This is a genomic window from Methanofollis sp. UBA420 (assembly GCF_002498315.1).
Taxonomy (GTDB): Archaea; Halobacteriota; Methanomicrobia; order Methanomicrobiales; family Methanofollaceae; genus Methanofollis.
In genome coordinates this window covers 226,550-282,569 of the sequence record NZ_DAGX01000007.1, presented here as the reverse complement: position 1 = coordinate 282,569, position 56,020 = coordinate 226,550, and the positions used below count along the sequence as shown (strand labels likewise).

Below are 56,020 nucleotides of genomic sequence, written 5' to 3'. Positions count from 1 at the left end.
CACGGCAAACTTCCTCGGCGCACCCTATGCCGACCTCCTCGCCCCCTTCGACAACCTTCCTCTCCGTCTCTTTCACCTCTCGAACAGCAGGAAGGGATCGGTCACCGACGAGCACCTCCCCATCAACCACCCCGAAGGCGGACTGGACTTCGCCACCGTCATCCCCTTCATCTCGGCGCACCCGGCGGTCGAGACAAGTCTCGAATACAAGGAGAACGACCCGCGGCTCTATGCGGAGCAGGTGCCTGTCTTCGACGCACTGTTCCAGAAGTACCGGCCGTGAAATATCGATCAGAAAAAGGCTCTGGAAAGACCCTCATGCTCGGGCTGATGTACTCCCCTATCCTGGAGTTCAGTGGCTGCGAACGAAGTGAGGTCAGGAAGGCCGTTAGGTCTTCGCTGTAGTCCCCCGGCACAGGCACTGCAGACCAGAGAATCTCCAGAGTTCTCTTCGTGAAGTGATCACTCGACGCGAGGGTTTCTAAAAAGCCAGAAAATAGAAAAAACCAATCCTCCTCATGCCAGGAAGGCCGCGAGCACTCCCGAGAGGAAGACGCCGTCAAAGGTGCCGGCGCCGCCAATGCTCACCATGGGTGCGCCCAGTTCGCCGAGGCGGCCGAGGTTGAGGAGGTCGGCGCCGAGGAGGGTGCCGAGGGTACCCGAGATATAGGCGATGACCGGGGCGGCGATCACCGCCGCCTCGGGACTCCCGGCAAAACCGGCAAGGACGAGGGCCGTCACGAGCGCGGCAAGGGGCGGGACGAAGAAGGGAGTGGCGATACCAAGGCCGGGGACGGGGCGGGCCACATGGTGCGTGACGGCGGTGACGACCGCTACCCCGATCAGGGCGAGGATGAGGACCGTGTAGCCCCCTGAGACGACCACCGACTCGTACAGCAGGTACAGTGAGATCAGGAGGGGGATCAGGGCCCCGCCGACATTGATGGCGACGACCGTCTCCGGCGCCACCTCGGGGATGCGGTAGACCCAGCCGTAGAAGGGGCTGAACTCCTTCTCCATCCGCACCGGCCCGCCCTGCACCTTCGTCACCGGGATATTGACGAGACTGCCGACAAGGGTGAGGAGGAGGAGCAGGATGACGGTGCCTGGCGGGAAACCGAGTTTTGCGAATGCCGAACCGATGAGGCTCAGGAAAAGGAGGGGGATCAGCAGCAGCAGGGCGACGACGAGAAACGCCACCATGAGGATGCTGAAGGGGTTGAAGAGGTATCTGCCCATGAAGAAGAGAAGGGGGAGATCTTATTTGATGGCTTCGCAGACGATCGCCGCGTGGTCGCGGTGGTAGGGTTCGAGCCAGAGCACCTCCCTCACGCGCATCCCGCCCTCCTCGAGGGCGCTGACCGCCTCGTCGGCGACGTCCTGCGGGCTCTTTCTGATGTCCACGCTCCTCGTCTTGAGCATCAGCATCAGGGTGCCGCCCTCCCTGAGCAGGGGGACGTTCCGCAGGGCGATCGCCACCTGGTCGGGCTGGGCGACGTCCTGGTACAGGAGGTCGGTCTCCTCGATGATGCCGGCATAGAGTTCTGGCCGACCGGCGTCGGCCATGATCGGGACGATGTTCCGCCGGTGGCGGCAGACCTCGATGAGGTCCTGCATCGGCCGCGGCGCGAACTCCACCGCATAGACCACCTCGACATAGTCGGCGACATGGGAGACGGTGGTGCCGTTCGCCGCACCGAGATAGAGCACCCGCATCTCCGGGGCAAGATCCATCTCCCCGCCGAGGAGGGCATAGGCCGCAAGCTTCGAGCGGTACGGGTCCCAGACGCGGTAGCCGTCGATCATCCTCTCGCCATAGACCCCGCCCTCACCGGGCGAGACAAGGACGCCGCCGATACGGATCATGGGCTCACCCCTGCGGCGTCGATCCGCTTCTGCGCCTCTTCGACAAACGCCGGGTCGAGTTCGCCCCTGAAGTAGTCGATGCGCGCGCCAATCGCAAGTTTCGCCGCAAGCACCCGCGCCACCCGGCCCCGCACCTCTTTCGGGGCATTGTGCACCCGACGGTGCTGGAAGATGACGCCGTGCTTCGGGGAAGGGGCGCTGCCGCGGATATGGGAGAAGATGGCGGTCCGCGCCCCCAGCACCTGGATGGTCGCCGCGGGCATCCGGGCAAGAGGGGAGAGGCCGCCGGCCTCGGCCATGAGCCGCGCCGCCACGAGGCCGCCGACGAGGGCACTCGTGTTCGGGAGGACGGCGTCGGCACGCCGGGAGACCTCGCGCATCAGGCGGTTCCGCAGTTCACCGAGGTTCTCGATCTCGCCCCCGACCATTCTCAGGGCAGGTGAGGGACTCCTCTGTATCCGCCCGGCAAGGGCCTTGCCGCCCCTTTTGTACTTCCTGGTGAAAGCCGGGTCGAGAACGGCCTGCCAGTCGACGGCCCGCTCAAGCAGGAGGTTTGCGACATGATCGATCTCGTCGAGGGTCCTGACCATCTGGAGGAGTTCGACGTCCTTGCCGGAGAGTTCTGTCGCCACCCGCGCCCGCGCCCGCTCCATGCATCCTGCCTGCAGGACGGCGATATAGTCGGCACGATCCCTGACCGCGCCGCAGGCCTGCGCCTGTCTCCAGTCGGGCCTCCCGAATTCTGACCCGAACGTCTCTATTCGCCGGGCAAGGGCTGCGGGGCCGGCCTCAGCAGGGCGACAGACGCCCCCTTCGACGTCCCCAAACCAGTAGCGCTCCATCAGATATGGATGGGGATGCAGGGAGCATTAACATATGGCGCACCGCCCAGATCATACAGGCTGAATTCACCATGATCATAGAAGGTATCCTCTTTCTCGTCGGCATCGCCCTCCTCGTCAAGGGTGCGGACTTCTTTGTCGGCGGGGGGAGCGGACTTGCGGCGCGTTTCGGGGTCTCGGCGGCGACGGTCGGGTTTACAGTCATCGCCTTCGGCACCTCTCTCCCCGAGTTCGTGGTGAGCGTGAACGCCGTCGCCGCCGACGACGCCGGGATCGCCCTCGGGAACGTCCTCGGGAGCAACATCGCCAATATCGCCCTTGTCCTTGCACTCTGCGCCTTCATCAGGCCGCAACTTGTCGGCAGAAACGGCGACGGCCACAACTCCACCCTCTGGGAGACAGGTCTGATGCTCGCGGCGACGGCGGTCTTCGTCCTCTTCGCCCTGCGGGGCACACTCGATCTTCTCGCCGGCGCCGGGATGCTGATCGCATTCGCCGTCATCCTCGCCCTCCTCTGGCGGCACGGGAAGGGAGAGGAGGCGTCCGGGGTCGAGAGCCACGGGAACAGGGACGTGCTCCTCACCATCGCAGGACTTGCCGCCGTCATCATCGGCGCCCAGTTCGTCGTCAACGGGGCGGTGGCGATCGCCGGCGCGCTCGGCGTCCCGACCCTCGTGATCGGGCTCTCGATCGTGGCGGTGGGCACCTCCCTGCCCGAACTCGCGACCTCCCTCATGGCGATCGTCAGGGGCGAGGGCGGCATCTCGGTCGGGAACATCCTCGGGAGCAACATCTTCAACCTCCTCTTCGTGATGGGCATCGGCGCCCTCATCAGACCGGTGCCGATCGGCAACCTCTCCGACACCCTGATCACCGCCGCATTCGCCCTCGCCGTCGTCCCCCTCTTCATGGGAGGCGATCGGTTCACGCGGGCGTGGTCGCTCCTCCTCATCGCCGCTTATGCGGGCTATATGGCCCTGATCTTCGGGATCGTGTGAGGGCGCCGGGGGTCGAGGGCCCGGAAGGTGAAGATCTAAGGGAATGAGTGGTTCTCCGCCAGAATTCTCCGGACTGAAGAGGTGGTGAGAATCGCTCACTCTCCACAGGGGGGTGACTTTTTGACGCCGCAGTGAGAGAGCCCGGATTGACCGCCTTCCCCACAATCTGAACCAGGGGTTTCACCCCCGGACCCCCACTTAGGATTGGCTCCGGGAAGACAGACAGGCAATCCCAGGAAGGGCGACAACCATCCCGCCCCTATCCTGAACGGGGGTCTGGGGGCGATTCCCCCAGAACAGGCACCTGAACAGGATTTTTACAGCGTTGATTGAATGTGGGTTATTCCATCGACATGGAAAACTTCCTGAGTAGTTCTGGGATAGCCTCCTGATTTTTTGGGACGACCGAAATGAGGTCGAGATGACCCCTACAGCACCGCCATCCCGAGGGACGAGAGGAACACCGGGACCATCACCGCCCCCATGCAGAAGACCCGGCGGACCTCGACGAGGGTCGGCACGATGCCGACAAGGGTGGCAGCGGCGAGGACGAAGAGACCAAAGGGGCCGCAGAGGAGGAAGGAAAGGAAGGTGACGAAGAGGATCACGGCGGCGTTCAGGGGGCGCAGGGGGACGCGGGAGAAGACGCCCGCCGTGCCGGAGAAGAGAACGGTGGCGGCATAGGCAAGAGCGGCGGCGAGGGCAGCGACAGAGAGCAAGGCGGTGAAGGGTGGGGTGTCGAGGGTGTCGAGCGCCACCATGACGCCGTTTCTCGTCCGCCCGACAGCATAGAGGGCGGCGAGGCCGAGGAAGGCGTTCGCCGTGTTGGCGGCGCTTGTGGCGACGATGTAGCCCAGCCTGTCCTCGCCGTAGTCGATGGCCGAGGCGAGGACGGCGTTCGCGGTGGCGTTCGAGAGGCCGGGGAGCCAGCCGACGACGGCGCCGGCGAGAGACCCGGCACACGAGCACCTGAAGAGTTCTCTTCCGTCAGGATAGGTGACCGCAGCCGACTGCGGGGGCATCCTCCCACCGGAGGCAGAGAGAAGGACGGAGACTCCGAAAAGACCGGACAGGAGAGGCATCAGGACACCGGTGCCGCCGTTCCAGGCGAGGAAGGAGTACCTGAAAGTGAAGAGGCCGAGGAAACCGGAGACGAGAAAGACCCCTGCCGCCCATTCGGGAGACTCGGAGAAGACGACGAGGTAGCAGGCGACCGCGAGGAGGAGTACCCCGATCCAGAGGTCGATGAAGGACTGGAAAGCGGGGAGGAGAGTGAGAAAGAGGAAGGAGAAGGGCAGGGCCCAGACGACGGCGGCAGCGCTCCCGAGGGCAGAGAGGCGCACCGCCTCCCTGCCTCTCCCCTCCAGGCAGAGCGCATGGGCGGGGAGGACCATCACCGCCGTGTCGGCGTCGGGCACACCGAGAAAAGTCGAGGGGACGCAGTCCAGGAAGGTGTGGGTGACGAGGGCGGCGACAAGGGCCGCGGCCAGCACGGGAGTGCCGAGGCTCGCCACGAGGATCGGGGAGAGGGAGAGGAGAAGCCCTGCCATCGTGTTGACGTGCACGCCCGGTACCAGGCCGCTGACCGTGCCGAGGGCGACGCCGAGGAGGGTGCCGGCGACGAGGGCCGCTATCACACCCGAGATTCTGAAACCGCCCCATATATATCATCCGGCCGGGTGGGGAAACCGTCATATCCCACCCGCACCGAACAATTGCACAATGTTGATTGCGATCACCCGTCTTGCTGAGAAGGCGGGAAGGGACGCCGCCCTCTGCGCCCAATACGGGCATACCTGCTACACGGTCTCGCCCCTGCGGGCCGAACTCCTGGAGGAGAACATCGACCGGTTCGTGGCCGAAGCAAATGCCGGGAAATTCGACGCCATCTTCTTCACGAGCGCCCTGCCCGCCGAGGTCATCGCCCCGCGTCTGGGCCCTGACACCGGCGCACGCATCGTCGCCATCGGGCCCCAGACGGCACGGACGCTGAGGGCCTGCGGCCTCGAACCCGAGACCCTCCCCTCCTATTATTCGGCCGACTTCGCGCCCTATCTCGGGGACTGGCTGAAGGGCAGGAAGGTCGGCATCCCGCGGGCGGCGGTGCCGAACCCCGACCTTCTTCAGGCGATCAGGGATCTGGGAGGAGAGGCCTGTGAGTGCCCGGCCTACACCCTCGTCCCGACCGGGGAGGACCTCGACACGGCGCGTGCCGACGTCGTCCTCTTCACGAGCGCATCGTCCTTCACCAAGGCGCACTGGACACGGAGGGCAGGGCAGATCGTCGCCGCCATCGGCACGGTCACCGCGGCCGCGATGGAAAAGGCAGGCGGCGTGCCAGACGTCGTCGGGGACGGGTCCCTTGTCGGGACTCTCGACGCCCTGAACAGGAGGGAGGGAGAGGACCATGCCTGAACACCGGGTGCCAGGCGTCCCGCAGGCAGGACTCATCGCCGTGGACAAGCCGCGGGGTCCGTCGAGTCACCAGGTCGCCGCATGGGTGGGGGAGATGCTTGGCGTGCCTGTCGGCCATGCCGGCACCCTCGACCCCATGGTCACCGGCGTCCTCGTCGTCATGATCGGTCCTGCCGTCCGCCTCGCCCCGGTCCTCCTGAAGGAGCGGAAGGAGTACGTCTGCCTGATGCGCCTCCACGGGGACGCACGCAGGGAGGAGATCGAAGAGACAGCGCGGGAGTTCGTCGGTCGGATCTACCAGAGACCGCCCCGCCGGAGCGCGGTGAAGCGGAACCTCCGGATCAGGCGGATCTATGAACTGGAGATACTGGACGTGGACGGACGTCTCGTCCTCTTCAGGGTGGTCTGCGACGCGGGCACCTATATCAGGTCGCTCTGTCACCACCTCGGCCTCGCCCTCGGCGTCGGGGCCCACATGCAGGAACTCCGCCGGACCCGCTCAGGGAGTGTCGGCGAGAACGACACCCACACCCTCCACGAGGTCAGGGACGCCGTCGTCGCCGCACGGGCGGGCGACACCGCGCCCCTTACAGCCATCATTCTCCCGCCGATCCAGGGCATCGGCGACCTCCCGCGGATCGTCGTGCGGGAGACAGCGATCGATGCCCTCTGCCACGGCGCAGCGCTCGCGGGGGTCGGGGTCCTCTCGCGGACGAAGTACCAGAAGGGCGACCTTTTGGCCGTGCTCTCGGAGAAGGACGAACTCATCTGCCTCGGCGAAGCGCTCACCGATTCTTCGGCCTATGAGCCAGGGAAGACCGGACTTGTGCTCGCCCCGCGGGCGGTGATGATGGCCGCCGGCACCTATCCGCGGGCCTGGACGACGCACCCCCGCGGGCCGACCGAATAGATAGGATTAAAAAACGGGGGGGCCTATAGTATAAGGCGAGTGCTGAGGTAGTCTAGCGGTAGGGCGCGGGCCTGGAAAGCCCGTGAGGCGCAAGTCTCTCGGGAGTTCAAATCTCCCCCTCAGCGTCCTTATTTTTGTTCACATCTCTCTTAGACAATCCAACCCGTCAGGCGGTGTTTTATCTCGGCGATTTCTTGAGGGGTGAACGCCTGTGCGATTGCCTGGTAGTGGTTGAGGCCCGTCAGTTTGTCATGGCCTTGTCAGAGACATATGATCACCTGCGAGGAGACGAACTGGGAGTTTGGGAGGAGGACGAGGCCACCGTCAAGGTCCTGCAGGATCGTCGTCGTGAAGGAGACGTCCCGGACACGGCACAGACGGTTGTCGGCAATCCGCCGACGACCACCAACTCTTCAGGATAGGCCGGTTGATCGTGATCAGGACACCTGCAAGGACGGTCTGGATGATCTGGCTCGATGAGAAAGCAATGACGATGCCGAGGATGCCGAGGGATGTGGTGAAGGCCGTCAGGTCGAAGGCGAGGATATAACGGGCGTTCGCATAGATCCCGGCAAATATCACCCCGTACGGGAGGATAGCCAAGACCCACTTGGCGGTACTCCGCGAAACACGGCCTTCCAATCCCTGCCTGACAACAAGGTAGACAAAGTTCCCGAGGAAGAGTGAGGCGACGAAGGCAAAGATAAAGATCAGAAAAATATCGAGGGAAACTCCTCCGATAGAGATCAGATAACCCTCGGCCAGATATGGATCTGTTGAGACAGGAGGCATGAATCTCTTCTGATCTTAACCAACCGACAAACCAGGACGGCGCGTTTTCTATTGCGTCAGGGCCGCACCGATGATCTGTGCCGCCGCCTTCAGGGCTTCACGTTCATAGGCGGACCATTCCGCTTCCGAGAAGGGTGCTTCAAGGCCAAGAGAGCAGGATCGCCCGTCGACCGCCTGAAGAGGCAGAAGGATGCACGACCGTCTTTGACCGTCAGACCCACGGAACCTGAGGATACCGCCGCTGTCTGCGCCTTCTGACACTATAACAGGGTGACACGGCAGGGAAAATCCGTTGTTCACCCACGCATGCATCACCTTCCACGCATCACTCTCCTCACCCTGCCTCTCCAGGACATAGACCCCTTCTGCTCCTGCAGACATTCCGATCTCCGCAAGGGCGGCGTCGATCCCACCGAACGCACTGCGGTCCCGGAGGAGGAGAGCGGCGGCGCGGACCACCGCATCGAGGATGACGTCGCGACGCCTGAGGGCCGACGCCATCTGTTTGCTCAGACTGATGTCGCGCACAATGGCCTGCCCTATACCCCGCTCTGGACAGGTACTCTGAGATGTGATCTCGACGTCGATCACCTGCCCGTCAGACCTGACCCACTGCGTCCTGAAGGTTCCCTTCCCCTTCTTGGCAACCATCTGCATGGCTCTTCTTCCTCTTTCCACGATCCCATCGGCTGCAAAGTCTGTCACTCTTCTCCCGACAAGAGCTTCGGGGGGATAACCGAGCAAATCGCATGTCGCACGGTTGACCTTCAGGATCACTCCCTCATCTGTCCTGACGATGATCGCGTCCTTCGAATGCTCGAATATGTGCCTGTACTGCCTTTCACTCTCCTGAAGGGCGGCCGAGGCCTCTTCTCTCCCGGTGACGTCGCGTATGATGGTGATACTGTGCCAGGCGCCGCGGTACTGCACAGGGGAGAGGGTACACTCGGCAACAAAGACCTCTCCCCCTTTTCTGACGGCCCGACCGGTGAACCGGCGCCCAAAGAGGATCCGCCGGATCGCCCCCTTCATCCTGAACTCGCCGAGGGCATCACGAATATCCTTGTGGGTCTTTTCTGGCAGGAAGTACTGATAAAAAGGGCGGCCCGCGATCTCGTCGAAACGGTACCCAAAGATCTCTTCTGCCGCCCGGTTCCAGAGGACGACCCGTCCTTCGTCGTCCGTCATCATGATCCCTTCGTGAGCATTCTCGACGACGCTGCGGAAACGCTCGTCGCTCTCCCTGAGAGCATCCTCGGCACGCCTGCGCCCGACGGCATGGCGGATCTTGGAGACCAGTTCGGTGAACTGCGCGACAGGGTCCCCTCCTTTCTGGATGTAGAAATCGGCGCCGCAGTTCAGTGCCTCAATGACGACCTGTTCCCGCCCCTTGCCGGTAAAGAGAATGAAGGGGAGGTCAGGATGCCCTGCCCGGACTGTCCGCAGGAGTTCGATGCCATTCATGGAGGGCATCTGGTAGTCGGAGACGACCGCGTCATAGGGAGAGGCGCCAAGCAGGCCCAGCGCTTCTTCGGCCGATGCAACCGGCGTCACGAGGAAGTCCTTCTCATCTTCCAGAAAGGCACAGGCCAGATTGAGGAGGAAGGGTTCGTCGTCGACAAGGAGGATCTGGATCATGGGGGTATGGAAGGATAGAATATCGAGTGTCTATAAAAACATGACTATTCAACCCTGCGTCGGACCGACCCCCAACTCTTTCCCTTCCTGAATGGCATGGGATGCATGGGCATCAGAGTCGGACTGCCTGAGGGGAGGACAGAGCATGAACTCGCCCGCACTATCGCGGCTCTTGCAAACAGCGGCGGCGGGGAGGTAGTGCTCCGCGGCGATCCCGAAAGAGCGGCACAAGAGATCGCGGAGGCGGTCGAGACGGTCGTGCCGGTACCGGTCGTGCGGACAGGACCGATAGACGCGGCCGGAAGAATGGTCAGGCGGAGTCTTGTCATCAGGCCGCCCGAAATTGTGGCCAGGGCGGGAAAGGAGGGCGTCGTCCTCACGGTCACGCCCGGAGACTCCCTCTGCACCGTCGGGGGAACGGCCTATGCCTTCGAAGAGGGGGAAGTCAGGCCCCTTTCCATCGCGGAGGTGGTGAAAAGGCTGGGTTCGGGGGGGTGACGGCCGACGATATGCATAATAGGCGAGGACTCAGAGGAGAATATGTGTCTACACGATCCGGAACCATATGCAGGGAGCGCATCCTCGCCCTGACAGACAGGGAGGCCCACGCCCTCCTCGGTCTGTACAGGGAATTTCACGCCTCCCCTGAACTCTCCGGAGCGGAGGAGGAGACGGCCGGGAGACTTGCCGGGGCGCTGGAAGCCGCTGGCTGCACCGTCACCCGCGGTATCGGGGGCCACGGCCTCGTCGGGGTGCTTGAAAACGGCGACGGGCCGGTGGTGATGCTCAGGGCCGATATGGACGCCCTCCCCATCCAGGAGGAGACAGGCCTCCCATACGCCAGCAAGCGGCCTGGCGTCATGCATGCCTGCGGCCACGACCTGCACATGACGTCTCTCGTCGGGGCGGCCCGCATCCTTGTGTCCTGCCGGGAGTGCTGGAAGGGGACCGTCCTCTTCGTCGGCCAACCCGCGGAGGAGATCGTCGCCGGGGCGAAAAGGATGATCGCCGACGGCCTTTTCGAGAGGTTCCCGAAACCTGAGTGTGCGGTCGCCGTCCATGCGGGCCCTGACATCGGTGTCGGCCGGGTCGGGACGCGGGCAGGCATCCTCTCGGCCGGCGGGGAGTCGATCGACCTCCTTGTCCGGGGCGTCGGGGGCCATGCCGCCCATCCCGACCGGACCCGCGACCCCGTCGTCCTCATGGCAGAGACAGTGCTCGCCCTCCAGACCATACGGAGCCGCGAGATCGACCCGAACGACTTCTTCGTCCTCTCTATCGGTGCTGTCCACGGCGGGATAAAGCACAACGCGATCCCTGACGAGGTGGCCCTGAAGGTGAACCTCAGGTACCACCGCCGTCGAGTGCGCGACCAGGGCCTTGCCGCTGTCAGGAGGAGCGCGGAGGGAACGGCGCTGGCCGCCGGCGTGCCGACGGAGAGGATGCCGGTTGTCACGGTGATCGACGAGTCGGTCCCGCCCCTCGTCACCGACGCCGCCCTCACCGGAAAGTGCGGTGCCGGGATAGAGGAGTGCCTCGGGGCCGGTGCTGTCATCGAGATCCCGCCCCTCTCGGGAAGCGAGGACTTCGCCGTCTTCGGGGAGGTCGGCATTCCCCTCGCCTACTACAGGATCGGGACAAAGGGCAAGGAGAGCGGGGACGCGTACCTCCATTCCTCGCACTTTGCCCCGGACGCCATACCTGCGATCAGGACAGGGACCGTCGTCCTTGCCGCGTCGGTCGTCGCATGCGCACGGCGCCCCTGATCCCCACCCCCCAATCCCAAGGAGACGATGCCTGTGTTCGAGATTGACCCCTGGATTTTTTCCACCGTCCTGCTGCCCGTCCTCATCTTCTTTGCGAGGATCGCCGACGTCACCCTCGGGACGATGCGGATCATCTTTGTCGCCCGCGGCATGAAGATCGTTGCCCCGGTTCTCGGTTTTTTCGAGATCCTTATCTGGCTCACGGCCATCGGGCAGATCTTCGCGAACCTCACCAACTATGTCAACTACATCGCCTATGCTGCGGGTTTTGCCGCAGGCAACTACATCGGGATCCTGGTCGAGGAGAAGATCGCGATGGGGCTTGCGGTCATCAGGATCATCACCCAGAGGGATGCCACCGCCCTCATCGGCACCCTGCGGTCCGCGGGGTACGGGGTGACCGTGATGGAGGCGCAGGGGAAAGCCGGGCCGGGGAAGGTCATCTTCACCGTGGTGCGGCGGCGGAATATCCCGGACGTGATCGCAAAGGTGAGCGCGTACTCCCCGAAGGCCTTCTACTCGGTCGAAGACGTGCGGTACGCCGCGGAAGGGACTTTCCCGCAGGTGCGGGACAGGAAGACCGAGCTCAGGCTCTTCAAGTACTTCCGCAAGGGGAAGTGAGAAAGACTATTCTGGATGCGGGCCCACCCGGGCCCATGCCATCGGTGACATGGTTCGAGATCCCTGCCGACGACACGGGCAGGGCGAAGGCATTTTATCGCGACCTCTTCGGCTGGGAGACCACGCCTTTCCCTGTCCCCTTCAAGGACGATTTCTGGATGGTCTCGGCAGGCGGGGGGATCGGGGGCGACCTCTTCGGCCGCGAGTACGAGGGACAGCAGATGATGCTCTACATCGATGTCCCCTCCATTGAGGAATGCCTTGAGCGGGTGACGGCGCTCGGCGGCCGGGTAGTCGCCGGGAAGACCCCGGTGCCGGGGATGGGGTACCTCGCGGTCTGCGAGGACACGGAGAAGAACCGCTTCGGCCTATGGGAGAACGCGTCGTGATCAGAGGGGGGCCGCAAGGGCGAGGTCCGCGAGGAGGACGAAGACCGCAAGGGCGGCAAGGTTCCTCCCGGCCGCGGCCACCGCGGCAGCACGACCGACCGGAGGCCTGAGGCAGGCGGCCGCCGCCATCGCAACGGGAAGGAGTGAGGCGAGGGCGGGAGGCGGCGCCGTATAGTACCAGCCGACGAGGTTGCCGGCAAGGACGAAGGGGAGGAAGGACAGGGGCGCAGGAAAGAGGAGGACATAGAAGAGGGCGAGAAGGAGGGAAGACCCGATGAGGACGAGGGCGATCTGCCGCGCCGCCGGGGCGAGGTCGGGCCTCTCCAGGAGGACGCCGCTCCCGCCCGAGATCCGGGTCCGCACACCCGCCCGGTCGGCCGCACGGTCGAAGTAGTCGTTGCTGTACGAGACAGAGAGTTGCCCGGCCGCGAGGATGGTCCAGCCGAAGAGGAGGCGGACGGGGAGAGAAACATCTATCAGGAGTGGCGTGCTCATCACGGATCGGAGAGAGACGTGAGAGCGTTTGCACGGCCGCGGGTGGTCGTGAGCAGGTGCCTTGGCTTCGACCACTGCCGCTGGAACGGGGACATGATCACGAGCGAGGTCGTACAGATGATCACGCCCCATGTGGACTTTCTCCCGGTCTGCGCGGAGGTCGAGATCGGGCTTGGCGTGCCGAGAAAGCCGGTGCGGTTTGTCGAGGGGGAGAACGGCACCCACCTTGTCCAGCACGAGACAGGGCTCGATGTCACCGGCAGGATGGAGACGTTCGCCGCGTCTTTTGCCGGCACCCTCCGCGAGATCGACGGTTTTCTCCTCAAGTCCCGCTCCCCCTCCTGCGGGATCAGGGACGTGAAGGTCTACCGTCAGGGCGGGACAGGGGACACGGTGGGGAAGACGGCCGGGGCCTTTGCCGCGGCCATGGCCGACCGCTTCCCCAACCTTCCTGCCGAGGACGAGGGAAGGTTGCGAAACAGGCGGATCAGGGAGCATTTCCTCACGCGCCTCTTCACCCTGGCGGCATTCAGGGAGGTACAGGCAGGCGGCGACCTGCGGGAACTTGCCGCGTTCCACACCCGGAACAAACTTCTCCTGATGGCCTACAGCCAGAAAGAGATGCGAGAGCTGGGGAGGGTCGTCGCAAATCCGGAGAAAAAAACATTTCCCGGGGTCGCGGGGGAGTACGGCGACCACCTGAACGCCGCTCTATCGCGAGCGCCCCGTTACACCGCAAACATCAACGTCCTCCTCCATGCCCTGGGCCGCTTCAAGGCAGGGATCTCCCCTGCGGAGAAGACCTTCTTCCTCGACACCCTGGAGCAGTACCGCCAGAACCGGGTCACCATCTGCCCGAACCTGATGATCCTCAGGGGCTGGATCGTGCGGTTCGATGACGACTACCTGCGGGAGCAGACTTTCTTCTCCCCCTTCCCCGCCGAACTGATGGGGGTATCACAGGACCTCTCCCACAGCCAGAGGGACTACTGGGAAAAATGACGAGAATTGGGATCGCACTGGCCTGTCTGGTCGTCCTTGCCGCAGCGACGGCCGCGGCCTGCTGCCTCGGCACGCCGGACGGCAGTCTCCCCGAACCGGTGTCGTTCAGGGCCGAGGCAATCCATACAGGCGGGGCGCCCGACGAGGCCGTCTTCCTCTACTATCCTGACAGCGCCGAACCTGCCCCCTACTTTGCCACCTTCGAGATCAGGCAGGGCGGGACGGTGGCCGTCGCCGTAGCCGGCAGGGTCTACGAGGAGATCTCCGCGGACAACCCGATCGAACTCCCGGCTGTGCCGGCAGAACCCGGCGTCACGGTGATTGCACGGACAGACATCATCGACAGGTACGGGAGAACCGTCCACAGCAGCGAGACCGCCCTCACCCCCGGACTCGTTCATACCACCGGATAGCCCGCCTCTCTCCACGCCGTGATCCCGCCCTCCATATTGTAGACCTCCGCGAAACCGTCCTTCACCATCATCTCCGCGGTCCGGGCGCTCCTGTTGCCGAGACGGCAGTAGACAAGATAGGTCTTCCCGCGGTCGAGGGCCGAGATCTCGCGGGAAAACGAATCGTTGCGATAGTTGATAGTCACCGCCCCCTCGATATGCCCGGCCGCGACCTCCCCTGGCGTCCTGACGTCGAGGACGACAAAGGCGGGGTCGCCTTCATGGTCGGCGATCAGGGCGCGGGCCTCCTCCACATTCACATTCTTCACCTCAGATCCCTCGCCGGCGAGGGCCACCTGAGGGAGGTCCCCCATCACCAGTTTCCCGCTGCCGACGAGTCCCGCGACCAGTGCCACGAGGAGAAGGGCACAGCAGACGGCGGCCAGCATCATCTTCGCCATGCACAGATCTCGTCCCTCCAGAAAAAGATGGTGCCTGATCAGGCAGACTCTGTCCTTTCGAAGAACCAGGCGCCGAGGGCGAGGAGAACCAGGACGAAGGCAAAAAGGGCGGCGGCGTCAAAGAGAGGGGAGAAAGACGAGACGCCGGTCAGCACGCCCCGCAGGCCGTCCACCCCGTAGGTGAGGGGGTCGGCATAGGCGAGGGGCAGAAGCCATGCCGGGAGGTTTTCGATAGGGAAGAGGGCGCCCGAGAGGAAGAAGATCGGGAAGACGACGAAATTCATGATGAGGGAAAAGCCGTGGATGTCCTTCATGTTCGAGGCGAAGATCAGGCCGAGGGAGATGAAGGCGGCGGCGATGAGGAGCATGAATGCGACCGCCGCAAGGAAAGGGAGGACGCCGGGAAAGGGAAAACCCATCGGGACCGCAAGGAGGAGGATGAGCACACCCTGAATGAGGGAGGTCGTCGCCCCGCCCGCGATCCGCCCCAGAACGATCGCCGTCCTGCTGACAGGCGCCACCATGATCTCCTTGAGGAACCCGAACTCCCTGTCCCAGAGGACCGAGATCCCGGCAAAGGTCGAGGAGAAGAGGATCGTCATGCCAAGGATGCCGGGCACGAGATAGGTGACGTAGTCGATGCCCGCGGGTATGCCGGGGACGCTGCTTGTCTGGAATCCGAACCCGAGGAAGGCAAGGAAGAAGATAGGCATGCCGAGAGTCCCGACGACCCGCGACTTCGCCCTGAAGAAGCGGATCATCTCCCTCTGCCAGAGAACGGCGATCGCGGTGAGATCCCTCATGCACCCTCCCTGATCGACCGCCCTGTCACCTGGATGAAGACGTCCTCCAGGCTCGGTTTTCTCAGGTTCACCGCGGTGACCACGACCCCGGCAGCCTCGGCGGCGGCGATGAGAGCAGGGATATGCCGCTCGCCCTGCTTGACGGTGAGGGTGATGGCGCCGCCCGTCACTCCTGTCTGGTTGACCCAGGGAAGGCCGGCAAGGGATCTCAGGAGAGGTTCAGCGTCCCCTTCGATCGAGAGGCCGATCGCATCGCCGCCAAGCGCCTCCTTCAGTTTTTCCGGAGTGTCGAGGACGGCGATGCGGCCGCGGTCGATGATCGCCACCCTGTCGCAGAGGTGGTCGGCCTCCTCCATATAATGGGTCGTCAGGATCACCGTCACCCCCCGCTCATGGTTGAGGGCCCTGATATACTCCCAGATGTGCCGCCGCGTCTGGGCGTCGAGCCCGAGGGTCGGTTCGTCCAGGAAGAGGACGCGGGGGTGCTGGATGAGGCCGCGGGCGATCTCCAACCGGCGCTTCATCCCACCCGAGTATTCGGCGACCAGGGCGTCGGCCCGGTCGGAGAGTTCCACCAAGTCGAGGACCGCCCGGATCCGCTCTTCCCTCTCGGCGCGGCCGATCCCGTACATCCGGGCATGGAAGTCGAGGTTCTCCCTGCCGGTGAGGTTGGTGTCCAGCGCCGGTTCCTGGAAGACGACGCCGATCTGCTCCCTGACCCGGTCCCGTGACCTGACGATGTCGGCACCCGCCACCTCCGCAGTGCCCTCTGTCGGGGTGAGGAGGGTGGTGAGCATGCTGATCGTCGTGGTCTTCCCCGCGCCGTTCGGCCCGAGGAGCCCGAAGATCTCCCCGTCCGTCACCTCGAAGGAGATATGGTCCACGGCGACGAGGCTGCCGAAGACTTTTGTCAGCCCTTCGACCCTGATGGCAGGCATGAGTGAGATCTCGTCCTCACGCATTCAAAACCTTTGGGATGGGGAAGGGGTTTTATGGCTTGACCGGAGAGTAGGCCTGAGGATCATGGCCGCAGTTCCTGCAAGTGTCTTTGTCCCCTTTCTCTCGACAGAGACCCTCATCCTCCTTGTTGTCCTGATGGTCCCGATCCTCCTGCTGTACCTGTTCATCGTCGTCAGCGAGGAGGCGTTCGAACTCGCGGGGATGAAGGCGTCGCGGGCCCTGGTCATGACGGTCGGGGCGCTGATCGGGAGCCTGATCGACATCCCCTTCGCGGTCACCAACGGCGTGATCCTTGCCGTGAATGTCGGCGGGTGCATCATCCCCCTCCTCCTCTCGGCCGAGGTGATCGCACGGCAGAGGGTGCGGCCCGGTCCCGCGGCCCTCGCCGTGATCTTCGTCGCCCTCATCTCGTATTATTTTGCGACGCCGGTGCAGGGGGAGGGGATCCTGATGCCCTTTTATATCGCACCCCTTGCCGGGGCTTTTGCAGGCATCCTTCTCACCGGGGCGGACATCACCTCGCCGGGGACCGCGTATGTGGGTGGGGCGGCGGGCACCCTCCTCGGCGCCGACATCTTCCTCCTTGCGACGCCGGGGACGATCGAGACGATCTCGGGCGGTGAACCGACCGTCCTCTCCATCGGCGGGGCCGGGGTCTTCGACGGCATCTTCCTCACCGGCATCCTCGCGGTCTTCCTTGCGGCCCTGGTCGCCCGGCGGATCAGGCGGGTGAACTCGGGGCTGTAGGGGGATCAACGATTGCCCGGATCTATTCCTCATACTGAGGATGATATCTCCCTCGTGAACACAGGAGGGAGGCGCGGATCCACCGCCTTCCCCACAATCTAGACAGGGAGTTTCATCGAAAATCGGCTCTGTAGAAATCCTGTTCAGGAGTGCCTGTGCCGGGGGACTACGCCCCCGGACAATCGAAAACCTTCGGTCAACGTCAAATCAAAGATCTGCCAGAACAGGAAAATCGAAGATTTTCTCGTTCAGGCACATCTTTGATGTGCACTGAGACGAAGTCTTCGCTGTCCGAACGAAGTAAGGTCAAGAAACCGAAGGTTTCGTTGTAGTCCCCCGATTCGGATTTAGGGGAAGGCGGTGGATCCGCACTCACTCAATGAAATTCTGGGGGGCGACATCAACCTGAACATGAGGGTTTCTACAAATCCCGAAAATCAAAGATTTTCTCAAGTTCCCTTTAGTCGCATCTCCCGGACCCCCATCCAAGATCTGCCCCGAGAAGACAGAACCAAAGACGATGATCACAGCCATAACAATGGGGATCGTTTCCTCAGACCGAAAAGAGCGGCCAGGCCTCGCGGATATGGATCGCCTGCATGCCGAGGCGCCGCGCCGGGATGATGTCGTTTGTCATCGAGTCGCCGATGAAGAGGGCCTCCTCTGGTTCGATACCGATGCGCCTGAGGGCGACCTGAAAGATCCGGTCGTCGGGTTTCTTGCACCCGACGTCGGAGGAGAAGACGGCGGTCCTGAAGAAGGGGGCCAGGCCGAACATCCGGAGTTCGACCTCTGAGAAGACCCGCTGCCCGTTGGAGACGACGCCGAGGGGATAGCCGTACAGGGCCGAGAGGAGTCTCCGGCTCCGCGGGAAGGCCCCCAGCCTCCTGACAGTCGCGGCCCGGAAGGACCGGGCGAACATGACCCCGAGGATGGTCTCGTCCAGCGGCCAGGCGGCGTAGTCCCGGCAGATCCCGGCAAAGATCTCCTCGACCCGCACCTCGGGGTGGGCCTCCGTGCTCTGTGCCATCATCCCGGCGATCCGCTGCCGGTATTCGTCCCTCAGGTCTTCGGGGGCGATCCGCACCCCCTGGTAGGCCGCCCACGTGCTGAGGGTCTGGTAGCCGCAAACGCCCCTCTCGTCGGTGCTGATATCGAGCAGGGTGTCGTAACAGTCGAAGAGTACGGCGCGGACCCGCGTGAAATCTACCGGTGCCTGAGACATGCAAGCGCCTCCTTTTTCAGCCATTCCTTTTCATGGTTTCCGATCGAAAGGCGCGCCATACGGAGATAGCCGAGGGCCATGGAGAAGGGGACGCACCCGGTGACGTACCTGAACGCATCGTCCGATCCCGCATAGTGCCAGAGGAGATGGCCGAGATAGGGTTCGGCCCTCCCGGCGTCGCCGTACCGACGCCTGAAGGCGTACCTGATCTCGGCGCAGAGGATGCCGAGGTCGTGTGCCGGGTGCGCACCTGTCCAGGCGCTCTCGAAATCGACCGCGACGACCCCGTCCTTCCCGAAGAGATAGTTTGTCGGCGTGGCGTCGCGGTGGATCATGCAGCCGCGGCGGCGTTCCAGGGTGCCGGCGTCCCGCCACCGCCTGAGGCGGCGGTTGAAACGCTCCCTCTCCCCCGAAGACAGATCAACCTGACCGAGAACGCCCTGAAAGGTGGCAAACTCCCTCTCCAGGTCGTACGCCGACGCACCCCTGCCGTGGAGACGGCGGAGGAGGCCAGCGATGTCGGTCAGGCGGTCGAAGAGGGAGGGGTCGTCCCTGAGGAAGTCGAGGAGGGGCCTGCCCCTCACGTATCCAGTGACAAGGGCGCAGTGATAGTCGGCGCGGACGGCGATCGGTTCGGGGACCGCGATCCTCCGCCGCGCCTTCTTCAGCATCCTGTACTCCGTCTCCATCGCCTTCTCCGGGTCGAAGCGATGGTTTGTCCCGGTCGGTTCGGCGAAGAACTTGCTGACGACGCTGACCCCTTCGCCGCGAAAGCCGTACCGGCAGACGGTGTGCGACGCCGGCCTGATCAGGTAGACATCGGCCTGGGCGTCGGCGTGCCTGATCCGACCGTCGAGGACGGAGACAAGCCAGTCCCGGAAGGGGTCGCCGGGGGAGAGGGTGCCGACATGCTGTTCACGCCTCATGGCGCACCCCCCGCAGGGCCGCGGAGGCTCTTAACACTTCAGCGACGCTCCAGGCCTGCGCGATGCAGCCGCCCGGCCTGTGCGGCGGGTCGCCGTCGAAGCACTCGGAGATCGTGCCGAGGCCGGCGTCGGCGAGATGGGCGCGGAGGGGGACGAGCAGGGGGTCGGGGTCGACGCCGGGTTCGTAGACCCTGAGGGCGTCGATGTAAAAGCCGAGAAGCCAGGGCCAGACAGTCCCGTTGTGGTAGGCGGCGTCGCCGGTGAACCTGCCCGCGTACCCGGCCTCGCGGGGCGAGAGGGTGCGCAGGCCGAAGGGCGTGAGCAGTTCGGACCTGACCACCGCGAGTGCCCTCGTCGCCCGGTCGGCCGGCGGGATGCCGAGGGCGAGGGCGACGACCTGGTTCGGCCTGACCGCCGGGTCGGCAGGGTCGATGAGGTCGAAGAAGCAGCCTTTCTCCTCGTTCCAGAACCGGCCGAAGGCCTCTCCGGCCTCGCGGGCCGTCACCGGGCCGTCGATGCCGAGGGACTCCGCGAACCTGAGGGCCGCCACCCAGAGGGCGTTGACCTCGACCGGTTTTCCGCCGCGGGGCGTGAAAGGGGTATCCATCCAGGTGCTCCGCGGGGCGATGGAGAGGAGGGCACCGTCGAGGTGCGTCACCGGGCTGTCCTGATAGCCGTCGAGGACGGCGGCGACCTGCGGGCACATGGAGCGGACAAATGTCGGGTCTTTCTCTCCGGTCGCATACCTTGCGAGGGCGAGGACGAACCAGAGGGCGGCGTCCGACGAAGAATAATCGTCAGGAGGCCTGTTCGGGAGGAGGCCGCCCCGGATCATGCCGGCCCAGCGGGTGAAGATGCGGCGGGCGCGGGCATGGTCGCCGCGGGACAGGAGGAGGCCGGGCAGGGAGACGAAGGTGTCCCTGCCCCACTCCTCCGCGAACCAGTGGTAACCCGCAAGGATCGCGTCGCCGACGAGGAAGGTCTCGGCGGCGCGGGAGAGAGAGTCACCTGATTTTTCTGGTGGAGACCACCCCCCGCCGGCGTCGGCCTCCAGCCAGAATGTCCGGTCCTCTCCTTCGCCCTCGAAAACACCGGGGCAGAAGAGATTTTCCTGGTGGGCATAGCCCCGCTCCCTCTCCACCTCGTAGAGGACGTCGCGGTAGACGGCCGGGGCCGGGGTGAAGGAGAGGTCTGACCTGACTGCCAGGGTACCGACCTGCACGCCGTCGGAGAGGGGAGCGACCAGAAGACCGTCGCAGGTTGTCCTCACCTCATGGACGCCGCGGCAGGCGACGAGGGGCGCGACCCTGAGCGTCCCCTCACCAAGGAGGTCGTACCTGACCGAGAGGGTGCCGTCGAATGAGAGTGTCTTCCGCAGAACCGCACCACCGGCATGGTAGACGAAGACGGGCTCCGGCGAGAGGGAGACGGCGGCGAGGGCGGCAAGCCCGCGGTCGTCGTTCCCGCCCACATACGCCGCCGGGGTGAGGGCGGTGCCGTTCAGGTACTCGTCGAGGCCGGAGAGGAGGACGCGGCCGTCCCTGACAAGGAGGCCGTGGTACTTCCGGGTGTTCCCGGCAAGGGAGGAGGAGGCATAGGCGCCGTCCGCAACAAGGAGGTACTCCTTTGTCCGGGCGAACGCCCGGTCCTGAAGGCCGGCGGAGAAGGCGATCACGATCTTTTCCCTCCCCTGACGGCCTCCTCGTAGACCTCCGCCGTCTCCCGCGCCGCTCGGTCCCAGGAGAAGAGGGAGACGGCCCGCGCCCTCCCGTTCCTCCCCATCACTTCCCGCAGGGCGGAATCGCAGAGGACAAGGGAGAGATAGGTGGCGATGTCTGCCGGGTCATGGGGGTTGATATGAAAACCGCAGATGCCGTCTCCGGCAGGGACGACCTGCTCCCGCATGCCCGAGGTGCCCCGCGCCCCGACGACGACAGGTTTTCCCATCGCCATCGCCTCGGTGCAGACGATGCCGAAGGGCTCGTAGGTCGAGGGGAAGACGCAGACGTCGGCGGCGGCATAGCGGAGGATACGTTCCTCTTCAGGGAGAAAGGAGAACTCCAGGTGGACCCGCCCCTCCCCGATCGTCTCGGCGAGGCGCGTGATCTCCCCGTCCATCTCGCCGACGCCGAGGACGAGGAGATGCGCCGCAGGCACCTTTTGCAGGACCATGCCGAAGGCCCGGAGGAGAGTGTCGGCCCCCTTCACCCGCGTCAGTCGGCCGATGAAGAGGACGAGCGGGTCGCATCCCACGCCGAGGCGCTCCCTGAAGGCCCGCACCGCCGTCGGCGGGATACGGGCCGGGTCGTACTTCGCAGTATCGACGCCATTGTGGACGACCCGGATCTTTTCCGCAGGGACGCCGAGGGCGAGGAGTTCGTCCTCCATCGCATGGCTGACCGTGATGACGGCGGCGGCCTTTTCCAGGGCGCGGGCCTCGAGGGCCCGAACAGTCGGCGACCCTCCGCCCTCTGACCGTCCCCCTTCGGTCGAGTGGACATGGAAGACGAAGGGGATGCCAAGGGACGCGGCCGTCACCATCGCGGCCGGGGCGGCGAGCCAGTCGTGCGCAACCGCGAGGTCGGCCCCCTCGCCGCGGGCAAGGAGGTCGCCGGCGGAGACGATGTTGTAGAAGAGGTAGTCGGCGAAGAAATGGGCGGCGTCAGGGGGCCAGGCCGCCACCTCGGAGGGCAGGACCACCGGGAGGAGGGGAGCGGGTTCGGGGAGAGGGAGGCGCCGGACATGGGCCCCGGCCCACTCCTCCTCCACGGCCGCGTCCCCCATCCTGAAGGCGTAGACGGTGAGTTCGTGGCCTGACGCCGCAAGGCGCGGGGCCATCTCCAGCGCATATGTCCCGAGGCCGCCCCGGAGAAAGGGGGGGAACTCGTCCAGGAAATAGGCGACCCGCATCAGAGCACCTTCTCGTAGACCTGCTCCATCGCCCGCGCCACCGCCTCCCATCTGAACTCCCTCTCCACCTTCTCCCGGCCCTGCCGACCCAGGGTGGAGCAGAGTCTGCGGTCGTCGATGACGGTGTTGATCCCGCCCGCGATCCCCTCGGCCGAGACAGGCACCTTGACGCCGTTCACCAGGTGCTCGATGTTCTCGCCGAGGCCGCCGACGTCGGAGGCGACGACGCACCGGCTCGCACTCCAGGCCTCGGTGAGGATCAGGCCAAAGGGCTCGTTCCTGCTCGGGATGGCGACGATGTCCGCGGCATTGAGGAGGCTGACAAAGTCGGGTTCGGCAAGATAGCCGAGCACCTGCGCGGGCATCCCCCGGGTATGGCGGGCGACCCATTCCTGCATGTCGCCCTTGCCCGCGAAGATGAAGTTAGCGTCCCAGCGGTGCCGCAGCACGGACGGGATCGCCTTCACAAGGATGTCCGGCCCCTTCTGGTAGACGAGACGGCCGCCGAAGAAGACGAGGGGCGCATACGGGTGGAGGCCGTACCGGCGCTTCACCTCCCCCTGGTCGACACGCATCGCAAAGGTTTCGGGGTCGATCCCGTTCGGGACGGCGTCGATCTTCCAGCCAGGGACAGAGTACAGATCCATCACCTCCGCCCTCAGGGTCTTCGAGACGGCGACCACCCTTTTTGCGATATAGGCCCCGTACCACTCCTTCCCCGAGATCTCGCCGAACTCCCACCACCCGCCTTTCTGGTTGCCGTTCCGCCCGTACTCGGTGGAGTGGAAGGAGAGCACCGTCCTCCTCTCCCGCAGGCGGTGCATCGCTTCGACAAAGTGCCAGTCGTGAAAATGGAGGACATCGAAGGGCGGGGAGTCCTCCTCCCGGAACTGGCGGCAGGCCTTCAGGGCGAGGTCTTTGCAGAACTCGACGATGTTCCCGCCATGGGGATCGCAGTAGTGGTAGACGACGCCGTTTTTTTCCGGCGGCCCGGAGCCGCGGGTGAAAAAGTGGACCTCGTGGTCGCGGGCAAGAGCCTCGGCAAGGCAGGTCGCCGCGGGGGCGAGGCCGCCGACCCTGATACCGTGGAGCGACTCCCAGCAGAAGAACGCGATTTTCAGTCTCCGCAGAGCAAACACCTCCGTGCACGTACCGTCTCCCGCACGTCGTCCGGCGTTGCGCAGGTCGAGACAGCCCGTGCAAGCCGTCTGTCGCCGACAGATCCCTCGATCCACCGGGAGTAGTCGCCGCGGTCGAGGTGCCACCAGACCGACTCGCGGGGCGCTCTTTCCAGGGTCTCCTCGAACTCACGGAGACTGTGCGCCGAGACGCCCGCGTACTGCCCGCCCGGAAAGCAGAAGTGGAAAGCGCGGTCGGGCGGGAGGGAGGCGACCGCCCGTCTCCCCCTGCCGAGACACCTGCCCTCCAGGTGGGAGAGCACCCGCATGTAGGCGTCATGGGAACCGTCGTTCCCCTCGGGACAGAAGTAGCGGTGTACCTCGCCACATGACCCGTTCTTTCGTGCGAGATAGTAGAAGTGGTCGCTCGTCCCGAAATAGCGCCAGAGGTCGGGGCGGGCGGCCCTCGCGGGGGAGTGTTCGAGGGCGAAGAAAGCGCTCTGCTGGACGGGGTTGCCGAGCCAGGCCGAGGCGTCTTTCTCAAGGTCGGCCCAGGAGACAGGGTTTTCGAGGGAGACCTCGCCGGCATGGGCGGAGGCGGCCGCCTCCGACGGGAGGAGAGTGGCGACGCCGGCCTCGTCGAAGGCGCCGGGCAGGGCTTCGAGGAAGTCCAGGATGCCGCTCTCCTCCCGGTGGTGCTCGCCGAAGGTTTCGTAGTCGATGAAGACATGGGCGCATCGCCCGGACGATCGGGCGACCCAGGAGGCATAGGTCTCCGCCGTCAGGGGGTGCTTGTCCCATCCGGCCCAGGAGAAGCGGAAGGCGATGTCGTCGGAGAGAGGGCAGTTCCGCAGGAGGAGAGGGAGGCCGGCGCAGGTGTAAGTCTCGTTCGGATCCCGCCCGCCGAGCAGGCGGTCGGCCCCCTCGGTATAGACCGCGGAGAAACCGAGGTCCCGCACGACGGCGGCGATCCGGTCGTCCAGCGCGAACTCGGTGTTCTCGGCGACCGTCGGCACTCTCCCGAAGAGGTCGTGCATCAGGTCGGCGTGCATTCTCATCTGCAGGCTGAGTTCCTCCGTGTCGGCGAAGAAACCGGCAAGGCTGTGGTAGTAGGTCTGGGCGAGGAACTCGGCGTTTTTGTGGGCCGCCACCTCGGCAAAGAGGGCGAGGGCGTCGGGGCGCCACCGCTCAAGTTGCTCGACGAGCACCCCGGAGAGGGAGAAGGCGCACGTCATCCCACCGTCGAGGGCGTCCAGGACGATCTCCGTCGCCGGGATATAGCACCGGGCGGCGACGCGGTCCAGGATCTCCCGATTCGATGCGTCGAAGTAGCAGTCCTTCAGGTCACGCCGGCCTCTCGCCATCGCCGGTACAAAATCCCTGTTGAGCCTGAAGGGCTGGTGCACTTCAAAGCCCAGACATATCGCCGCCATGAACGTCCCCCCATCGACGCGGCCTGATGCCTGTCACCCCCCTATCCCCGGACGGAATATTAAAGGGTATCTTCGGGGAGGGGAGAGGAGTATCTCTGAGGGAGGAACCGACACACTGCCTTCCCCACTCTCTAGACCGGAGGTTTCTCGACTCATTTCGGTCGCAGTTCTCTCCTGACTAGCCCCAGGAAGACAGAATAGAAAATCAGAAGGGGAGATTGCCATATCCCTCCCTATCTTAATGAAGGGGGGACCGGGGGGCAACAGCCCCCCGGAGGAGGACGCCAACCAAACGCCTTCCCCACACTCTGGACCGGGGGTAAGCCCCCAGACCTCGAAAATCAAAGATTTTCTCGAATCCCTTCGGTCGTTCCATCTCAGGATAGGTCAGGGAAGGACAGAATAGATTATCCAGAAGGGAAGAGTGCCGATCTCGTCCCTATCCGGATCTGAGACGTGCGACCGAAAAAAGCACGAAAAGAGGAGGAAAACCTCCCCGGAGACTCACTCCGTCTTTCCAGAGTCCCCGTCCTTCCCCTGGATGTCGCAGGAGATGCAGGGCTCGGAGTCCTTCTCCTCATCCATCACGCGGTAGGCGTCGGCGAGGACGGAGGCATTGGAGGCCAGGCCGGCGATGAGGATCGCCTCCAGGATCTCGTCGCGGGTGGCGCCCTTCGCCTTCGCCGACGCCATATGGTACTCCACGCAGTGGCGGCACTTGAGGGCGGCGCCGACGGCAAGGCTGATCAGTTCGATGCACTTCGGGTCGAGGTGGCTGGTCTCGAAGACCGAAGACTTGTACAGCAGGTGGGAGATGAGCACCTCCGGCCGTTCGCCCATCCTTTTCAGGATCAGGGGGGCACGCCCGTACTCCTCCTCGATCTCGGCAAGCCACCGGGATGCGGTCTCCTTCTTCCCTCCCTCCAGAACCGCGGCGAGTTTCTCTTCAAACTCCATCTTTACACCATGGTATTGGTTTCAGAGAAGGGTTTTATCCGGATCCAGATGTAGTTTCTCATTTTCGACGGGAGGACGTCGGCGACATCGCCGACGGTGACGCCCTCCTCGATCTCCAGAGTCCGGAGGCCCTTTGCATATGATTCATACGGGAGTTTCACCCGCAGACCCACCATCTGGACGGTGACAGGCGTTGGGTGGGTGACAGCATGGACCTCAGGGACTTTCTCCAGGATCACGTCCATCAGGCGTGCCGGGGAGACAGAGAGGGGATCCTTCGCGATCACGGCCCGCCTCTCGTCGAGCACCCGTGCCACCTCCTCCACCATCACGTCCAGGACGGAGAGTTCCTCAGGCCGCTTCGTCCTGTGCATGAGGCGGCCCATCTCGCCGACATAACCCTCCACGGGCGGGTCGATGACCGCCTTCAGGCGGTCTGTCGGCGGAGCGCCGGTGAGGACGATCGGCACGTGGATGCCCCGGCGGAGATGGGGGAACTTCTCCTCGATACAGGTCTCGAAGTTGCCGAGCACATAGACCGCAAGGTCGTGCTCGTTGATCGTGTCCCTCTCCTCCACATTGAGGTTCGCGATCCTCTTGCCGAACCCGCGGGCAAGCCCGACCATGTTCGTCTTCGCCCCGGCCCGCCGCAGGTACTCCGCGACGTCGCAGGACGAGTGGGGGAGGTGGTGGATCTCCAGGGACGGGGAGACGACGGCGATCTCCGTGCCGACGAGGGGCGCGACCGTCACCTCGCCGCCGAGAGGCCTGCCGACCGTCCGGATCAGTTCCACGTCTTCCTTCGGCACCAGGCACTGGAGGACGACCTCCTGGGCGATCATGTGCTTCTGCACGATGTAGCCGCCGAGATCCTCGATGAGGTCGACGACCTCGTCGTGCCTGAAGACACCCCCCTTGTAGGTGATGGGCACAAAGATCACAGGCTCACCCCGATCAGTTTCATCTTCTCCGCGACCAGGGTCTCGACGACCTCGGGGTCGAGGGTGTTCTCGCTCGCCACATAGTAAAAGACCCCCTCTCTATGGTACTCCCGGCGCACCTTGAACCCCTCGGGGGCGATGATCTGGAGGGCGTACACGAGGTCCTTATAGAGGCCCTCCTCCGGGCGTGCGACGACGATCTCCTCGATCGCCCGCGGGTCCTCCCCTTTCGGCACCGTCACGACGACAGAAAAACGGTCGGGCTGCTCGACATCGTCCTTGCCGAAACGGTCCCAGAGGGCCTGGAGCATCGGCGCAAGATAGGTCTCGTCCCCGATCGAGAGGACGGCCCGCCCTTCCTCGTCCACGTTCACGTCGGCGAAGTCACGCACCCGCACCGGGCCTCCAAGGGCGTGGGTCGCCCCGACCGCGACAAAGACCGGCACATGCGGGTCGATGAAGATGTGGAGTTTCGAGACGACCCGCACGAGGTCGAGATCGAGGAGGACGTCGTTTGCGATCCTCTCGTATGCCTCCCTCCCCTTCTCCTCGGTGCATTCGACGACGAAGTATTCAAGCGCGGCCATTCTCCTACTCTCCCTTCACGAAACCCGAAGCCAGCAGGGCGCACCCCACCGCACCGATATACTGGGAATGGTGCGGGACGACGACCTCGGTCTGGAGGAGCTGGCCCATCGCGTACACCAGCCCCTGGATCAGGGAGGTGCCGCCGACCATGATCACCGGCTCCTTGATGTCCACCTCCTGAAGCTGCTGCTCGAAGACCTGTTCGGCCACCGAGTGGCAGGCCGCCGCGGCGACGTCCTCGCGGGCGCTCCCCTCGGCAAGGGCGTTCACCAGGCTCTGCGTCCCGAAGACGATGCAGTACGAGTTCATCGGCACCTTATCGCCCATCCCCTTCATCGCGAGGGGGCCGAGTTCGGTGATGTCGATGCCCAGGCGCTTCGCGGTCATCTCCAGGAAACGGCCCGACGCCCCGGCGCAGATCCCGCCCATCGTGAACATGCCGGGTATCCCGTCCTGGACCGTGATCGCCTTGTTGTCCATGCCGCCGATGTCGATGACCGTCGCGGGGCCGTGCTGCCTGTCGGCAAGGTAGACCGCACCCTTCGAGTTGACGGTCAGTTCCTCCTGGACGAGCTGCGCATTGAAGTGTTTGCCAACGAGGTACCGACCGTACCCGGTCGTCCCGATCGCCTGGATGTCGTTCAAGGTGAGGCCGGCCTCAGCGAGGGCGAGGTCGACAACCCCTTCGGCGCTCTTCAGCACCTCCGTCGTCGGGAGCCAGCCCGTGCCGACGATCTCGTTCTCCTTCATGACCACCGCCTTCGTCGTCGACGAACCCGAGTCAATGCCCATGGTGATCCCTTCCTGCTCCTCGCGGGCGAGGAGGGCGCGGCGCCGGGCGATGGTGGTCAGGGCCTCCATCCTGGTGAGGAGGGTGCCCGCGGTCGTCCTCTCGGTGAAGGAGTACGAGACGACCGGGAGGCTGGAGTTCTCGTGGATATACCGGCGGAGTTCGTTTCTCACGATCGCCGCCTCGGCACACCTGAAGCAGGTGGCGATGAAGACGGCGTCGGCGTCGATCTTCCCGTCGACGAGGGCCTTCGCCCGCCCGATCGCAAGTTTCAGGTCAGGACTCCGGACGTCGAGGCCGAAGCTCTCGAAGCCCTCCCGCACGTCGTCGAGCATGATGTCGGGGAAGAAGACCTCGGCGTCGACCATCGCCGCCGCCTCGTTGATCTCCTTCTGGACGCCCGAGTACTCGGGCCCGCAGGAGAGTTGCGCGATCCGCACCTTCTCAGTCATGGCGATCCCTCCTTCGGAAGACCGCCAAGGAACTCCCTGATCGCGGCGACGAAGGCGACGCCTTCGTTGTCGGAGGTGGGGTAGTCGAGTTCGAGGACGGGGATGCCCATGTTCCGCAGGTGGAAGAGGATCAATTCGTTCGTCCGGGCGCACCCCATGCACCCGAAGGCGAACTCCGGGTCCCTGACGATGACCGCGGCCTCTGCCGCCTCGATCAGGGGGCCGTACACGGCCATCCTCCCCCTGACCCCTGACGGCACCTCGACGGCCGCCCATTTCAGCCCCTTCTTCGGTTCCTCGGGGGTGATCTGGAGGGGCGGGCTCTCGAAGCCCGGAGTCTGGATACGTTCGCGTATGCCGATCGCCGATCCGAGAGGTTCGTGCCCGAACCTGGCGACCATATCTGAGAGGATGAGGCTCGTCGCCGGATAAATAAATACCTTCGCCATTTTTTACGGCTCCTCTGCGTCCATCATTTCTTTCAGTCTCCGTGCGTCCAGGGGTTTCGGTTTTTCAGGCAGGGGCGGGACCGTCGCCGCGGCCGCCTCCAGACCCTTCGAGATGTACCGGACCTTCTTCATCTCGAACTCGTGGCCGAGGTAGCCCGGCCTCGCCCCGCCGAGGTTCGCCCGGCAGCGGCGTTCGTCGCCGGGGGGAAAGCCCCGGTCCTTCACGAAGATGTGGGACGGGTCGAACTCCCTGACCTTCGCCACCAGGGCCTCGACCTCGTCGGGCGTGCCTGTCACCTGGAGGCCGAAACAGGTCTCCTTGATCATGACGCCGCCCGATATCTCGTAGGCCCTGACCGCCAGGTCCTTCGGGGTGAGGAGGGGCGACTCGACGAAGACGTACTTTGTCACGGTGCCGACATATTTCGGGACATACTCAGCCACGGCGCTTCACCTCCCGCACATAGACGGTCTCCCCTTCCTTGAAGCGGGCGACCTTCTCCAGGTCGAGCACCGTGCCGATGAGGTTCGTGCTCTCGAAGGGTTCCGACGTCGGGCCGAACTCGGAGTTGTCGGTCGCCCGCACGCCGACCATGCCGGCGCCGCGGCGCGACTCGTTTGTCATCGCGAGGGAGGCCGCGGGCACGTGGTCTTTCGGGACATTCTCCGGGAGGATGTTGACGCTCTTCTTGATCTTCGGCTGGAAGAGGGTGACGTCCTCGAAGGTGAAGAGGACGGGCATCGACCCGACCGCATGGGTCTTGAGGCCCGTTGCCCGCCTGAAGATGTCGCAGGTGGCCGGGGCGTGGGCGTCGTCGAGAGTGATGCCGACGACCTTCTCCGCCTGGAGGACAGAGAGGACGACCGATCCTTTCGCAAGTGCTTCGAGTGTCGTCCCCGGCGCCTGGCCGACGACGATGAGGTCGTCGCCCTCGCCTTTCAACTCGACCCCGATGCCGCGCCCCTCCGCGATCGCCCGCGCCTCGGCGAGGGGGAGGCCCACCAGGTCGAACCTGGGCGGGTCGACAGAGACCCTGAAGCGCTGCCCGCTCTCCGCAAGTTTCACGATCTCGATGCCGTGGGCGACATGCCCGACGAGAGTGTGTGCCGGGTGGCTCGGGATCTCCTCGCGGTACATATAGATCCCGCCGCGGGATCCGCCTGCCGCCCTGACAGTGACCGCACCCTCGCGCCGCGGCTTTTTCAGGTCCATCGAGACGTCCATCGGGACCATGGTCTCGTCCCTGATGAAGGTGGACGCCGCCCTGCCGACCGAGAAGAACCCATCCTCCAGGGAGAGGACGAGGTGCTCGACGCTCCTCGCGGTCTTCGTCCCGACAACGTCGCCGCCGTAGCCCTCGGCCGTCACCTCGACGCGGGTGACGACCTCGCACCCCTCTTCGAGGGGCGTCGCCGGGTCGGCGGTCGTGAACGACGTGGACCGATCGGCCCAGGAGACGACCCTCTCGACCGCGGTGACCGCGTCGCCCGCCGTCCAGCGGTCGATGACGCCACGGCCGCTGACGATCGTGCCGACGACCCCGCCGTCCGCGCCGGAGCCAAAGTCGGCCCTGTGGTCGGCGCGGGCGAAGAGCAGGACAGAACGTGCCGGGTCATAGCCCGCACACCCGAGAACGACGTCGCCGCGGGCGTACCGGTGCGGCCTCCTGTCGGGCGAGACGCCCGAGGGAAAGGGCCCGAACGCGGCGGCGTACCGGTCGCTCCAGCGGAGAGAGAGAGGGGCCGGGATTGTTTCGTTGCCAAAATATGTCGAAAAAAGAGGCGTGGTCTCGATCACGACCTCGCCCGCCGTGGTCACAAGGCGGATATGTCCGGTCTGCGCCGCCTCCATCGCCTGCGGGCGGATCACTGCCACGACATACGACCCGTCCAGGTCAGGGAGGAGGTCGCCGAGCGTCGCCCCGGCACCGGCCTCCACCGGTCTCCCGTCAAGGAGGACGTGCATGACTCCACCTAGTCCTGGGCCTTCCCCATGATCTCGCGTTCTTCGTCTGTCAGCCTGGCGAGGACCTCTTTCGGTTCGCCGAGGGCGATGATCTTCCCGCCCCGCATCAGGGCGATCCTGTCGCAGATGTCGCGCACGAATGCCATGTCATGGGAGACGACGATAAAGGTCTCGTCCATCTGCTCGCGGGCGTGCATGATCGAGTGCTTCACGTCGATCTTCGTGATCGGGTCCATCGTGCCCGTCGGTTCATCCAGGATGACGATCCGCGGCTCCCTGATGAGCACCTGCGCAAGGGCGACCCGGTGCTTCTCGCCTTCGGAGAGTTCGCTCGGTTTGCGGTTGAGGATCTCGCGGCTCTTCTCCTCCGGGAAACCGGCCATCTTCAGGGTGATGATCGCCTTCCTGATCGCCAGTTCCTTCGGGAACTCCAGGCCGATCGCGTCGGTGAGGTTGTCGAGGACGGAACGGTGCGGGTAGAGGTCGTACTCCTGGTGGAGGAGGCCGATATAGCCCTTCGCACGGCCCCGGTGCTCGATGCCGGGCTTGGTCATGTCCACCCACTCGTCGCCGATCCTGATGTTCATCTCGCCGCTCGTCGGTTCGATGATCCCGGAGATCATGCGGGAGAGGGTCGTCTTGCCGGCGCCGCTCTTCCCGATGATCCCGAAGATCTCCTTCTCCTTCACCTCGAAAGAGACGCCGTCGACCGCCTTGACCATGCCCCTGTCCACGGAGAGGTACCTCTTGATCACGTCACGCGACTGGAGGACATCTGCACCGAGTTCTGCCCTCTCGTAGACCTCGGTATCGGTGTAGCCCTCCATGAAGTGGTGGATCACCTCCTCCGGCGAACCGATCAGGTCGATCTCGCCGTCTTTCAGCATGATCGCACGGTCAGCGACGTCCTCGATCACCTGAGAGAAGTGGGAGGTGACCATCATGCCCATGTCGTTCGTCTCCGCGGCGGCCTTGAGCATCTCGTGGACCAGGGTCGCGGTACCCGGGTCGAGGGTGCCGGTCGGTTCGTCGGCGAAGAGGAGACAGGGCTCCTTTGCCAGTTGCCGGGCCAGGACAACGCGCTGCTTCTCGCCGCCAGAGAGGTCGCGGGCGATGTGCATCATCCTGTGGGAGAGGCGGACCTCGTCCAGGAGGTCGGCCGCCCTGGTGACCGCCTTCGTCGAGGGATAGCCGATGTCCTCGAGGGCGTGGAGGACGTTCTCGATGACACGGTCGTTCCCGTACAGGGCGAAGGTCCGCTGGAACATGATCGCGGACCTGGCCATGACCCGGCGCTTCATCGGCTCTTCGGCCGGGTTCCAGAGGTCGACGTCGACGGCCTGGAGAGTATGGCCGCACTTCGGGCAGGTCTTCCCCGCGGCACCCGGCACGTCCACCCAGTCGCAGCCGTCGCAGGCGGCGACATGGTAGACCACCTTTCCACTCGTCGGTGGCTGGTCGACCCCCCGGACCAGGTGGAGGAGGACCGTCTTGCCGGCTCCGCTCCTGCCGATGATGCCGACGATCTCACCCTCCCCAACCTCGAAATTGATATTGTTGAGGGCCCTCTTGCCGTTGAAATCCATGCAGAGGTTCTCGATTGTGATCAATGCGGTCATACCTTACTCCTTTGATTCCTCAGGGGTACTGTAGAGGTCAGATCATATTATCCTTTATATCGAGACAATTTCGTCCCCGCAGAGGTCCCTGACAATGGGCACGACATCGCTCACGTTACCGATGATGTAGTCGGCCGCATCGCAGAGTTTTTTCGGTTTCTGCCGCGACTGTTGCTCGGAAAGGATGGCGATATCGGCCTTCGAGAAGGCCTGGAGGTCGTTGATGCCGTCGCCGACCATGACGACGGTGTCGTAGCACTGCTTCAGGTCGGCGACGATCTGGGCCTTGATCGAGGGCGTGGCGATGCCGTGGACCTGGTCACGCGGGATGCCCAGGTGGTCGGCGATCTTTTCGAGTTTGGCCGCCCTGTCGCCGGAGGCGATGTAGGTGGCGACGCCCATCGCGTGGAGGTCGGCCATCGCCTCCTTCGCCCCCTCGAAGGGCCTGCCCCCGGCGGTCACCGTGAACTCGATGCCCGGACGGGAGAGATTGAGGATGGCGCCCGAGTCCATCACGACGAGGGACTCCTCCTTCAGGATCGTCCAGACGTCTCTGATGCATGTCTGGAGGTCCTCGACCTGAGCGGTGTCGTCCTGGTACAGGATGCGGGCGAGGTGTTCCTGCGGGACGACCTGGCGGAGGCAGGAGACCCCGAAGCCGATGTTCCGGTCGCAGAGATAGGCGGAGAGGAGCTGGTCGGGCGACGCCGCGATCACGTCCCGCGAGTGGGCGTTGAGGGCGATGAGCACCCGCGACCGGTCGAGACAGGTGAGCACCGTCGTCTCGACGTCGGAGAGGAGTTCGCCGGTGACGACGTCCCGCGCCGTCCGGTAACTCCGCAAAAGTGTGCCCGCACTGTCGAATACTACTGCAACGGTCATGGATACTCACCGGTAATGCTTATCTGATTGAGTATTCATCTACTCCATTAAAGTATGTTGCTGAATCAGACCGCAGAGAAAATCCGGTCCATGGAGATCAGGGGCGCGGGCAGGATCGCGAGGGCGGCGGCCGAGGCCCTGAAAGACCGTGCCGGGCGCCTGGAGACGGATGACCTCGACCTCTTCAGGCGGGAGATGGGGAGGGCGGCGGAGACGCTCGTCTCGACCAGGCCGACCGCGGTCTCCCTGCCGAACGCGGTGAGGACCGTGATGAGGGGAATGAACGGGGCGACGACGGTGCGCGAAGCGCGGGACGGGCTGACAGACGCGGCGGACTCTTTCGTCCTCGCATCCGAACACGCGGTCGAGAGGATCGGGGAGATCGGCGCCCGCCACATCGCCGACGGCGACGTCGTCCTCACCCACTGCAACTCGGAGGCGGCGCTCGCCTGCATCCTCGCCGCCCACAGGGAGGGGAAGGAGATCGAGGTCTTCGCCACCGAGGTGCGGCCGCGGAACCAGGGCCTCCTCACGATCAGGACCCTGAACGACGCCGGGATCAGGACGAACTTCATCGTGGACTCGGCGGTCCGATCCTTCATCAACGACGTCGACCTGGTCGTCACCGGGGCCGACGCGATCACGGTGAACGGGGCGGTGGTGAACAAGATCGGCACGGCACAGATCGCCCTGGCCGCCCACGAGGCGCGGACGAACCTGGTCGTGGCCGCGGAGACGTACAAGTTCGCACCCAGGACGATCCTGGGCGAGAGGATCGCGATCGAGGAGAGGAACGCCGCGGAGGTGCTCGACCCGGCGATCGCGGCGTCCCTGCCGAATGTGCGGGTGCGAAACCCGGCCTTCGACGTGACGCCCGCGAGGTACGTGGACCTGATCGTGACGGAGATGGGGGCGATCCCGCCGCAGATGGCCTATTGCATCATCAGGGACCACCTGGGATGGGATATCTCGGATTTCCAGAAGGCATTTGAGATAGACGAGAAAAATCAGGAGTGAGAAGATGACAGACGTTACGGCAACCTATTATTTCCGCCCGCGGGCCGACACGACGCCCGAAGCGGCGGCGCAGGCTCTCGTCGAAGAGGAGACGACCGGCACCTGGACAGATATCAAGACGACGACCGAGTATGTCCGCCGCCTGGACGGCGAGGTGCTCTCTGTCGAACCTTCGAGGAAGGGCTACGTGACGCGGGTGCGGTACCCGGCCGAGATCTTCGAGGCGGGAAACATCCCGCAGTACCTCTCCGTCGTGGCCGGGAACCTCTTCGGCCTCGGACGCCTGGAGGCGGTCCGCCTCCTGGACGTCGACTTCCCGGACGAACTTGTCCCCTTCAGGGGCCCGAAGTTCGGGATGGAAGGGGTGCGGCGGTTGATCGGGACGACGGACCGCCCCCATGTCGGCACGATCATCAAGCCGAAGGTGGGCCTGAACCCGAAGGACACGGCCGAGGTCGCCTACCACGCGGCAATCGGCGGCGTTGACCTGATCAAGGACGACGAGACCCTGACAGACCAGACATTCTGCCCGATGGACGAGAGGCTCCAGGCGGTGATGGCCCGCCTGGACGATGCGAAGAGCGAGACAGGACGGCAGGTGCTGTATGCGGTGAACATCTCGGCCCGTGCCGACGAGATCGTGGAAAGGGCCGAGCACGCGATCGACCTCGGGGCGAACATGGTGATGATCGACGTGATCACCTGCGGTTTCACCGCCCTCCAGGCCCTCGGCGAGGCGCCGTCGGTGAAGGTGCCGATCCACGTCCACAGGACAATGCACGGGGCGATCACGCGGAACCCCGAGCACGGGATCGCGATGCGGCCGATCGCCAGGATCGTCAGAATGCTCGGCGGCGACCAGCTCCACACCGGCACGGTCTCCGGGAAGATGAGCCACGACGTCTCCGAACTGAAGGGGGACAACGCCGCCCTGACAGAGGCGTACTTCGGCCTGAAGCCGACCTTCCCGGTGGCGAGCGGCGGCCTCCACCCCGGCAAGGTGGCGGCTGAGTTGAAGAACCTCGGCACGAACATCGTCCTCCAGGCTGGCGGCGGCATCCACGGCCACCCTGACGGCACCGAGGCCGGTGCACGGGCGATGCGCCAGGCGGTCGACGCCTTCATGGCCGGCGTGTCGGCGGAGGAGTACGCGAAGGACCACTACGAACTGGCGAAGGCGCTGGAGACGTGGGGGAACAGGTAAGGATCAGATTTTTTCTTTTTTTGTGGGGGGTCGGACCCATCTCGCGTGACGGCAGGGGCGTGCAGGGCATGCGACCCTTTCGACGCGTAGACGATCTGCACAGAAACGCCATATGCACCAACGGAGAGATCACGAACCATGGAAGAAAGATGCGTACTCACGGCCATTGCCGTCCTGCTGATCGCGCTCCCGTGTCCGGGCCTTGCATCAGACATAGGAGAGAAAATATCTCTCACCGTCACGTCTCCGGTCGACGGGGCGGAGGTCTGGATCGACGTCGTCCCACCCCATATCGCGGTCGTCGGGAATGTCAGCGCCCCCGCAGGCATCAGAGAGGTGCGTGTGCGGAGCGGGGCGGGAGAGGTTTCGTGCGGGAACGGCACGACGTTCGCATGCTCCGTGCCGGTATCGAAGGGGGAGAACACGATCACCGTCGTGGCGATCGACACTCTCGGGAACAGGGCAGAAGAGACACTGAACGTGACCGTCCGCATCGGCATGCCCCCGCCGGAGGCGATCACCGTCTCGGGCAGGGTGACGGGGCCGGACGGCAGCCCGGTCCCCGGCGCATCGGTGAGGTTTGAGTCGGAAATTATGCTGAATGACGAACCTCTCGCGGTGGCGACCGTAACAGGGCCGGACGGCAGGTACCTGGTAGAGAACGCAATCGGGTACAGGCAGACGATCACGGCCGGGAAAGAAGGATATCTCCCCCTCCGGCGCGAGGTCGTCTTCGAGAATGAGACGAACACGCTCGACCTGGAAATGGAACCTGAGGGCCGGACGGTCCCGGGGTTCGACCTTTCGGTCGGCGTCCTCGCCCTGCTGCTGGCCCTGATAGTCAGGAGAAGATAAGAGCAGAAGGCGCCGCCAAAGCACATATCCCCCTCAAGAGAGCACCATCATATATGACCCTCCACCCCGCCCCTCCCTTCGACCTCTTCAACGTCTATTTCGAGCGCATCTACGACCCGACGATGCACCTCCTCTTCGCGTTCGACGGCGAGGTCGACGAGGAGAGGCTGAAGGAGGCGACGCTCCGCCTCATCGCTGCGAACCCCTATCTCGGGTGCCGGTTCGCGGAAAGGGACGGCATGCCCTGCTGGGAGGAGATCTCGAAGAGTGATGAGGCCTTCGTCGTCCTCCCGCCGGGAACGGAGATGCCACCAGCCCCCCTCGACATCCGCAGGGGGCCGCAGGTGCGGGTGAGTCTCCTGCGGGAGGACGGCGGCGACCGCGTCGTCGTCACCTGCCACCACGGTTTCTCCGACGCCCGCGGTCTCATGGACCTGGCGCGAGATCTCTTCGCGGCCTACCGCGGGACCGCACCGGCACCCGTCGGGTGGTACGACCGTGGGGCGGATCAGGTTCTCGCACGCTTCTCCGCGGCGGAGATCGAACGGGCGCGTGAGGATGAGGAAACCTTCGTCGACAGGTGGCGCTTCCCCGTCGAGAGAGAGGGACGGGGGACGCCCCGCGTCGCATACAGGACCCTCCCGCCCGACTCTCTCCGCCGGGCGAAGGAGTTCGGGAAAAAACATGGCGCCACCGTGAACGACATCATGATCGGCGCCTTCTTCCTTGCCGTCCTGAAGACCAGGGCCGACCCCGCCGACCGCAACGCACCCCGCTCCATCCTCACCTCGGCAGACCTCCGCCGCCACCTCGACCGCCCTGTCCCGCCCATGAACCTCTCCGTCGCCTACGACATCACCCTCACCGCCGGCGAGGGGGCGGGCCTGGAGGACGTCATCGACCAGGTCACCGCGGCGACGAGACGGCGCAAGGCAAACGGCCTCGGCCTCGGCTGCATCCTCTTCTACGACGAGATCTACGCGGGCGGCGTGCCGGCGGTAGAGGGGTTCTTCGACGGCATGATGCAGAGGTACGAAGAGGCAGGTCTCAAGAACCCTGTCTTCTCCAATATCGGCGTGCTCGACGCCGGCGACGTCCTCCCCCTCGAAGGGAAGGACGGCAGGCCTCTCGACCTCCGCAGTGCCTGCCTCCTCCCCTGCGTCTGCTGGCCGTACGGGTTTCTCATGTCCCTCTCCACCTTCCGCGAGTCCATGACGATCGTCTCGGCCTACGAGGAGGGGCCGTACTCGCGGGAGACCGTCGAGGAGTTCCTCGATTCTGTGGTGGAATACCTCTCCTGACCGGAAACCGGAAGGAGATATAACCCCGCGGCCGCCCCGTCTCTCCCCCTCCGGATCGTCCGCCACCCGCGGAAACGGTATATAGCGCCGCGGGCATTCTAGAGATACACAGGAGAAATATGGACCCGTCATCAAAGGCACCGGCATTTCTTGTCGCGGCGATCGCCGTGATACTGGTATCCATCGGCGCTGCATCGATCTATGCCGACCTGAACTCCGGCCAGAAGGGAGGAGAGACCGGGGCGGCGATCCGGGAGGTGATCCCCGACATCGGCGACGCCGACCTGGAAAGGATCCTCGCGTGCGATGTCTGCGCCGCCTACGGGAGGGTCGGTGAGGGGCAGGACCTTCTCTCCGTCCTCCAGGCGGCCGGGCCCGAGCTTGAGCCGTACCTCTACCCGGAGGGCCCGGTCTACTCCTACGGCATCACCTACCCGGGCTGCATCCAGATTTTCCTGGACGGAAAAACCCCGGCCAACCACTCGACCACGGACACGATCTACCAGGTCGTCGAACGCCACGGGAGAGGTCTGGGGGTGAAGAGCACGCCGGTGATCTTCGCCCGGACCCCCTTCGCAAACAGGACGGCGACTGAAGAGATGCTGTCGCCGCCCTGGATGAAGGGGAAGGAGGCATGACGTTCCGGGACAGACCACACACACAAAAATTTCCTTGCGGCCAGAGAGGGATCGCCGACGACGAGAATGCCTGACTGGCCATGACAGATAGACGATTTGCACAGAAATGATATATTCAAAGAAGGTACCATTTCCCATCACGGGTCTCTGAAAGAGGCCCTGCAGGACTTCACCCATTGCCAGGTGGGGGGATGGAACACCCAATTGCCGTCCTCCCCAATCCTGCACACCCATCACGCGGGTGTCCCGAGCACCCGCACCATCGTCTCCGTCTCTGTACCAGGATGCAGAGAAGCAAAATGCGCTTTTTCAATTTTCACCCGGAAGAAACTTCCATTCGATAGATATATGGCATCTCGGCCCATAGACCGCACTGGGAGAATTTATCAGGATTTTAAAGCTCCATAAATTCCCTTTTTCGCCACGCACTTCACTATGCAGATTTTTCAGGAGGTATCGAGATGCACTTTACATACGGACTCGACGATAAACCTGGTATCGGAGAACTTGCCATCTTCGGCCTGCAATGGCTCGCCGTGAGCGTCCCGGCAATTCTTATCATTGGAAGCGTTGTTTCGGCCCTTCAACCGGGCGGGTCAGCCATCGCATACATGCAAAAACTTTTTCTGGTCATCGCCCTGGTGCTGCTGGTGCAGGTGCTCTGGGGACACCGTCTCCCCCTTGTGGTCGGGCCCGCCACCGTGCTCCTCATCGGGGTTCTTGCAAGCATGGAACATGGAGTCGGCGCCATCAACGCCTCGATCATGATCGGCGGCGCGATCCTCGCCCTGCTCTCGGCTACGGGGCTGTTCAAATACCTGAAGATGCTCTTCACGCCCCGCGTGATCGTGGTCATTCTCCTGCTCATCGCCTTCACCCTCGCCCCGGTGATCCTCACCCTGATCACCGCAGACGGCGTGGTCTCCCCGGTCTCCAACTTTACTTTCGCCCTGGTCTTCGCCCTGGCCCTCTTCTGCGCCGGCGGCCTGCTGAAGGGGATGTGGAAGGCGACCCTTGCGATATGGGCGCTGCTCCTGGGGAGCCTCGCCTATTATCTCGTCTTCGGTACATTCTCCGTCCCGGCGACCAACGCGGCCATACTCTCCCTGCCTGAAGGCCTCATCGCACCTCTTGTCGTTCCCGACGCCGGCGTGCTGGCGGCATTCCTCATCTGCTTTCTGGCGCTTGCCATCAACGAACTGGGGTCCATCCAGTCGGTGGGGGGGCTCCTCCAGGCCGACAGGATGGACGAACGGGTGAACAGGGGCATGACGGTCACCGGTCTCGGGAACGCTCTTTCAGGCGTTGCAGGGGTCATCGGCCCGGTGGACTTCTCCCTCAGTCCAGGTGTGATCGCCGCGACAGGGTGTGCGTCCCGTTTTGCCCTCGTCCCCGCGGCCCTCGCGCTCATGGCCATCGGGTTCTCGCCCCTTCTCATCACCTATCTCAGCAGCATTCCCCAGCCGGTCATCGGCATCGTCCTCGCCTATGTCATGACCGCCCAGATCGCCGCGGGGTTGATGCTCGGGGAGGAGACCCGCGCTGTCGCGAGTTTCGAGGACGGACTGGTCATCGGGATCCCGGTCCTGATCGGCACGGTGGTCGCCTTCCTGCCTGCGGCCATCGCCGCCGGTTTCCCGGCGACGCTCCGCCCGGTCATCGCAAATGGTTTTGTCGTCGGTGTGGTCCTGGTCCTGATCCTCGAACACTTCGTGTACCGGAAGCGCGGAGAGGCCTGACCTCGCCCTTTCCGGCGAAGTGATATAGCGTGGACAGGGAAAACATAGAGGTATGGAGATCCGGTTCACCAAACTGCACGGCAATGGCAACGACTTCGTCCTGATCGACGAGATGGAGGGCACGGTCATCCCCGGCGAGATGAAGGGGGGTTTTGCCGCCCTGTACTGCGACCGCCGCTTCGGCATCGGCGCAGACGGCGTGCTCTTCATCTCCCCCTCGGAGAAGGCCGACGTGAAGATGCGGCTCTTCCAGCAGGACGAGAGCGAGGCCGAGATGTGCGGGAACGGCATCAGGTGCCTGGCGAAGTACGCCTTCGACGCGGGCCTGGCCACCGGCACCTGCACGGTCGAGACTCTCGCGGGCGTCATGCCCGTCTCGATGGGCTACGACGAGGACGGCGAGTTCTGGGCGACGATCCAGATGGTCGACCCGGCCTTCGCCCGCTCCGCGATCCCGGCGATAGGCGAGGGGGAGTATAAGGAAGAGATCGACGGCTTCACCGTCTACGCGGCGAACACCGGCGTCCCCCACGCGGTGATCTTCGTCGACGACGTCGCCGCGGTCGACGTCGCGGCCGCCGCCCCCCGCATCCGCCACCACCCCTCCTTCCCGAAGGGGGCGAACGTGAACTTCGTGCAGGTGACGGACGAGGACGGGATCAGGATCCGCACCTTCGAGCGGGGCGTCGAGGGCGAGACCGAGTCCTGCGGCACAGGCGCCACGGCGTCGGCGGTCGTCGCCCACCGCCTCGGCCGCGTCGGCGCCGGGGTACATGTCGAGACGAACGGCGGCCCCCTCGTCATCGAGTGCGGCGAGACGACGACGATGCAGGGCCCCGCGGTGACGGTGTTTACCGGCGTCATCGAGGGGTGAGAGGGCCTCACCCCCTACCATTTTTGACATAAAACCTCTTTTCTGGTCTTTCAGCGGCTGCGGGGGGGTCGGTGCAACGGCTGACCAGTTATTATACACCCCGGTGAGCATACGAACCATCCGTCGAAAAACTGATGAGACGATGATCCGCATGGCCGGGACGAACAGCGACCGCACAGCCGAACCGGAGAGCATCATCCGGATCGAGCACCTATCCAAGGTCTTCAGGGACGGGAATCACACGGTGAAGGCGGTGGACGACGTCTCCTTCGAGGTGCGGAAAGGGGAGATCTTAGGCCTTCTTGGTCCGAACGGCGCCGGAAAAAGCACGATCATCCGCATCCTCACCACCCTTCTGCGGCCCACCTCGGGGAAGGTGTTCATCGGCCCCTACGACGTCGCCCGCCAGCAGGAGGAGATCCGCCGTATGATCGGGGTCTGCCCCCAGACCAGCACGCTCGACCTCGAACTCACCGCCTACGACAACCTGGACTTCTACGGCAACCTGCAGGAAGTCGATCCGCACATCCTCGATGCCAGGATCAGGGAACTCCTCGACATGGTCGACCTTACCGACCGTGCCCATGCGCCGGTGCAGACGTTCTCCGGCGGGATGAGGCGGAAACTGGAGATCGTGCGGGCTTTCATCCACAAACCCCTCATCCTCTTCCTGGACGAACCGACGATCGGTCTCGATCCCGAGTCCCGTCGGGAGGTGTGGCGTCAGGTGACGGCCCTGAACAGGGAGGAGACGACGATCATCCTGACCACGCACTACATGGACGAGGCGGAGAAACTCTGCGACCGCATCGCCTTCGTGGACAAGGGGCGTCTCCTCCGCCTCGACACCACCGAGAACCTCAAACATTCCCTTCCCTCCGGGGACGTCATCGAGATCGGGGTCGAGACGGTGGACGAGGAGACCCTCGCGGCGCTGCGGGCGGACCGTCGCCTCACCTCGGTGGAGGCGAGGGAGCACACGCTCATCATCTCGGCCGAGAACGGGAGCCGCGTCCTGCCCTCCATCGTCGAGGTGTTCGAGAAGCACGCCCTCCCCATGACGTCGATCGCCATCCGCTCCCCCTCGATCGAGGACGTCTTCATCTACCTCACGGGAACACGGCTGGACGGGGGGAGGGGTCGTCCGTGATGCGGGGGGCCGTCGCGATCTTCAGGCGGGACTTCAAGAAGTTCCTGGGGAACCCGGCCATCATTGTGATGACCCTCTTCATGCCCATCATGTACCTCATCATCTTCGGGAACGCCATGGGCGGGACGATCACCCACATCCCCATCGGCGTGGCGCAGGAGGTGCCCTTCGAGAACGAGACGCACCTCTACCTCTCGGCCGTCGACGGTCTCGGCCACTTCCACAGCGGGGACAACCCCCCCATGTTCGACGTCACGGCCTACTCAGGGGAAGAGACGGCAAAGGCGGCTTTTGCCGACGGAAAAGTGATGGCCGTGGCGATATTTCCCTCAGGGGTCTCGACCGACCGCCCAGTCCGCCTCTATCTCGACAGCTCCGAGTATATGATCCCCGACCTGATCCAGTCGGGGGTGAGCAGCGTCATAGCGCAGTCAGGGGCGAACAACTCGCTGCAGGTCTCGAAGATCTACGGCGACATCAAGTATATCCAGTTCTTCGGGGTCGGGGTCATCGTCATGGCCATCTTCATGACCACGATGATGGGCGGCGGGATCAGCATGATCCGCGACCGGGAGAACGGGATCATCGAGGGCTACCTGGTCACGCCGGTGAAGCGTTCGAGCATCATCTTCGGGATCATCGCGAGCGGGACCGTCAAGGCGTTCATGGCGGGCTTCATCATCTTCATGGTCGACATCTTCGTCGCAGGTGTCGTGGTCGACAGCATCGAGACCTTTCTCATGGTCCTCGTCGTCCTCTTCATCATCAGCATCGGGATTACGAGCCTGGTGATCTCGTTCAGTTCGCGGTTCTCTACCCAGCAGGAGTATGCCTCGGTCGTAGCGTTCCTGAACCTCATCCTGTTCATGACCAGCGGGGCGTTCTACCCGGTGCTCGGCATGCCCGACTGGCTCAGCTGGATTGCCGCGATCAACCCGGAGTATTATGCGATCCACGCCCTGCAGAGCCTGATCCTGCGGGGGCAGGTAAACCTCATCGGCCTGGACCTCCTGGCGCTCATCGTCTTCTCCGGGATCGCCATCGCCCTCGGGATCACGACCTACCGCCGGACGCTGGAGTGAGGGGGAAAATATGTCTGTATAGGTTATTGACGGGCAAAATTCGGGCCGTCGTGATCGCTCGCATTTATCCACGGCGTATCGCCCCGGAGGGTTTCAACGAAGACCGGATAACTTCAGACTCGCCGGGTCAGGATGCACTGAGAGAGTTTCAGAACAATCAGGCTATTACCCGGAAGAAAGAGACACTACGCTATGCATGGAAGATTCTTCACGGCCGTCTGCGCCCCGGCAGTGATCATCGCTTTGATTTTGTGTGCAGTCCCCGTATCGGCAGATCCCGGCTGGATGACGAAAGGAGTATCTGAAAATACGACCGATGCACTGGGAGGGAAAATTTCTGGAGACTTCATCCTCTACCTCGGAGGGGCGGAGGGGCTCGATCAGTCTCAGAACAGGATATACCTCTATGCGATACGGACCGGCGACCAGAAGATCGTCGGCAGCCCATCCGCAAACATGACGGTGACAGGGCCGGAGATCTCCGGGGAGTACGCAGTATGGTTCGAAACTCCCATAACGGACTTCGATCCGAACAAAACCAGCACTGCGCCGAACCGGGTGTACCTTTATTCGCTCCTGAACGATTCTGCTGACATCCTTGATACTCCGGGCACCGCAGAGTGGCCGAAGATCGACGGCGGGCAGGTCATCTGGATGAACGAATCCGACGATTCGTTCAACGTCCGGATCTCCCTGTACGACATCGGCACGGGGAAGAGCGAACAGGTCTGCGAACTGCCGATCATCGATCCCGCCGGTGCCCTCTTCGACGGCGATCATATCGCATACCGGGCTGACGAGGGTCTCTTCCTGTATTCTCTCGAAAACAAAGCAAACACAACAGTATTTCGCAATGTATTCGGGAACGAATCCGGATCGAACGTCGGAGAGTATGCGATGGGCGGCGATTACCTGATCTACCTCAAACACAGCGCCAACTTCGAGGGCCCGGATAAGGGGAGGTTCGATGAACCCTATCTCCATAGCATCTCGACGGGAAAGACGAAACGTCTCGACCCGAAGACCGGGGCTTTTTCGGAATCATCGCAACCAACGGCCAAAGCCGAAAAGAATCTGGAAATTTCCTCACCGTTCACCGACGGGGAACAAATCGGGTGGATTTATTCGGAGAATTCGCCTGACTCAACAATTGTTCTCTGTGATCCGAAGACCGGAGCGGTTGAAAAAATATCGGTGGACGGCCTGGCCAACGATGTATCCATGGAAGGCGACCGCATGACCTGGGTTGAGACACACTTTCCGTCGTTCCACGGAGAACTCATCTATGCGCATGAGGACGCCGGCACTACGGAAACGACGCCCGTGTCCACGCCGGGGTTCTCGGCAGGTATCGGCATCGCCGCCCTGCTGACCGCACTGGTGCTGCTGGTCGGAAAGAAAAAGTAAAAGCCCTTCCGTCCGGCAGCATCCGGCGGCCAGGACACACAGGATGCCGTCGAACAGTCGGCAGAGGTCGCACCGGGGGATGAATTTTATCTGGCCCGCACCTGATCTGGGGCGGGCTCTCACATCCTGATACGCCAGGTACGGGGGGGATGGGGGGAGGAATATCCCCATACATACAGAGTGTTAGAATATAACGCGGGGCGCCTCGGCCTCCCGCATGTTGTACTCCATCGTCCAGAGAGATGCCTCGCCGTGGGCGACGCGGAAGACGGCAAGCGTGGGATCATCTGCACCGGAGATGCCGATCTGGAGAAGCCACGGGCGCTCTTTGACGAGCCGCTCTTTCAGGGTCGCATCTTCGAGGAAATCGGCCTCTCCTGCGACCCGTAGCATCGTTCCCGTAGCATCGGCGGGCGCATAGAAGCAGAGCTCGATCTTCGGGTTCTTCGTAAGCTGCTGCCAGATCTTTTTCGGAGTTCCGGTATGATAGTAAAACCCGCTCTCATCGGCAAACCACATGGCAAACGCCCGGACCCTGGGCTGGTCGCCGTCCATGGTTGCAATATACGTCACCGGATTTTCATTTGCAAATTTCACGCAGTCGGAAAAGTCCATTCTTCTCCCTCGTACAGCCATACGAAGGTTCCGGCAAAAAATGTTTGCAGACATTATCTCTGCCGGTTGAGATCATCTCAGATTAACTCCAGGACAGGGTCAAAAGAAAGCAGGCAGAGCGTGCGCACGAAAAAGGAGGGGAGAATGTATCAACGGACATTTTCAATCTATTTTCAGAAATAGTGTGGCGTTGGCCCAGTAGAAATCCTCTGGATGGCCATCTCTGCGGGGGGCTGGCCGCCCCCCGATCCCCCCGCATCAGGATAGGACCGGGGCCGGCAACTCCCCTTCATGTTCGTTGATTTTGCCTTCCTAACCCTATCGCAATTCCGGGGGTCCGGGGGCAGAGCCCCCGGCGCGAAGATGGAGGAAGGCGGTTGGGTCACGTTCGTAACCAAAAATGGTGAGGGATTCTACAAAGCCATGGCGTCAATCATAGTCCTCTCTGAGAGCGATCTGATCGGCATGTCCGAGAACATAGGGATAGGATTTTTCCATACACGTACGATCAGTCCAACTCGAATCGTTGCTTTCTAAGCGATACCCCCACGTACCAGCCGGTGCACTGTGCGGATACCACCCATATTCACCGGTATCATATTCGTCCCATTTGAAGATCACATCCGTTTTATACGCATCATTGTGAGCGTCATAGTCCAGAATTACCTCTGCAACGTTTGAATCCTGCTCATAAGATATCACATCCCCTATCGCGTACGCAGGTTCCTGCAAAGGTGCGGAAGTAGCGGGGGGTGTCGTTGTAGACGGCGTGGTGGATGTCGTTGTAGACGGCGTATTACCCGGTTGAACTCCTAGAGACGAAGATGGTTCTGGTTCGGAGTACACGACTTCGGCGTTATCCGCAAAAGCAACCCTCAAAACGTCCCACCCATCAGAGAGATCATCGGGATTCACAGAAAGACGAATCTTAACGGTTTCTCCAGGCCCTAACGCATCGACAAAATCCCGGTCCAGCATTAAATCCTCATTCTGAGAGTCATTCAGCGCCACAGTCTTTAAAATCTCAGTACTCTCCAGCGCAGAAGAGACATCAGATTCGGGCAGAGTTATCACAGCAACGACAATGTTATGTGCCGTGATAGATCCGGTGTTCTTGACGGTCATGTACGTATCAATGGAAGAGATGCTTTGATTTTCAGCACCAACATCGAGTATTTGCAGGTGCGTATCACCTTCGCTGAGAGATGAATCGGTGCATCCTCCCGTTAAAACAACCGCGATGAGAGAAACAAATACCAGAACCAATGAATGTATTTTCATATCCATTTTAAAAGGCCTCGTTATCTAAAAAGACACAGAAACGTGCGACATTCTGAAGGATAAGTATTTTGATATGGGATTCGTGAAATATAGACATTAAAGAGTGCCGCAGAAAATTGTGTATGAAAAAAGACCTATTTTTAAGATAAAATCTTTTTCAAACACGGCTTCACGATTTTAAAGATTAAATGGGCCGGACATTTCTGGTTAAACAAAATTTAAACGAAAACCTGATCTCCATGAATCAGTGACTTCTGGCGAGTTCACACCAGATTCTCTTTCAAATCTCCCTGATCCCCACCTCAACGCACAATATACTTATTCGGGCACTTCAATCAGATAGTGTGGCATTTATGGGAATCTGCCCGTTACTAAAATCCGAATGCCTCAAAAAAGAGTGCGAGTGGTGGGAATCGGTAGACAAGAAATGTGCCATCTTGCTCCTGGCTTATACAACTGATATTGGGGATGTGTTGGAGAAACTTGAAACGCGGTAAACCACCTCATATCTGAAGTGGCTTTTCCAGCACAATCCCCTGCCAAAGGACTCTAAGAGACGACCCAACATAGATTTAAACCATATTTCCCGAATTTATTGCTCTAGATGTACCTTACATAGATTTTGTAGAAATCATTATACTTCGGTCAATCTACCCTCGCAAACTTATGAAATGAGCCCAAGTGCATCAGGAGGATCTCAAGAGGGAGACAGAAAAACACAATGGATTTTTAGACGGATATTCTTGGGTGAGTATCCCTCCCTACCTTTGGCATCAATTCGTGTTTAAAAAATTATTGACAATTCTTACAGACCCTCGTCTTTCGAAATAATCCTGATGTAGTAATACACTGCGAGCAGGCCGCTGTCCCACACCTGTCGCAGATCTGGGTATGATCTGACCCGTATGTTCTGTTGCAGATCGGGCACTCAACCTCGCAGTCAGAGCAGAGCGGCATATTGCATACCGAACAGATCGTACTGGCGTGCTCTTTACAGAATGTCTTGCCGCAGGAACTGCAGGTCGAAGCATGTTCGTTACAGACCCATTTCCCGCAGACGGGGCATTGTGTAATGTGCTCACTACAACAGGCTTTTCCGCACACCTCACAAACGGCGACGGCCTCTTTCTTGATGTTAATGACACCGAACTTGAAATGCTGAGGGCAATAGCGAATGGTGTTTTCAAGGACTGTTCCAGAGTGGGCAAACACTTCTTTCGTATAAATCGTGCCGAATGCGTTGAAATGAACGGCCCATTTGGGAACGGAAACCATTTCACTTTTGAAGAGTTTTACATCGCCTCTTCTCGGGATGAACTTCCGGCGTTTGCTATCCAGAATGGTATCCCCCTTTGAAGGAGTGTACGTTATATCGCTCGTATTCTTCGCCGTGATATATTCTATGGCAGCTCTTTCGACCGTCCGCTTGGTGATTTCGGGTTTCAGTTCGGTGATCTGATAATCCGAACCGATCGTAATGGAATATTCAGGTGAGGGGGAATTATTCAATACTTCATTGAATGTCTGGAGTGTTTGAGCGTTATCAGTGCTCTGCTTCGAGGTACTCAGCGAGTTAAAAATCGAGCCTCCCTTCTCTGCCTGCCTGTTGAGCACCTTGCCGTCCAGAAGATCGATCACGACGATGCCGTCATCGGAAAACTTGTGGAGTTTCTTGGTGGGATCGTAGACCTGGGCTTTGAAACTGTAGGGAATTTTTATATATGGATGGAAGGTGAGCGTAGCATCGCTCACCTCAATCAGATTATTGTTCTTTAGCGGTAGTGTCGTTACAGTGAGATAGTCTGATATTATGGATAGAGCGAATTTTAAATTCAGTTTTTCTCCTCTCCGACTGACCCTGCCGGCAGAGACAGCAAACCACTTTTCCTTGATGTCTTCGTGACTGAAGATCTCAATATTCCTGCTCTCCGCAAAATTTTGAGCGTCGATGGTTAAGTCGTTGAAGGCGACAAAAACTCCCTGCCAGCCCTCGCCGAGGTCATCAAGTTTCTTGGAAAAGTCCCGAACTTCTTTTATGCCGACTGCGGATGTAAAATTCTTACATTCGATGGCAACCTGCTTTTTTCCTCTTCTGGCAATGACATCGATTTCGTTTGTATAACCCCCCTGTCCAGGCATTCTGACCCGTCTTTCAGTCTTGTAGCCCTCGGCCTGATAAATCGAGTCGACAATTTCTTCCAGTTTTGTTCCAAGCTCGTAGACATTCGCAGAAGGTGACCTGTCCTCTTCCGTGTATTCTTCCTCCGACCAATCGATAGGATCCGACCAATCGTCATCAGAGTGAGGAAGGGTTTGGGTTTTGGCAGTAGTGGGGGCTGATGCCTCTTGTGTTAATCTGGTGCCACATTCAGGGCAAAATTTTGCATTGGTGTTCGTTAGTGGCGTTCCGCATTCAGGACAAAACTTTGGCATAGTCATTCGCACAATCTGGCTTTACGTGTACATCCTTTAAGGTAACGAAAAGATCAGAGTGTCCATAATTAAAAATAGAAGTATATTTGTTAATTTTTGAAACAAAACAAATTCGGCCCTGTAAAACTCCTGTGTCGCAGCGCTGGCATGGAGGACAAAGCTCATCCTTACGATCTATGGGGGATCTCTCATGAAGAAGGAGGGGGGTGCCGATCCGGATTTTTCATCATTTTCGACTGTTTTCGACAGATTTTCACCGCCTGTCGAAAACAGGGGGGGGAGCGTGGTGACGGCGGATCAGGAATTACGGAGAGATCTAATGATCACTATATGTACATACGTACCTCTTTTCACCAGGTGGAAAGAGCACAGGGTGCAGGCGACCGCGAGGGTGATGGAGGTGTGGGTGAGTGTGATCCTCCGCCTGGTGAAAACGATTTTTCAAATCGGCGGAGAGGCGGCAAAATTAAAATATGCGGCCCGGATGCGCCCAGACTCATTTTCAACGCCGGTCGAAAGAGGTCGAAAAGGGGTGAAAGGGGTGCATCGGATCAACGGGGAAAAAAGAGCTGCGATTTTTCGGGCCGACGGGGTTCTCATAGGTGACGACCGAACCCATCGCACACTATAAATTGGAGGATGCACCATCCGAAATTAGCGATGAAACCCCTCACGCAGATCCGGCAGAACCTCCGCACCATCCGGGAACGCTACGGCGTGGCACGCATCGGGGTCTTCGGGTCTGTCGCACGGGAGGAGGACACCCCTGCAAGCGACATCGACATCCTGGTGGAGTTCCGGGAGGGGGAGGAGACATTCGACCACTTCATGGACCTCACGTTCTATCTAGAGGACCTCCTGGGGCGGCGGACAGACCTTGTCATTGCCGATACCCTCAAGCCCGGGATCCGGAACGTCGTCCTCGGCGAGGTCGTCTATGCCCGGGGACGGACTGCTCTATCTGGAGGATATCAGGGACGCAATCGCTGTCATCCGCTCCTATGTGGGAGATAGATCATTTGAAGATTTTGCGGACGATCCGATGTGCCTTGACGCCGTTGTGCTCAGGTTCATCACCATCGGCGAGGCGGTGAAACATATCCCCACCGATGTCACTGCCCGCCATTCGGAGATCGAGTGGCGAAAGATTTCCGGCCTCCGGGACATCAGCATTCATTCCTATTATTCGGTGAATCGCCCATGAAACGAAGTTTCAAGCGGTTCTTTGAAAACCACCACAGTGGTTTTCAGGGTAAACCGACGATTCTCCGGGACATCATCCAGACCAAACTCGGCCCGCGGGATGAGGCGATAGAGGCGATGGTCAGGGACGAAGAAGGATAGTCCCTCACCTCATCTCACACGACCCAAAAAAAGACTATACCCGCCTGATCCCCTCATTCACAATAACATAATCGAACGAGATATCGGTCGGGCGGGAGCGGTGCTTTTCGAGGACGACCCGCCTCTTGCTCTCCCTCTTCTCGATCCGCAGGATCGCCTTGGAAATGTGGCCGAGGGCCGTGCCCCCGAGGCCGAAGAAGGCGTCGGTGTCCACGTCCATGTACACCTGGTTCGTGATCAGCACCGGCACCTCGTACTTCTTCGCATAGCCGAGGAGGCGGACCATGTGCTGGGAGAGGACGCGGAGGGCGTCCTTCGTCGTCCCGAGTTCGGAGCGGTACAGGGCCGTCGCCGAGTCCATCACGATGAGGCCGACGTTCTTCGACCTGAGGAGGGCCTCGCACTCGTTTACCATGATGCCCTCCTGCACGAAGTCGACGGGTTCGTAGAGGTACAGGCGGTCGGCAAGGGCCGTCGCCTCCTCGCCCGCAATCTGCTCGAAGCGTTCGGCCGAGAAGCCCTCGGTGTCGATGTAGATGACAGACTCGCCGCCCTTCAGGCAGGAGACCGCCGTCATGACGGATATCGTGCTCTTGCCGCAGCCGGGCTCGCCGTAGATCTGCGTGATCGTCCGCCTCTCCAGGCCGCCGCCGAGGAGGGTGTCAAGGGGCTCGGAACCCGTGCTCAGTCTGGACAACTTCATTCCCTCTCCTCCAGGTCCTTCCATGCGGCGTCCTCGACGATCCGGGCCACCGTCCGCACGGGCACGCCTGCCGCAGAGGCAATCGCCCGCACCTCGTCGGACTCCGCCTTCACCGAGGAGACGACGTCGCCGATATACCCGACCTTCACCGTCACCTCGTGCCTCTCGCCTGCCACCGCGGCCGTCACCTGCATCAGCCGTCTCTCCAGCACGCTCCGGTGGACCGAGGGGATGCACCGCACCCCGAGGGTGCCGAGTTCCCTCGCCAGGATCAGGGTGAGGGGGGCCGCATCCGCGGGGCGGCAGACGACCCGCACCAGGTGGCCGGCCCGCCCCTTCTTCATCACCGCCGGCACGACGGAGACGTCCCTTGCCCCGGCCGCAAAGAGGAGGTCCATGCAGTGGCCGAGCACCTCGCCGGTGACATCGTCCACATTCGTCTCCAGGATATCCACCTCGTCGGCGCCGGAGACTCCCTCACGCTCCAGGAGCACAGCCCGCAGCACATTCGGCGTCCCCGCGGGGTCGCGGCTGCCGGCGCCGTAGCCGACGGCGGCGACCTGTGCCGCCCCGATCTGATCGGGCCGGAGGGTCGCGAACTCGGCCAGGAGTGCGGCACCCGTCGGCGTGCAGAGTTCGCCCTCGCCGCCTCCCACCGTCGCCGTCAGGGCCGAGGCCCTGAGAACCGCAAGGGTCGCCGGGGCCGGCACCGGCATCGTGCCGTGGGCCGCCACCACCGTACCCGCACCCAGGGCGACCGGGAGAACGGCGACGCCGTCGACGCCGAGGGTTTCCAGGGCCGTGCACGCCCCGATCACGTCGGCGATCGCGTCGTCGGCCCCGACCTCGTGGAAGTGCGGCGCATGCCCGTGGACGCTCTCCTCGGCAGCGGCGATCCGGCCGAAGACCCGTTTCGCCCGTTCGATCGCCGCGGGCGGAGCATCGGCCGTCTCCACCCGCGCAATAACCCCGGCAAGGTCCCGGTGGGCCGGGCCTGCATGGGTGACGACCCTGACCGCACCGATGCCGCACCGCTCCACCCGGGAAAAGGCAGGGTCGGCCACCACCGAGGCCATCGCCGCCCTCACCTGCGCCTCGTCTGCGCCGAGGTCTAAGAGGGCCCCGATAGTCATGTCGCCGGCTGCGCCGTGAAAAGGATCGAGAAGGAGAATCCGCATACTGAAGCAGTACTTATAAATCCGGGCGTATATGATTGTAACGAATGCCGGAAATGTACCTTAAAGTGGACAGGGCATATCCTGAGGACCAGGGCGGGGGGAAGGCGCGCCTGGATCCCGACACCATGCTCCAGATGAGGCTCTCGCCCGGCGACCTCGTCGAGATCATCGGCAAACGCCGGACCGTCGCCAAGGTCTGGCGGGCAATGGTCTCCGACTGGCAGCAGGGGAAGATCAGGGTCGACAAGTTCACCAGGGAGAACGCCGGGATTGCGGTCGGCGACCGCATCCTTGTGCGAAAGGCAGAGCAGGAGATCGAGGCGCAGAGGGTCGTCCTCGCGCCTCCCGAGGACATGCCGCGGCAGGTCCCGATCAACTTCCAGAGCGTGGTCAACCACCTCATCGACTTCCCGGTGATCAAGAACGACACCGTCCCGATCCAGGCCGGGCTGCCCTTCATGCAGCCGCAGATCGTCGCGTTCAAGGCGGTGACCGTCGAGCCCGAGGAAGCGATCATCATCACCAAGAACACGAAGGTCGAGTTCTCGGAGAAACCGGTCGCGGGTTTCGACGGCGTAAGAAGGATCTCGTACGAGGACATCGGCGGCCTCAAGGACGAACTCCAGCGGGTGCGGGAGACGATCGAGCTTCCGATGCGCCACCCCGAACTCTTCAGGAAACTCGGGATCGACCCGCCGAAGGGCGTGCTCCTGTACGGCCCGCCGGGGACGGGGAAGACTCTCATCGCCAAGGCCGTCGCCTCGGAGTCGGGGGCGCACTTCATCTCCATCGCGGGGCCGGAAGTGATCTCGAAGTACTATGGCGAGTCCGAGCAGCGCCTGCGCGAGGTCTTCGAGGACGCACGGCAGAACGCCCCGTCGATCATCTTCATCGACGAACTCGACTCCATCGCCCCGAAGAGGGAGGACGTCACCGGAGAGGTGGAGAGGAGGGTCGTCGCCCAGTTGCTCACCATGATGGACGGCCTCGAAGAGAGGGGACAGGTCGTCGTCATCGGCGCCACGAACAGGCTCGACGCCATCGACCCGGCCCTGCGGCGGCCGGGACGCTTCGACAGGGAGATCGAGATCGGCGGGCCGAACGAGCATGACCGGACAGAGATCTTCAGGATCCATACCCGCGGCATGCCTCTCGCCGACGACGTCTCCATCACCGACCTCGCCAGGCAGACCCACGGTTTCGTGGGGGCCGACCTTGCGGCGCTCGCACGGGAAGGTGCGATCAGGGCGCTCAGGCGGTACATGCCCGAGATCGACCTCGAAGAAGAGGAGATCCCGCCGGAGATCCTGGAAAAGATGGAGGTGACAGCCTCTGACTTCAGGGAGGCGCTGCGCGACGTCTCCCCGAGCGCCATGCGCGAGGTGCTCCTCGAAGTCCCGCACATCACCTGGAACGACGTCGGCGGCCTGGAGTCGGAGAAAGAAGAGGTACGCGAGGCCGTCGAGTACCCGCTCACGAGCAGGGAGCGTTTCGACGACCTCGGCATCCAGCCGCCGCGGGGCGTCCTGCTGTACGGCCCGCCTGGGACGGGGAAGACCCTCATCGCGAGAGCCGTCGCCTCGGAGTCGGGAGCGAACTTCATCCCGGTGCGGGGCCCGCAGCTTCTCTCGAAGTGGGTCGGCGAGTCAGAACGCGCCGTGCGGGAGATCTTCAAGAAGGCCCGGCAGGTGGCGCCGTCGATCATCTTCTTCGACGAACTCGACGCCCTTGCCCCGGCACGGGGCGGCGGCGCCGAGACGCATGTGGTCGAGAGCGTCCTGAACCAGATCCTCACCGAGATGGACGGCCTGACAGGCCGGGGCGACGTCGTCGTGATGGGAGCGACGAACAGGCCGGACATCGTGGACCCGGCCCTCCTGCGGCCCGGCCGCTTCGACCGCCTCGTCTATATCGGGGCGCCCGACCGGAAGAGTCGGGCCAAGATCATGGACATCCACACCCGCACCATGCCGATCGAAGGCTCGGCCATGAACGAAGCGGTGGCGGCGACCGAGGGACTCGACGGCGCCGGGATCGAGGACATCCTCGCGTCGTTCACGTCAGGGGCCCCAATCGGCATCGACACCTTCAGGGACGCGGCCGCGAAGGCACAGAAGGGCCAGGGCGACCCACTCGGTGCGGGAGCACGGCGGCGGATGATCGTCGACCTCCTCGCGCTCAGGCGGATCACCCTCGAAGACCCGGGCAGGACCGCCCTTATCGACGCGATTGCCGGGACGACCGACGGGTACGTGGGCTCTGACCTGGAGTCGCTCTGCCGCGAGGCCGGGATGTTTGCGATGCGGGAGAAGACCGGCACCGTCACGAAAAAGCACCTGGAGACGGCGGCGAAGAAGGTGCACCCGACGATGAACGAGCGCCTCGTCGATTACTACCAGAGGATCCGCGGCTTCTTCAAAGGCGGCCTGCCCGAGAAGGTCCAGCCGCCCGAGTACCAGTAGGGAAACCTACACCACCTTTTTTTCGGCGACGGCCCCCAATGGGCCCGCATATATAGGAGAATGCACATACATATTCATCGAAGCAATTATATGGATATCAGGTGCCACGAATGCCAAATATCACCACATTTCTTGATGTAAACGCCCGGTACTGTTCCGGCCCCGCCTTTATCTTTGCGAAGGACGGCCGGACGTACACCTTCAGGGAGATGCGGGAGGCCGCCTGCCGCCTTGCCGGCGGCCTCTCCGCTCTCGGCATAAAAAAAGGCGACCGTGTCTGTATCTACCTCGACACTTCGCCCGAATATCTCCTCTCGTACCTTGCGATCTGGCGGATCGGCGCCGTCGCCGTCCCGACGAACGCGGTCTATCATGCAGACGAGGTGAGGTACGCCCTCGCCGACTCCGGGGCCGCGGCCGTGATCACCGACACCGCCGGCGCTCCCACCGTGCGGGCGGTCAGGGACGACTGCCCTGACCTCGACCACGTCTGCATCGTCGGCGCCGCGGGAGAGGGCGAGACGGCATGGGACGACCTCCTCCGCGCTGACCCCCTGGAGAGGGCGGTCGACTGCTCCTTCGACGACCTCTGCCAGCTCCAGTACACCTCGGGGACGACCGGGCGCCCGAAAGGGGCGATGCTCACCCAGGGCAACTGGATGTCCGCCCTTGCGACAGAGCGCGAGGTCCTCGACCTGCGGGAAGGGGACGTCTACCTCGGCATCTACCCGATGGGCCATGTCGGCCTCTCCTGGGGGCTCTCCGTCCTGAAGGCCGGAGGAACCTGTGTCTGCATGGACCGCTACGACCCGGAGGCGTACGTGCGCCTCGCGGCCGAACACCGGGTGACGGTGCTCTCGGCAATGCCGCCGGTGATCCACACCCTCATCCGCTCGAAACCCGGGACAGAGGAGGCGCTGAAGCAGGTCAGGTGCATCATCTCCGGCGGAGGGCCCCTCCTGCCGGTGATATGGGCAGAGTTCGACAGGCGTTTCGGCATCCCGGTGGTGAACGCCTACGGCCTCTCCGAGACGATCGTCGTCGGGTCGGCGACCGCGGTCATCCCGGCCCACTACTCTCTTCACAAGGGGTACCTGAGCGTCGGGGCGCCGGTCGGGTATGCCGAGGCGAGGATCGTCGCCGCGGACGACCCCGGCCGCGACCTCCCTGCCGGCGAGGTCGGCGAGGTCGCCCTGCGGGGGCCGGCGGTCGCGAAGGGCTACTGGGGCATGCCCGAGGCGACGGAGCGGGCCTTCCTCCCGGAAGGCTGGTTCCTGACCGGCGACCTCGGCTACCTTGACGAAGACGGCGTCCTCTTCGTCACCGACCGGAAGAAGGACATGATCATCATGTCTGGCTGGAAGATCTACCCGACAGAGGTGGA

The 56,020-nt window shown here is 62.8% G+C and carries 58 protein-coding genes and 1 tRNA gene (2 of these 59 cut by a window edge); 28 read left to right on the top strand and 31 right to left on the bottom strand.

What is annotated here, in order from left to right; translation table 11 throughout:
* Positions 1–283: the 3' end of a TIM barrel protein gene (locus BP869_RS11495; RefSeq protein WP_342679805.1), read on the top strand. It extends 548 nt beyond the left edge of the window; the window shows 283 of its 831 coding nt (coding positions 549–831); its start codon lies beyond the left edge, outside the window; the stop codon is at positions 281–283.
* 233 nt (positions 284–516) lie between these two features.
* Here the strand turns inward: BP869_RS11495 and BP869_RS11490 are convergent, their stop codons facing one another.
* From BP869_RS11490 to BP869_RS11480, 3 genes are read right to left on the bottom strand one after another with little or no spacing between them, the layout of a single operon-like run.
* Positions 517–1,239 (bottom strand): DUF1614 domain-containing protein, encoded by a 723-nt coding sequence (locus tag BP869_RS11490; RefSeq protein ID WP_342679804.1) that lies wholly within the window; start codon positions 1,237–1,239, stop codon positions 517–519.
* 21 nt (positions 1,240–1,260) lie between these two features.
* Positions 1,261–1,866, bottom strand: coding sequence for a fibrillarin-like rRNA/tRNA 2'-O-methyltransferase (locus BP869_RS11485; protein ID WP_342679803.1), 606 nt, complete (start codon positions 1,864–1,866; stop codon positions 1,261–1,263).
* On the bottom strand, positions 1,863–2,708 hold the full coding sequence (locus tag BP869_RS11480; RefSeq protein WP_342679802.1) for an RNA-processing protein: 846 nt from the start codon (positions 2,706–2,708) through the stop codon (positions 1,863–1,865). Before BP869_RS11480 ends, BP869_RS11485 begins: the two co-directional genes overlap by 4 nt.
* 71 nt (positions 2,709–2,779) lie before the next feature.
* On the opposite strand from BP869_RS11480, the gene BP869_RS11475 reads away from it, so the two are divergent.
* The gene (locus tag BP869_RS11475; RefSeq protein WP_342679801.1) at positions 2,780–3,706 is read left to right on the top strand and encodes a calcium/sodium antiporter; all 927 of its coding nucleotides are present in this window, start codon (positions 2,780–2,782) and stop codon (positions 3,704–3,706) included.
* A 428-nt stretch (positions 3,707–4,134) separates the two neighbouring features.
* On the opposite strand, the gene BP869_RS11470 is transcribed toward BP869_RS11475, so the two are convergent.
* On the bottom strand, positions 4,135–5,343 hold the full coding sequence (locus BP869_RS11470; protein ID WP_342679799.1) for a tripartite tricarboxylate transporter permease: 1,209 nt from the start codon (positions 5,341–5,343) through the stop codon (positions 4,135–4,137).
* Between the two features lie 85 nt (positions 5,344–5,428).
* On the opposite strand from BP869_RS11470, the gene BP869_RS11465 reads away from it, so the two are divergent.
* The 3 genes from BP869_RS11465 (at position 5,429) to BP869_RS11455 (ending at position 7,156) form a co-directional block, all read left to right on the top strand.
* The gene (locus BP869_RS11465) at positions 5,429–6,121 is read left to right on the top strand and encodes a uroporphyrinogen-III synthase (protein WP_342679798.1); all 693 of its coding nucleotides are present in this window, start codon (positions 5,429–5,431) and stop codon (positions 6,119–6,121) included.
* Complete coding sequence (locus BP869_RS11460; protein ID WP_342679797.1) at positions 6,114–7,031, top strand: RNA-guided pseudouridylation complex pseudouridine synthase subunit Cbf5; 918 nt, start codon at positions 6,114–6,116, stop codon at positions 7,029–7,031. The genes BP869_RS11465 and BP869_RS11460 overlap by 8 nt, the downstream gene beginning before the upstream one ends.
* A gap of 41 nt (positions 7,032–7,072) precedes the next feature.
* A tRNA-Ser gene (locus tag BP869_RS11455) sits at positions 7,073–7,156 on the top strand.
* Positions 7,157–7,291: 135 nt separating this feature from the next.
* Here the strand turns inward: BP869_RS11455 and BP869_RS11450 are convergent.
* The 3 genes from BP869_RS11450 to BP869_RS11440 are packed head-to-tail and all read right to left on the bottom strand — an operon-like array spanning position 7,292 to position 9,461.
* Positions 7,292–7,369 carry a hypothetical protein gene (locus BP869_RS11450; protein ID WP_342679916.1) on the bottom strand — a complete coding sequence of 26 codons (78 nt, stop codon included), beginning with the start codon at positions 7,367–7,369 and terminating at the stop codon, positions 7,292–7,294.
* Positions 7,356–7,823 (bottom strand): hypothetical protein, encoded by a 468-nt coding sequence (locus BP869_RS11445; protein WP_342679796.1) that lies wholly within the window; start codon positions 7,821–7,823, stop codon positions 7,356–7,358. The genes BP869_RS11450 and BP869_RS11445 overlap by 14 nt, the downstream gene beginning before the upstream one ends.
* 48 nt (positions 7,824–7,871) lie before the next feature.
* Positions 7,872–9,461: a PAS domain S-box protein gene (locus tag BP869_RS11440; RefSeq protein ID WP_342679794.1), complete on the bottom strand. Its 1,590-nt coding sequence runs from the start codon at positions 9,459–9,461 to the stop codon at positions 7,872–7,874.
* A 105-nt stretch (positions 9,462–9,566) separates the two neighbouring features.
* Here BP869_RS11440 and BP869_RS11435 point away from each other — a divergent pair, with 105 nt between their 5' ends.
* Genes BP869_RS11435 through BP869_RS11420 form a run of 4 tightly spaced genes read left to right on the top strand, consistent with a single transcriptional unit; the run spans position 9,567 to position 12,237 of the window.
* Positions 9,567–9,959 carry a hypothetical protein gene (locus BP869_RS11435; protein ID WP_342679792.1) on the top strand — a complete coding sequence of 131 codons (393 nt, stop codon included), beginning with the start codon at positions 9,567–9,569 and terminating at the stop codon, positions 9,957–9,959.
* 44 nt (positions 9,960–10,003) lie between these two features.
* The gene (locus BP869_RS11430) at positions 10,004–11,227 is read left to right on the top strand and encodes an amidohydrolase (protein WP_342679790.1); all 1,224 of its coding nucleotides are present in this window, start codon (positions 10,004–10,006) and stop codon (positions 11,225–11,227) included.
* 33 nt (positions 11,228–11,260) lie between these two features.
* On the top strand, positions 11,261–11,848 hold the full coding sequence (locus BP869_RS11425) for a DUF2179 domain-containing protein (protein ID WP_342679788.1): 588 nt from the start codon (positions 11,261–11,263) through the stop codon (positions 11,846–11,848).
* A gap of 35 nt (positions 11,849–11,883) precedes the next feature.
* Positions 11,884–12,237: a VOC family protein gene (locus BP869_RS11420; RefSeq protein ID WP_342679786.1), complete on the top strand. Its 354-nt coding sequence runs from the start codon at positions 11,884–11,886 to the stop codon at positions 12,235–12,237.
* Here the strand turns inward: BP869_RS11420 and BP869_RS11415 are convergent, their stop codons facing one another.
* Positions 12,238–12,732, bottom strand: coding sequence for a hypothetical protein (locus tag BP869_RS11415; protein WP_342679784.1), 495 nt, complete (start codon positions 12,730–12,732; stop codon positions 12,238–12,240).
* Positions 12,733–12,750: 18 nt separating this feature from the next.
* On the opposite strand from BP869_RS11415, the gene BP869_RS11410 reads away from it, so the two are divergent.
* Both BP869_RS11410 and BP869_RS11405 read left to right on the top strand, forming a co-directional pair.
* Positions 12,751–13,734, top strand: a complete 984-nt coding sequence (locus BP869_RS11410) for a YbgA family protein (protein WP_342679782.1) — start codon at positions 12,751–12,753, stop codon at positions 13,732–13,734.
* Positions 13,731–14,147 (top strand): hypothetical protein, encoded by a 417-nt coding sequence (locus BP869_RS11405; protein WP_342679780.1) that lies wholly within the window; start codon positions 13,731–13,733, stop codon positions 14,145–14,147. Before BP869_RS11410 ends, BP869_RS11405 begins: the two co-directional genes overlap by 4 nt.
* On the opposite strand, the gene BP869_RS11400 is transcribed toward BP869_RS11405, so the two are convergent.
* From BP869_RS11400 to BP869_RS11390, 3 genes are read right to left on the bottom strand one after another with little or no spacing between them, the layout of a single operon-like run.
* Complete coding sequence (locus BP869_RS11400; protein ID WP_342679778.1) at positions 14,132–14,587, bottom strand: rhodanese-like domain-containing protein; 456 nt, start codon at positions 14,585–14,587, stop codon at positions 14,132–14,134. The genes BP869_RS11405 and BP869_RS11400 overlap by 16 nt on opposite strands.
* Positions 14,588–14,625: 38 nt before the next feature.
* Positions 14,626–15,390, bottom strand: coding sequence for an ABC transporter permease (locus BP869_RS11395; RefSeq protein WP_342679776.1), 765 nt, complete (start codon positions 15,388–15,390; stop codon positions 14,626–14,628).
* Positions 15,387–16,352 carry an ATP-binding cassette domain-containing protein gene (locus BP869_RS11390; RefSeq protein ID WP_342679774.1) on the bottom strand — a complete coding sequence of 322 codons (966 nt, stop codon included), beginning with the start codon at positions 16,350–16,352 and terminating at the stop codon, positions 15,387–15,389. The genes BP869_RS11395 and BP869_RS11390 overlap by 4 nt, the downstream gene beginning before the upstream one ends.
* Positions 16,353–16,413: 61 nt before the next feature.
* Here BP869_RS11390 and BP869_RS11385 point away from each other — a divergent pair, with 61 nt between their 5' ends.
* Complete coding sequence (locus tag BP869_RS11385) at positions 16,414–17,097, top strand: DUF1614 domain-containing protein (RefSeq protein WP_342679772.1); 684 nt, start codon at positions 16,414–16,416, stop codon at positions 17,095–17,097.
* Between the two features lie 553 nt (positions 17,098–17,650).
* On the opposite strand, the gene BP869_RS11380 is transcribed toward BP869_RS11385, so the two are convergent.
* The 15 genes from BP869_RS11380 to BP869_RS11310 form a co-directional block, all read right to left on the bottom strand.
* On the bottom strand, positions 17,651–18,322 hold the full coding sequence (locus tag BP869_RS11380; protein WP_342679770.1) for an HAD family hydrolase: 672 nt from the start codon (positions 18,320–18,322) through the stop codon (positions 17,651–17,653).
* On the bottom strand, positions 18,304–19,248 hold the full coding sequence (locus BP869_RS11375; RefSeq protein WP_342679768.1) for a phosphotransferase family protein: 945 nt from the start codon (positions 19,246–19,248) through the stop codon (positions 18,304–18,306). The genes BP869_RS11380 and BP869_RS11375 overlap by 19 nt, the downstream gene beginning before the upstream one ends.
* The gene (locus BP869_RS11370; RefSeq protein WP_342679766.1) at positions 19,238–20,923 is read right to left on the bottom strand and encodes an amylo-alpha-1,6-glucosidase; all 1,686 of its coding nucleotides are present in this window, start codon (positions 20,921–20,923) and stop codon (positions 19,238–19,240) included. The genes BP869_RS11375 and BP869_RS11370 overlap by 11 nt, the downstream gene beginning before the upstream one ends.
* Positions 20,920–22,158 (bottom strand): glycosyltransferase family 4 protein, encoded by a 1,239-nt coding sequence (locus tag BP869_RS11365; protein ID WP_342679765.1) that lies wholly within the window; start codon positions 22,156–22,158, stop codon positions 20,920–20,922. The genes BP869_RS11370 and BP869_RS11365 overlap by 4 nt, the downstream gene beginning before the upstream one ends.
* On the bottom strand, positions 22,158–23,297 hold the full coding sequence (locus tag BP869_RS11360; RefSeq protein WP_342679763.1) for a glycosyltransferase family 4 protein: 1,140 nt from the start codon (positions 23,295–23,297) through the stop codon (positions 22,158–22,160). Before BP869_RS11360 ends, BP869_RS11365 begins: the two co-directional genes overlap by 1 nt.
* Positions 23,276–24,709, bottom strand: coding sequence for an alpha-amylase (locus BP869_RS11355; RefSeq protein ID WP_342679761.1), 1,434 nt, complete (start codon positions 24,707–24,709; stop codon positions 23,276–23,278). Before BP869_RS11355 ends, BP869_RS11360 begins: the two co-directional genes overlap by 22 nt.
* Before the next feature lie 504 nt (positions 24,710–25,213).
* A complete protein-coding gene (locus BP869_RS11350; protein ID WP_342679760.1) occupies positions 25,214–25,666 on the bottom strand; it encodes a carboxymuconolactone decarboxylase family protein in 453 nt (150 codons plus the stop codon).
* Positions 25,667–25,668: 2 nt separating this feature from the next.
* Positions 25,669–26,607: a methanogenesis marker 7 protein gene (locus BP869_RS11345; protein ID WP_342679759.1), complete on the bottom strand. Its 939-nt coding sequence runs from the start codon at positions 26,605–26,607 to the stop codon at positions 25,669–25,671.
* A complete protein-coding gene (locus tag BP869_RS11340) occupies positions 26,604–27,194 on the bottom strand; it encodes a methanogenesis marker 17 protein (protein WP_342679757.1) in 591 nt (196 codons plus the stop codon). The genes BP869_RS11345 and BP869_RS11340 overlap by 4 nt, the downstream gene beginning before the upstream one ends.
* 4 nt (positions 27,195–27,198) lie before the next feature.
* Positions 27,199–28,437 (bottom strand): methanogenesis marker 15 protein, encoded by a 1,239-nt coding sequence (locus tag BP869_RS11335; protein ID WP_342679755.1) that lies wholly within the window; start codon positions 28,435–28,437, stop codon positions 27,199–27,201.
* Positions 28,434–28,886, bottom strand: coding sequence for a methanogenesis marker 5 protein (locus BP869_RS11330; RefSeq protein WP_342679754.1), 453 nt, complete (start codon positions 28,884–28,886; stop codon positions 28,434–28,436). The genes BP869_RS11335 and BP869_RS11330 overlap by 4 nt, the downstream gene beginning before the upstream one ends.
* A 3-nt stretch (positions 28,887–28,889) precedes the next feature.
* Positions 28,890–29,330 carry a methanogenesis marker 6 protein gene (locus BP869_RS11325; RefSeq protein WP_067047989.1) on the bottom strand — a complete coding sequence of 147 codons (441 nt, stop codon included), beginning with the start codon at positions 29,328–29,330 and terminating at the stop codon, positions 28,890–28,892.
* Positions 29,323–30,852 (bottom strand): methyl-coenzyme M reductase-associated protein Mmp3, encoded by a 1,530-nt coding sequence (mmp3, locus tag BP869_RS11320; protein WP_342679752.1) that lies wholly within the window; start codon positions 30,850–30,852, stop codon positions 29,323–29,325. Before mmp3 ends, BP869_RS11325 begins: the two co-directional genes overlap by 8 nt.
* An 8-nt stretch (positions 30,853–30,860) precedes the next feature.
* Positions 30,861–32,471 (bottom strand): methyl coenzyme M reductase system, component A2, encoded by a 1,611-nt coding sequence (gene atwA / locus BP869_RS11315; protein ID WP_342679749.1) that lies wholly within the window; start codon positions 32,469–32,471, stop codon positions 30,861–30,863.
* 54 nt (positions 32,472–32,525) lie between these two features.
* Positions 32,526–33,353 (bottom strand): HAD family hydrolase, encoded by an 828-nt coding sequence (locus BP869_RS11310; RefSeq protein ID WP_300164075.1) that lies wholly within the window; start codon positions 33,351–33,353, stop codon positions 32,526–32,528.
* A 54-nt stretch (positions 33,354–33,407) separates the two neighbouring features.
* Here BP869_RS11310 and BP869_RS11305 point away from each other — a divergent pair, with 54 nt between their 5' ends.
* The 10 genes from BP869_RS11305 (at position 33,408) to BP869_RS11260 (ending at position 44,620) form a co-directional block, all read left to right on the top strand.
* Positions 33,408–34,370: a ribose 1,5-bisphosphate isomerase gene (locus tag BP869_RS11305; RefSeq protein WP_342679745.1), complete on the top strand. Its 963-nt coding sequence runs from the start codon at positions 33,408–33,410 to the stop codon at positions 34,368–34,370.
* A gap of 4 nt (positions 34,371–34,374) precedes the next feature.
* Positions 34,375–35,574 carry a RuBisCO large subunit C-terminal-like domain-containing protein gene (locus BP869_RS11300; protein ID WP_342679743.1) on the top strand — a complete coding sequence of 400 codons (1,200 nt, stop codon included), beginning with the start codon at positions 34,375–34,377 and terminating at the stop codon, positions 35,572–35,574.
* Positions 35,575–35,712: 138 nt separating this feature from the next.
* Positions 35,713–36,429: a carboxypeptidase regulatory-like domain-containing protein gene (locus BP869_RS11295; RefSeq protein WP_342679741.1), complete on the top strand. Its 717-nt coding sequence runs from the start codon at positions 35,713–35,715 to the stop codon at positions 36,427–36,429.
* A gap of 53 nt (positions 36,430–36,482) precedes the next feature.
* The gene (locus BP869_RS11290; RefSeq protein ID WP_342679739.1) at positions 36,483–37,730 is read left to right on the top strand and encodes a condensation protein; all 1,248 of its coding nucleotides are present in this window, start codon (positions 36,483–36,485) and stop codon (positions 37,728–37,730) included.
* Positions 37,731–37,849: 119 nt separating this feature from the next.
* Positions 37,850–38,368 (top strand): hypothetical protein, encoded by a 519-nt coding sequence (locus tag BP869_RS11285; RefSeq protein WP_342679737.1) that lies wholly within the window; start codon positions 37,850–37,852, stop codon positions 38,366–38,368.
* A 461-nt stretch (positions 38,369–38,829) separates the two neighbouring features.
* Positions 38,830–40,107 (top strand): purine/pyrimidine permease, encoded by a 1,278-nt coding sequence (locus BP869_RS11280; RefSeq protein WP_342679736.1) that lies wholly within the window; start codon positions 38,830–38,832, stop codon positions 40,105–40,107.
* A 52-nt stretch (positions 40,108–40,159) separates the two neighbouring features.
* A complete protein-coding gene (gene dapF, locus BP869_RS11275) occupies positions 40,160–40,981 on the top strand; it encodes a diaminopimelate epimerase (protein ID WP_342679735.1) in 822 nt (273 codons plus the stop codon).
* Between the two features lie 142 nt (positions 40,982–41,123).
* The gene (locus tag BP869_RS11270; protein WP_342679734.1) at positions 41,124–42,131 is read left to right on the top strand and encodes an ABC transporter ATP-binding protein; all 1,008 of its coding nucleotides are present in this window, start codon (positions 41,124–41,126) and stop codon (positions 42,129–42,131) included.
* On the top strand, positions 42,131–43,213 hold the full coding sequence (locus BP869_RS11265; RefSeq protein ID WP_342679914.1) for an ABC transporter permease: 1,083 nt from the start codon (positions 42,131–42,133) through the stop codon (positions 43,211–43,213). The genes BP869_RS11270 and BP869_RS11265 overlap by 1 nt, the downstream gene beginning before the upstream one ends.
* A gap of 462 nt (positions 43,214–43,675) precedes the next feature.
* A complete protein-coding gene (locus BP869_RS11260; RefSeq protein ID WP_342679732.1) occupies positions 43,676–44,620 on the top strand; it encodes a hypothetical protein in 945 nt (314 codons plus the stop codon).
* A gap of 183 nt (positions 44,621–44,803) precedes the next feature.
* Here BP869_RS11260 and BP869_RS11255 read toward each other — a convergent pair whose 3' ends face one another.
* The 3 genes from BP869_RS11255 to BP869_RS11245 form a co-directional block, all read right to left on the bottom strand.
* Positions 44,804–45,235: a pyridoxamine 5'-phosphate oxidase family protein gene (locus tag BP869_RS11255; RefSeq protein ID WP_342679730.1), complete on the bottom strand. Its 432-nt coding sequence runs from the start codon at positions 45,233–45,235 to the stop codon at positions 44,804–44,806.
* Positions 45,236–45,664: 429 nt separating this feature from the next.
* Positions 45,665–46,522: a hypothetical protein gene (locus BP869_RS11250; RefSeq protein WP_342679728.1), complete on the bottom strand. Its 858-nt coding sequence runs from the start codon at positions 46,520–46,522 to the stop codon at positions 45,665–45,667.
* Between the two features lie 786 nt (positions 46,523–47,308).
* Positions 47,309–48,955, bottom strand: coding sequence for a restriction endonuclease (locus tag BP869_RS11245; protein ID WP_342679726.1), 1,647 nt, complete (start codon positions 48,953–48,955; stop codon positions 47,309–47,311).
* 184 nt (positions 48,956–49,139) lie between these two features.
* Between BP869_RS11245 and BP869_RS11240 the strand changes: the two genes are divergently transcribed.
* The 4 genes from BP869_RS11240 to BP869_RS11225 are packed head-to-tail and all read left to right on the top strand — an operon-like array spanning position 49,140 to position 50,293.
* Complete coding sequence (locus tag BP869_RS11240; protein WP_342679724.1) at positions 49,140–49,580, top strand: hypothetical protein; 441 nt, start codon at positions 49,140–49,142, stop codon at positions 49,578–49,580.
* Between the two features lie 29 nt (positions 49,581–49,609).
* Complete coding sequence (locus BP869_RS11235) at positions 49,610–49,963, top strand: nucleotidyltransferase family protein (RefSeq protein WP_342679723.1); 354 nt, start codon at positions 49,610–49,612, stop codon at positions 49,961–49,963.
* Positions 49,887–50,153 carry a DUF86 domain-containing protein gene (locus BP869_RS11820; protein ID WP_394339041.1) on the top strand — a complete coding sequence of 89 codons (267 nt, stop codon included), beginning with the start codon at positions 49,887–49,889 and terminating at the stop codon, positions 50,151–50,153. Before BP869_RS11235 ends, BP869_RS11820 begins: the two co-directional genes overlap by 77 nt.
* The gene (locus BP869_RS11225) at positions 50,150–50,293 is read left to right on the top strand and encodes a hypothetical protein (protein WP_342679719.1); all 144 of its coding nucleotides are present in this window, start codon (positions 50,150–50,152) and stop codon (positions 50,291–50,293) included. The genes BP869_RS11820 and BP869_RS11225 overlap by 4 nt, the downstream gene beginning before the upstream one ends.
* Before the next feature lie 34 nt (positions 50,294–50,327).
* On the opposite strand, the gene radB is transcribed toward BP869_RS11225, so the two are convergent.
* The gene (radB, locus tag BP869_RS11220; RefSeq protein WP_342679717.1) at positions 50,328–50,996 is read right to left on the bottom strand and encodes a DNA repair and recombination protein RadB; all 669 of its coding nucleotides are present in this window, start codon (positions 50,994–50,996) and stop codon (positions 50,328–50,330) included.
* Positions 50,993–52,174: a nickel pincer cofactor biosynthesis protein LarC gene (gene larC / locus BP869_RS11215; protein ID WP_342679716.1), complete on the bottom strand. Its 1,182-nt coding sequence runs from the start codon at positions 52,172–52,174 to the stop codon at positions 50,993–50,995. Before larC ends, radB begins: the two co-directional genes overlap by 4 nt.
* A 44-nt stretch (positions 52,175–52,218) precedes the next feature.
* On the opposite strand from larC, the gene BP869_RS11210 reads away from it, so the two are divergent.
* Both BP869_RS11210 and BP869_RS11205 read left to right on the top strand, forming a co-directional pair.
* A complete protein-coding gene (locus BP869_RS11210; protein ID WP_342679714.1) occupies positions 52,219–54,636 on the top strand; it encodes a CDC48 family AAA ATPase in 2,418 nt (805 codons plus the stop codon).
* A gap of 110 nt (positions 54,637–54,746) precedes the next feature.
* On the top strand, positions 54,747–56,020 hold the 5' portion of the coding sequence (locus BP869_RS11205) for a class I adenylate-forming enzyme family protein (RefSeq protein ID WP_342679712.1). Its footprint extends 271 nt past the window's final position; 1,274 of the gene's 1,545 nt are visible here — the first part of the coding sequence; its start codon is at positions 54,747–54,749; its stop codon lies off the right edge, out of view.

Bases quoted from the DNA above. Each gene is read 5' to 3' on its own strand.
- BP869_RS11225 (WP_342679719.1), top strand. From the start codon at position 50,150: ATGAAACGAAGTTTCAAGCGGTTCTTTGAAAACCACCACAGTGGTTTT.
- BP869_RS11440 (WP_342679794.1), bottom strand. From the start codon at position 9,461: ATGATCCAGATCCTCCTTGTCGACGACGAACCCTTCCTCCTCAATCTG.
- BP869_RS11445 (WP_342679796.1), bottom strand. From the start codon at position 7,823: ATGCCTCCTGTCTCAACAGATCCATATCTGGCCGAGGGTTATCTGATC.
- BP869_RS11295 (WP_342679741.1), top strand. From the start codon at position 35,713: ATGGAAGAAAGATGCGTACTCACGGCCATTGCCGTCCTGCTGATCGCG.
- BP869_RS11240 (WP_342679724.1), top strand. From the start codon at position 49,140: ATGAAGAAGGAGGGGGGTGCCGATCCGGATTTTTCATCATTTTCGACT.
- BP869_RS11270 (WP_342679734.1), top strand. From the start codon at position 41,124: ATGATCCGCATGGCCGGGACGAACAGCGACCGCACAGCCGAACCGGAG.
- BP869_RS11280 (WP_342679736.1), top strand. From the start codon at position 38,830: ATGCACTTTACATACGGACTCGACGATAAACCTGGTATCGGAGAACTT.
- BP869_RS11365 (WP_342679765.1), bottom strand. From the start codon at position 22,158: ATGCGGGTCGCCTATTTCCTGGACGAGTTCCCCCCCTTTCTCCGGGGC.
- BP869_RS11820 (WP_394339041.1), top strand. From the start codon at position 49,887: ATGCCCGGGGACGGACTGCTCTATCTGGAGGATATCAGGGACGCAATC.
- larC (WP_342679716.1), bottom strand. From the start codon at position 52,174: ATGCGGATTCTCCTTCTCGATCCTTTTCACGGCGCAGCCGGCGACATG.
- atwA (WP_342679749.1), bottom strand. From the start codon at position 32,471: ATGACCGCATTGATCACAATCGAGAACCTCTGCATGGATTTCAACGGC.
- BP869_RS11265 (WP_342679914.1), top strand. From the start codon at position 42,131: ATGCGGGGGGCCGTCGCGATCTTCAGGCGGGACTTCAAGAAGTTCCTG.
- BP869_RS11355 (WP_342679761.1), bottom strand. From the start codon at position 24,709: ATGGCGGCGATATGTCTGGGCTTTGAAGTGCACCAGCCCTTCAGGCTC.
- dapF (WP_342679735.1), top strand. From the start codon at position 40,160: ATGGAGATCCGGTTCACCAAACTGCACGGCAATGGCAACGACTTCGTC.
- BP869_RS11395 (WP_342679776.1), bottom strand. From the start codon at position 15,390: ATGAGGGATCTCACCGCGATCGCCGTTCTCTGGCAGAGGGAGATGATC.
- BP869_RS11285 (WP_342679737.1), top strand. From the start codon at position 37,850: ATGGACCCGTCATCAAAGGCACCGGCATTTCTTGTCGCGGCGATCGCC.
- BP869_RS11465 (WP_342679798.1), top strand. From the start codon at position 5,429: ATGTTGATTGCGATCACCCGTCTTGCTGAGAAGGCGGGAAGGGACGCC.
- BP869_RS11255 (WP_342679730.1), bottom strand. From the start codon at position 45,235: ATGGACTTTTCCGACTGCGTGAAATTTGCAAATGAAAATCCGGTGACG.
- BP869_RS11405 (WP_342679780.1), top strand. From the start codon at position 13,731: ATGACGAGAATTGGGATCGCACTGGCCTGTCTGGTCGTCCTTGCCGCA.
- BP869_RS11390 (WP_342679774.1), bottom strand. From the start codon at position 16,352: ATGCGTGAGGACGAGATCTCACTCATGCCTGCCATCAGGGTCGAAGGG.
- BP869_RS11245 (WP_342679726.1), bottom strand. From the start codon at position 48,955: ATGACTATGCCAAAGTTTTGTCCTGAATGCGGAACGCCACTAACGAAC.
- BP869_RS11385 (WP_342679772.1), top strand. From the start codon at position 16,414: ATGGCCGCAGTTCCTGCAAGTGTCTTTGTCCCCTTTCTCTCGACAGAG.
- BP869_RS11380 (WP_342679770.1), bottom strand. From the start codon at position 18,322: ATGTCTCAGGCACCGGTAGATTTCACGCGGGTCCGCGCCGTACTCTTC.
- BP869_RS11305 (WP_342679745.1), top strand. From the start codon at position 33,408: ATGTTGCTGAATCAGACCGCAGAGAAAATCCGGTCCATGGAGATCAGG.
- BP869_RS11350 (WP_342679760.1), bottom strand. From the start codon at position 25,666: ATGGAGTTTGAAGAGAAACTCGCCGCGGTTCTGGAGGGAGGGAAGAAG.
- BP869_RS11235 (WP_342679723.1), top strand. From the start codon at position 49,610: ATGAAACCCCTCACGCAGATCCGGCAGAACCTCCGCACCATCCGGGAA.
- BP869_RS11480 (WP_342679802.1), bottom strand. From the start codon at position 2,708: ATGGAGCGCTACTGGTTTGGGGACGTCGAAGGGGGCGTCTGTCGCCCT.
- BP869_RS11375 (WP_342679768.1), bottom strand. From the start codon at position 19,248: ATGAGGCGTGAACAGCATGTCGGCACCCTCTCCCCCGGCGACCCCTTC.
- BP869_RS11310 (WP_300164075.1), bottom strand. From the start codon at position 33,353: ATGACCGTTGCAGTAGTATTCGACAGTGCGGGCACACTTTTGCGGAGT.
- BP869_RS11330 (WP_342679754.1), bottom strand. From the start codon at position 28,886: ATGGCGAAGGTATTTATTTATCCGGCGACGAGCCTCATCCTCTCAGAT.
- BP869_RS11460 (WP_342679797.1), top strand. From the start codon at position 6,114: ATGCCTGAACACCGGGTGCCAGGCGTCCCGCAGGCAGGACTCATCGCC.
- BP869_RS11300 (WP_342679743.1), top strand. From the start codon at position 34,375: ATGACAGACGTTACGGCAACCTATTATTTCCGCCCGCGGGCCGACACG.
- BP869_RS11250 (WP_342679728.1), bottom strand. From the start codon at position 46,522: ATGGATATGAAAATACATTCATTGGTTCTGGTATTTGTTTCTCTCATC.
- BP869_RS11435 (WP_342679792.1), top strand. From the start codon at position 9,567: ATGGGCATCAGAGTCGGACTGCCTGAGGGGAGGACAGAGCATGAACTC.
- BP869_RS11335 (WP_342679755.1), bottom strand. From the start codon at position 28,437: ATGACTGAGAAGGTGCGGATCGCGCAACTCTCCTGCGGGCCCGAGTAC.
- BP869_RS11420 (WP_342679786.1), top strand. From the start codon at position 11,884: ATGCCATCGGTGACATGGTTCGAGATCCCTGCCGACGACACGGGCAGG.
- BP869_RS11485 (WP_342679803.1), bottom strand. From the start codon at position 1,866: ATGATCCGTATCGGCGGCGTCCTTGTCTCGCCCGGTGAGGGCGGGGTC.
- mmp3 (WP_342679752.1), bottom strand. From the start codon at position 30,852: ATGCACGTCCTCCTTGACGGGAGACCGGTGGAGGCCGGTGCCGGGGCG.
- BP869_RS11415 (WP_342679784.1), bottom strand. From the start codon at position 12,732: ATGAGCACGCCACTCCTGATAGATGTTTCTCTCCCCGTCCGCCTCCTC.
- BP869_RS11210 (WP_342679714.1), top strand. From the start codon at position 52,219: ATGCCGGAAATGTACCTTAAAGTGGACAGGGCATATCCTGAGGACCAG.
- BP869_RS11290 (WP_342679739.1), top strand. From the start codon at position 36,483: ATGACCCTCCACCCCGCCCCTCCCTTCGACCTCTTCAACGTCTATTTC.
- BP869_RS11400 (WP_342679778.1), bottom strand. From the start codon at position 14,587: ATGGCGAAGATGATGCTGGCCGCCGTCTGCTGTGCCCTTCTCCTCGTG.
- BP869_RS11475 (WP_342679801.1), top strand. From the start codon at position 2,780: ATGATCATAGAAGGTATCCTCTTTCTCGTCGGCATCGCCCTCCTCGTC.
- BP869_RS11490 (WP_342679804.1), bottom strand. From the start codon at position 1,239: ATGGGCAGATACCTCTTCAACCCCTTCAGCATCCTCATGGTGGCGTTT.
- BP869_RS11340 (WP_342679757.1), bottom strand. From the start codon at position 27,194: ATGGCCGCGCTTGAATACTTCGTCGTCGAATGCACCGAGGAGAAGGGG.
- radB (WP_342679717.1), bottom strand. From the start codon at position 50,996: ATGAAGTTGTCCAGACTGAGCACGGGTTCCGAGCCCCTTGACACCCTC.